50 protein-coding genes (1 of these 50 running past the window's edge) are annotated in these 57,671 nt (G+C 73.0%); 11 read left to right on the top strand and 39 right to left on the bottom strand.

Features of this window, described 5'->3' with window-relative positions; genetic code table 11:
- The 7 genes from ABZ858_RS35940 to ABZ858_RS35910 all read right to left on the bottom strand — a co-directional run.
- Positions 1-570, bottom strand: the 5' portion of a protein-coding gene (locus ABZ858_RS35940; RefSeq protein ID WP_361388804.1) for a hypothetical protein. 492 nt of this gene lie to the left of the window's left edge; 570 of the gene's 1,062 nt are visible here — the first part of the coding sequence; its start codon is at positions 568-570; its stop codon lies off the left edge, out of view.
- 179 nt (positions 571-749) lie between these two features.
- Positions 750-1,325 (bottom strand): SigE family RNA polymerase sigma factor, encoded by a 576-nt coding sequence (locus ABZ858_RS35935; protein ID WP_361388802.1) that lies wholly within the window; start codon positions 1,323-1,325, stop codon positions 750-752.
- Between the two features lie 634 nt (positions 1,326-1,959).
- Positions 1,960-3,012 (bottom strand): aspartate-semialdehyde dehydrogenase, encoded by a 1,053-nt coding sequence (locus ABZ858_RS35930; protein ID WP_361388799.1) that lies wholly within the window; start codon positions 3,010-3,012, stop codon positions 1,960-1,962.
- A gap of 40 nt (positions 3,013-3,052) precedes the next feature.
- Positions 3,053-4,330, bottom strand: a complete 1,278-nt coding sequence (locus ABZ858_RS35925) for an aspartate kinase (protein WP_361388796.1) — start codon at positions 4,328-4,330, stop codon at positions 3,053-3,055.
- Positions 4,331-4,597: 267 nt separating this feature from the next.
- Entirely contained in the window at positions 4,598-5,260 is a 663-nt protein-coding gene (locus tag ABZ858_RS35920) for a DUF5063 domain-containing protein (RefSeq protein ID WP_361388793.1), read from the bottom strand.
- The gene (gene recR, locus ABZ858_RS35915; RefSeq protein WP_361388790.1) at positions 5,253-5,852 is read right to left on the bottom strand and encodes a recombination mediator RecR; all 600 of its coding nucleotides are present in this window, start codon (positions 5,850-5,852) and stop codon (positions 5,253-5,255) included. Before recR ends, ABZ858_RS35920 begins: the two co-directional genes overlap by 8 nt.
- 122 nt (positions 5,853-5,974) lie before the next feature.
- A complete protein-coding gene (locus tag ABZ858_RS35910; RefSeq protein WP_361388787.1) occupies positions 5,975-6,319 on the bottom strand; it encodes a YbaB/EbfC family nucleoid-associated protein in 345 nt (114 codons plus the stop codon).
- A gap of 325 nt (positions 6,320-6,644) precedes the next feature.
- Between ABZ858_RS35910 and ABZ858_RS35905 the strand changes: the two genes are divergently transcribed.
- Positions 6,645-7,394 carry an SLATT domain-containing protein gene (locus ABZ858_RS35905; protein ID WP_361388784.1) on the top strand — a complete coding sequence of 250 codons (750 nt, stop codon included), beginning with the start codon at positions 6,645-6,647 and terminating at the stop codon, positions 7,392-7,394.
- Between the two features lie 20 nt (positions 7,395-7,414).
- Here the strand turns inward: ABZ858_RS35905 and ABZ858_RS35900 are convergent, their stop codons facing one another.
- Complete coding sequence (locus tag ABZ858_RS35900; RefSeq protein WP_361388781.1) at positions 7,415-9,580, bottom strand: serine/threonine-protein kinase; 2,166 nt, start codon at positions 9,578-9,580, stop codon at positions 7,415-7,417.
- A 227-nt stretch (positions 9,581-9,807) separates the two neighbouring features.
- On the opposite strand from ABZ858_RS35900, the gene ABZ858_RS35895 reads away from it, so the two are divergent.
- The 3 genes from ABZ858_RS35895 (at position 9,808) to ABZ858_RS35885 (ending at position 12,797) form a co-directional block, all read left to right on the top strand.
- Positions 9,808-11,190 (top strand): aspartate aminotransferase family protein, encoded by a 1,383-nt coding sequence (locus ABZ858_RS35895; RefSeq protein ID WP_361388778.1) that lies wholly within the window; start codon positions 9,808-9,810, stop codon positions 11,188-11,190.
- A gap of 90 nt (positions 11,191-11,280) precedes the next feature.
- Positions 11,281-12,054, top strand: a complete 774-nt coding sequence (locus ABZ858_RS35890) for a GntR family transcriptional regulator (protein WP_361388775.1) — start codon at positions 11,281-11,283, stop codon at positions 12,052-12,054.
- A 92-nt stretch (positions 12,055-12,146) separates the two neighbouring features.
- Positions 12,147-12,797, top strand: coding sequence for a hypothetical protein (locus tag ABZ858_RS35885; protein ID WP_361388772.1), 651 nt, complete (start codon positions 12,147-12,149; stop codon positions 12,795-12,797).
- Between the two features lie 186 nt (positions 12,798-12,983).
- Here the strand turns inward: ABZ858_RS35885 and ABZ858_RS35880 are convergent, their stop codons facing one another.
- Positions 12,984-14,267, bottom strand: coding sequence for an adenylosuccinate synthase (locus ABZ858_RS35880; protein WP_361388769.1), 1,284 nt, complete (start codon positions 14,265-14,267; stop codon positions 12,984-12,986).
- A gap of 195 nt (positions 14,268-14,462) precedes the next feature.
- On the opposite strand from ABZ858_RS35880, the gene ABZ858_RS35875 reads away from it, so the two are divergent.
- Positions 14,463-15,353 carry a diacylglycerol kinase family protein gene (locus ABZ858_RS35875; protein ID WP_361388766.1) on the top strand — a complete coding sequence of 297 codons (891 nt, stop codon included), beginning with the start codon at positions 14,463-14,465 and terminating at the stop codon, positions 15,351-15,353.
- A 175-nt stretch (positions 15,354-15,528) separates the two neighbouring features.
- On the opposite strand, the gene ABZ858_RS35870 is transcribed toward ABZ858_RS35875, so the two are convergent.
- The 10 genes from ABZ858_RS35870 to ABZ858_RS35825 form a co-directional block, all read right to left on the bottom strand.
- Positions 15,529-16,746: a cytochrome P450 gene (locus ABZ858_RS35870; protein WP_361388763.1), complete on the bottom strand. Its 1,218-nt coding sequence runs from the start codon at positions 16,744-16,746 to the stop codon at positions 15,529-15,531.
- 76 nt (positions 16,747-16,822) lie between these two features.
- The gene (locus ABZ858_RS35865) at positions 16,823-17,506 is read right to left on the bottom strand and encodes a response regulator transcription factor (RefSeq protein WP_361388760.1); all 684 of its coding nucleotides are present in this window, start codon (positions 17,504-17,506) and stop codon (positions 16,823-16,825) included.
- A complete protein-coding gene (locus ABZ858_RS35860; protein ID WP_361388757.1) occupies positions 17,503-18,867 on the bottom strand; it encodes a histidine kinase in 1,365 nt (454 codons plus the stop codon). The genes ABZ858_RS35865 and ABZ858_RS35860 overlap by 4 nt, the downstream gene beginning before the upstream one ends.
- 103 nt (positions 18,868-18,970) lie before the next feature.
- Positions 18,971-19,645 (bottom strand): response regulator transcription factor, encoded by a 675-nt coding sequence (locus ABZ858_RS35855; protein ID WP_361388754.1) that lies wholly within the window; start codon positions 19,643-19,645, stop codon positions 18,971-18,973.
- A complete protein-coding gene (locus ABZ858_RS35850) occupies positions 19,642-21,135 on the bottom strand; it encodes a sensor histidine kinase (protein ID WP_361388815.1) in 1,494 nt (497 codons plus the stop codon). The genes ABZ858_RS35855 and ABZ858_RS35850 overlap by 4 nt, the downstream gene beginning before the upstream one ends.
- Positions 21,136-21,194: 59 nt before the next feature.
- Positions 21,195-22,505: an acyltransferase gene (locus ABZ858_RS35845; RefSeq protein WP_361388751.1), complete on the bottom strand. Its 1,311-nt coding sequence runs from the start codon at positions 22,503-22,505 to the stop codon at positions 21,195-21,197.
- The gene (locus ABZ858_RS35840; RefSeq protein ID WP_361388748.1) at positions 22,502-23,647 is read right to left on the bottom strand and encodes an alpha/beta hydrolase; all 1,146 of its coding nucleotides are present in this window, start codon (positions 23,645-23,647) and stop codon (positions 22,502-22,504) included. The genes ABZ858_RS35845 and ABZ858_RS35840 overlap by 4 nt, the downstream gene beginning before the upstream one ends.
- Before the next feature lie 255 nt (positions 23,648-23,902).
- Complete coding sequence (locus ABZ858_RS35835) at positions 23,903-24,829, bottom strand: alpha/beta hydrolase (protein ID WP_361388745.1); 927 nt, start codon at positions 24,827-24,829, stop codon at positions 23,903-23,905.
- A 214-nt stretch (positions 24,830-25,043) separates the two neighbouring features.
- A complete protein-coding gene (gene kynU, locus ABZ858_RS35830) occupies positions 25,044-26,276 on the bottom strand; it encodes a kynureninase (protein WP_361388742.1) in 1,233 nt (410 codons plus the stop codon).
- Between the two features lie 115 nt (positions 26,277-26,391).
- Positions 26,392-27,252 carry a tryptophan 2,3-dioxygenase family protein gene (locus ABZ858_RS35825; protein WP_361388739.1) on the bottom strand — a complete coding sequence of 287 codons (861 nt, stop codon included), beginning with the start codon at positions 27,250-27,252 and terminating at the stop codon, positions 26,392-26,394.
- A gap of 165 nt (positions 27,253-27,417) precedes the next feature.
- Between ABZ858_RS35825 and ABZ858_RS35820 the strand changes: the two genes are divergently transcribed.
- Positions 27,418-27,837 carry a DUF3151 domain-containing protein gene (locus ABZ858_RS35820; RefSeq protein ID WP_361388736.1) on the top strand — a complete coding sequence of 140 codons (420 nt, stop codon included), beginning with the start codon at positions 27,418-27,420 and terminating at the stop codon, positions 27,835-27,837.
- 121 nt (positions 27,838-27,958) lie between these two features.
- Here the strand turns inward: ABZ858_RS35820 and ABZ858_RS35815 are convergent, their stop codons facing one another.
- From ABZ858_RS35815 to ABZ858_RS35780, 8 genes are all read right to left on the bottom strand, one after another.
- The gene (locus ABZ858_RS35815) at positions 27,959-29,566 is read right to left on the bottom strand and encodes an MFS transporter (protein ID WP_361388733.1); all 1,608 of its coding nucleotides are present in this window, start codon (positions 29,564-29,566) and stop codon (positions 27,959-27,961) included.
- A 180-nt stretch (positions 29,567-29,746) separates the two neighbouring features.
- The gene (gene fbaA, locus ABZ858_RS35810; protein WP_361388730.1) at positions 29,747-30,769 is read right to left on the bottom strand and encodes a class II fructose-bisphosphate aldolase; all 1,023 of its coding nucleotides are present in this window, start codon (positions 30,767-30,769) and stop codon (positions 29,747-29,749) included.
- A 143-nt stretch (positions 30,770-30,912) separates the two neighbouring features.
- Positions 30,913-31,461, bottom strand: a complete 549-nt coding sequence (pyrE, locus tag ABZ858_RS35805; protein ID WP_361388727.1) for an orotate phosphoribosyltransferase — start codon at positions 31,459-31,461, stop codon at positions 30,913-30,915.
- Positions 31,462-31,471: 10 nt separating this feature from the next.
- Positions 31,472-32,260 (bottom strand): aldose 1-epimerase, encoded by a 789-nt coding sequence (locus ABZ858_RS35800; protein ID WP_361388724.1) that lies wholly within the window; start codon positions 32,258-32,260, stop codon positions 31,472-31,474.
- A gap of 62 nt (positions 32,261-32,322) precedes the next feature.
- The gene (locus ABZ858_RS35795; protein ID WP_361388721.1) at positions 32,323-33,210 is read right to left on the bottom strand and encodes an SRPBCC family protein; all 888 of its coding nucleotides are present in this window, start codon (positions 33,208-33,210) and stop codon (positions 32,323-32,325) included.
- A gap of 122 nt (positions 33,211-33,332) precedes the next feature.
- Entirely contained in the window at positions 33,333-35,003 is a 1,671-nt protein-coding gene (locus tag ABZ858_RS35790) for a polyamine aminopropyltransferase (RefSeq protein WP_361388718.1), read from the bottom strand.
- A 108-nt stretch (positions 35,004-35,111) separates the two neighbouring features.
- Positions 35,112-35,639 (bottom strand): DUF2617 family protein, encoded by a 528-nt coding sequence (locus ABZ858_RS35785; protein WP_361388715.1) that lies wholly within the window; start codon positions 35,637-35,639, stop codon positions 35,112-35,114.
- A gap of 405 nt (positions 35,640-36,044) precedes the next feature.
- On the bottom strand, positions 36,045-36,386 hold the full coding sequence (locus ABZ858_RS35780; protein ID WP_361388712.1) for a hypothetical protein: 342 nt from the start codon (positions 36,384-36,386) through the stop codon (positions 36,045-36,047).
- A 129-nt stretch (positions 36,387-36,515) separates the two neighbouring features.
- Between ABZ858_RS35780 and ABZ858_RS35775 the strand changes: the two genes are divergently transcribed.
- Complete coding sequence (locus tag ABZ858_RS35775; protein WP_361388709.1) at positions 36,516-37,706, top strand: pyridoxal phosphate-dependent aminotransferase; 1,191 nt, start codon at positions 36,516-36,518, stop codon at positions 37,704-37,706.
- Between the two features lie 79 nt (positions 37,707-37,785).
- On the opposite strand, the gene ABZ858_RS35770 is transcribed toward ABZ858_RS35775, so the two are convergent.
- Positions 37,786-38,112, bottom strand: coding sequence for a hypothetical protein (locus tag ABZ858_RS35770; RefSeq protein ID WP_361388707.1), 327 nt, complete (start codon positions 38,110-38,112; stop codon positions 37,786-37,788).
- Between the two features lie 20 nt (positions 38,113-38,132).
- A complete protein-coding gene (locus ABZ858_RS35765; RefSeq protein WP_361388704.1) occupies positions 38,133-38,618 on the bottom strand; it encodes a prevent-host-death family protein in 486 nt (161 codons plus the stop codon).
- 405 nt (positions 38,619-39,023) lie between these two features.
- Here ABZ858_RS35765 and ABZ858_RS35760 point away from each other — a divergent pair, with 405 nt between their 5' ends.
- Positions 39,024-40,082: a hypothetical protein gene (locus ABZ858_RS35760; RefSeq protein ID WP_361388812.1), complete on the top strand. Its 1,059-nt coding sequence runs from the start codon at positions 39,024-39,026 to the stop codon at positions 40,080-40,082.
- 29 nt (positions 40,083-40,111) lie between these two features.
- Here ABZ858_RS35760 and ABZ858_RS35755 read toward each other — a convergent pair whose 3' ends face one another.
- The 3 genes from ABZ858_RS35755 to ABZ858_RS35745 all read right to left on the bottom strand — a co-directional run bounded on the left by ABZ858_RS35755 (position 40,112) and on the right by ABZ858_RS35745 (position 44,305).
- A complete protein-coding gene (locus ABZ858_RS35755) occupies positions 40,112-40,642 on the bottom strand; it encodes a YbjN domain-containing protein (protein ID WP_361388701.1) in 531 nt (176 codons plus the stop codon).
- A gap of 297 nt (positions 40,643-40,939) precedes the next feature.
- The gene (gene clpB / locus ABZ858_RS35750; RefSeq protein ID WP_361388698.1) at positions 40,940-43,537 is read right to left on the bottom strand and encodes an ATP-dependent chaperone ClpB; all 2,598 of its coding nucleotides are present in this window, start codon (positions 43,535-43,537) and stop codon (positions 40,940-40,942) included.
- Positions 43,538-43,969: 432 nt separating this feature from the next.
- Positions 43,970-44,305, bottom strand: coding sequence for a hypothetical protein (locus ABZ858_RS35745; protein ID WP_361388695.1), 336 nt, complete (start codon positions 44,303-44,305; stop codon positions 43,970-43,972).
- 357 nt (positions 44,306-44,662) lie between these two features.
- Between ABZ858_RS35745 and ABZ858_RS35740 the strand changes: the two genes are divergently transcribed.
- Positions 44,663-45,613 (top strand): helix-turn-helix transcriptional regulator, encoded by a 951-nt coding sequence (locus ABZ858_RS35740; RefSeq protein WP_361388692.1) that lies wholly within the window; start codon positions 44,663-44,665, stop codon positions 45,611-45,613.
- 99 nt (positions 45,614-45,712) lie between these two features.
- On the top strand, positions 45,713-46,705 hold the full coding sequence (locus ABZ858_RS35735; protein ID WP_361388689.1) for a helix-turn-helix transcriptional regulator: 993 nt from the start codon (positions 45,713-45,715) through the stop codon (positions 46,703-46,705).
- Here ABZ858_RS35735 and ABZ858_RS35730 read toward each other — a convergent pair.
- From ABZ858_RS35730 to ABZ858_RS35700, 7 genes are all read right to left on the bottom strand, one after another.
- On the bottom strand, positions 46,668-47,711 hold the full coding sequence (locus ABZ858_RS35730) for a helix-turn-helix transcriptional regulator (RefSeq protein ID WP_361388686.1): 1,044 nt from the start codon (positions 47,709-47,711) through the stop codon (positions 46,668-46,670). The genes ABZ858_RS35735 and ABZ858_RS35730 overlap by 38 nt on opposite strands.
- Before the next feature lie 219 nt (positions 47,712-47,930).
- On the bottom strand, positions 47,931-49,037 hold the full coding sequence (locus tag ABZ858_RS35725) for a substrate-binding domain-containing protein (protein ID WP_361388809.1): 1,107 nt from the start codon (positions 49,035-49,037) through the stop codon (positions 47,931-47,933).
- Between the two features lie 296 nt (positions 49,038-49,333).
- Positions 49,334-49,780: a helix-turn-helix domain-containing protein gene (locus tag ABZ858_RS35720; RefSeq protein WP_361388806.1), complete on the bottom strand. Its 447-nt coding sequence runs from the start codon at positions 49,778-49,780 to the stop codon at positions 49,334-49,336.
- Positions 49,781-49,785: 5 nt separating this feature from the next.
- Positions 49,786-50,967: a molecular chaperone DnaJ gene (dnaJ, locus tag ABZ858_RS35715; RefSeq protein ID WP_361388683.1), complete on the bottom strand. Its 1,182-nt coding sequence runs from the start codon at positions 50,965-50,967 to the stop codon at positions 49,786-49,788.
- Between the two features lie 39 nt (positions 50,968-51,006).
- A complete protein-coding gene (grpE, locus tag ABZ858_RS35710) occupies positions 51,007-51,681 on the bottom strand; it encodes a nucleotide exchange factor GrpE (protein WP_361388680.1) in 675 nt (224 codons plus the stop codon).
- A complete protein-coding gene (gene dnaK / locus ABZ858_RS35705; protein ID WP_361388677.1) occupies positions 51,678-53,525 on the bottom strand; it encodes a molecular chaperone DnaK in 1,848 nt (615 codons plus the stop codon). The genes grpE and dnaK overlap by 4 nt, the downstream gene beginning before the upstream one ends.
- A 94-nt stretch (positions 53,526-53,619) precedes the next feature.
- Positions 53,620-54,957 carry an MraY family glycosyltransferase gene (locus tag ABZ858_RS35700; RefSeq protein ID WP_361388674.1) on the bottom strand — a complete coding sequence of 446 codons (1,338 nt, stop codon included), beginning with the start codon at positions 54,955-54,957 and terminating at the stop codon, positions 53,620-53,622.
- A gap of 298 nt (positions 54,958-55,255) precedes the next feature.
- Here ABZ858_RS35700 and ABZ858_RS35695 point away from each other — a divergent pair, with 298 nt between their 5' ends.
- The gene (locus ABZ858_RS35695) at positions 55,256-57,538 is read left to right on the top strand and encodes a (Fe-S)-binding protein (RefSeq protein ID WP_361388671.1); all 2,283 of its coding nucleotides are present in this window, start codon (positions 55,256-55,258) and stop codon (positions 57,536-57,538) included.
- Positions 57,539-57,671: the final 133 nt, after the last annotated feature.

Below are 57,671 nucleotides of genomic sequence, written 5' to 3'. Positions count from 1 at the left end.
GACGTTGGTGATGTGGAACGCCCCGTAGACGGCGCCCGAGGCGTCGGGGGCGCCGACGGTCGCCGTGGCGGCGCCGAGCTGGGCCGCCGTGCACATGGGGGCGCCGGTGCGGGCGGAGGCCGAGGGATCGCCCGTGACGTCGCCCGGGACGCCGCCGGACGCGGTGCTCCCGCCGCCCCCGGGACCGCCCGTGCGGCCGCCCGCGTCCCGGCCGCCGTCCGTGCCCGTGGCGCCGCCGGACGGGCCCCGTCCGCCGTCCGGGTCCTTGCCGTGGCCGGTACCGCCCCGGGCCCGGGTGGCCTGGCCCGCCATGGCCGTACCGGTGTCGGAGGCGGTGTCGGAGACATGCACCAGCGCCGGGACGGCGGTGCCGAGGAAGAGGGCCGCGGCGGCCATGCCGACGGCCGCGTGCCGCTTGCGGGCCCGCCGGGCGGGGACCGCGCGCCGCAGGTGGTCCAGCGTGCCGTCGCGCGGCTCGACCTCCTCGACCGCCCGGTGCAGCATCCCGCGCAGGGCCAGCTCGTCCGGGTCGAGCCCTTCGGGGCCCTGTGCGTCGGGGCTGTCGTTCACTGTTGCGTTCCCAGCGTGCGTCGGCGTGTTCTGGCGCCCCCGCGGCGGCCGCGTCGGCTCCGACCGTTCCGGCTCCGACCGTTCCGGGTCCAACCGTTCCGGCTCCGGCCGTTCCGTGGGTCCGTGGCGCCCCGGCGTGTCCCGCCGCTCGTGCCCGTCGTGCCCCTCGGCGTGCTCCGTCATGCCCGGGCCTCCATGGCGATCCGGAGCGCGGCGATACCGCGCGAGCCGTACGCCTTGACCGAGCCGATGGATATCCCGAGGGTCTCGGCGACCTGCGCCTCGGTCATGTCGGCGAAGTAGCGCAGCACCAGCACCTCGCGCTGGCGGCGTTGCAGGCCCTTCATGGCCTGGATCAGCGAGTCACGCTCCAGCTGGTCGTAGGCGCCCTCCTCGGCGCTGGCCATGTCCGGCATCGGCTTGGACAGCAGCTTGAGGCCGAGGATGCGGCGGCGCAGCGCGGAGCGCGAAAGGTTGACGACCGTCTGCCGCAGATAGGCGAGGGTCTTCTCCGGCTCGCGGACGCGCTTGCGGGCCGAGTGGACGCGGATGAACGCCTCCTGGACGACGTCCTCGCACGAGGCGGTGTCGTCGAGGAGGAGGGCGGCCAGGCCCAGCAGGGAGCGGTAGTGGGCGCGGTAGGTCTCGGTGAGGTGGTCGACGGTGGTACCGGCCGCCGCGGTCTCCGCGGCGCCCTCGCGCTGGTTCGGGATGCGGGCGGGCCGCGCGGCGGGCATGGGGGCGATCACCGGCATGCCGCCGGACGGACCGGACGGACGAGCCGGCCCGGACGGACCGGCTGGACCGGCTGGACGAGACGGCCCGGACGGACCCGGCTGGTCGAACGTCCCGGGTACGGGCATACGCGGTCGCAGCCCCGGACGGGGCGGCCGGAGAGCGGTGCCGCGGGGGGCCGCGCCGAAGTCGAGTACCTCTGCCACGCCAGTTGGACACGCCGCCCCCCTCGGGGGTTGTACGCGCCGGGCGTCACGTTCGCCCCGGGCGAGCCGGGTGCCGCGGCCGACGCCGGTCGCGCGTCGGGCGGCGCCACGGCCTGCGCCCCACTTGCCCTCATCCGTTCCGCTCTTCCCCTAGGTCACGGCCTGCCGGGACAGGCCGCGAGACGTCCCGGGGGCGCCCCCACGCCCCGCGGCGGCCCCGCGCCCCCGAAGGGCGTCCGCAAAGACGCTCCCCGCCCTCCGCGTGGTTGCGGAAGGCGGGGAGAGGACTCGTCGGGCGCCGGGGCGGCACGGTTCCGGTGGGGACCGGCCGGCAGCCGGGCCCCGTTCTCCTACCGAATTCTCATAATCCTACAAAGGAACCCGGTCATGGCCATGACTTTCTTGCGGCGGGCCCCTCGGCGGCCCTTCCGGCGATCCGGCCCACGGCTCACTCCGGCCCGGCCGCCACCAGCTCCGCGATCTGCGCCATGTTGAGCGCGGCGCCCTTGCGCAGGTTGTCCCCGCAGACGAAGAGTTCGAGCGCGGTGGGGTCGTCGAGCGCGCGCCGCACCCGCCCCACCCACGTCGGATCGGTGCCCACCACGTCGGCGGGGGTGGGGAACTCGCCCGCGGCCGGATCGTCGTAGAGCACCACCCCGGGGGCGGTGGCGATGATCTCGCGGGCCTTGTCGACGGTGACCTCGCCCTCGAAGCGGGCGTGCACGGTGAGCGAGTGCGTGGTGATCACCGGGACGCGTACGCAGGTCACGGCGACCGGGAGCTGCGGCAGGCCGAGGATCTTGCGGGTCTCCGCGCGCACCGCCATCTCCTGCGAGGACCAGCCCTCGTCGCACAGCGTCCCGGCCCACGGCACGACGTTCAGCGCGACCGGCTCCGGGAACGGCCCGGTGTCGTCCCCGACCGCCCGCCGTACGTCACCGGGGCCCGTGCCCAGGTCGGTGCCGGCGACCAGCGAGAGCTGGCCGCGCAGCGTCCGCACGCCCGCGTGCCCGGCCTGGCTCGCCGCCTGGTACGAGGAGACCACCAGCTCGCGCAGCCCGAACTCGGCGTGCAGCGCGCCCAGCGCCACGATCATGGTGAGCGTGGCGCAGTCCGGGCTGGAGACGATCCCGCGCGGCCGGCGGCGCACCGCGTGCGCGTTGATCTCGGGGACGACCAGCGGGACGTCGGGGTCGGTGCGGAAGACCCCGGAGTGGTCGACGACGACCGCGCCCGCGGCCGCCGCGACGGGCGCCCACCGGGCGGCGATCTCGTCGGGGACGCCGAACAGGGCGATGTCCACCCCGGTGAAGGCGTCCTCGTCCAGCGCGACGACCTCGACCTGCTCACCGCGCACGGTCAGCTTGCGGCCGGCCGAGCGCGGGGAGGCGATCAGGCGGATCTCGCCCCAGATGTCCGCGCGCTGGGACAGGATCTGGAGCAGGACCGTGCCGACGGCCCCGGTCGCTCCCACGACCGCGAGCGCCGGTCGGGCGGTCATCGTCGTACGCCTCCGTGCCCGGCGTCCCGGCGGGGGACGGTCATCGCCCGGTGCCGCCGTAGACGACGGCCTCGTCGCTCTCGGTGTCGAGCCCGAAGGCGCTGTGCACGGCGCGGACGGCCTCCGCCACGTCGTCCTTGCGGGTGACCACCGAGATGCGGATCTCGGAGGTCGAGATCAGCTCGATGTTCACGCCCGCGTCGGACAGCGCGGTGAAGAAGTCGGCCGTGACGCCCGGGTTGGTCTTCATGCCCGCGCCGACCAGGGAGATCTTGCCGATCTGGTCGTCGTAGCGCAGCGAGTCGAAGCCGATGCCCGGGCGGTTCTTCTCCAGCGCGTCGATGGCCTTGCGGCCCTCGGCCTTGGGCAGCGTGAAGGAGATGTCCGTCAGGCCGGTGGAGGCGGCGGACACGTTCTGCACGACCATGTCGATGTTGATCTCGGCATCGGCGATCGTACGGAAGATGGAGGCGGCCTCGCCGGGCTTGTCCGGCACGCCGACGACCGTGATCTTGGCCTCGGAGGTGTCGTGCGCGACACCGGAGATGATGGCCTGCTCCACCTGCTTGTCCCCTTGCTCGATCGGCTCGCTGCTGACCCACGTGCCCTGCAGCCCGCTGAAGGAGGAGCGGACGTGGATCGGGATGTTGTACCGGCGGGCGTACTCCACACACCGGTGGAGCAGCACCTTGGACCCGGAGGCGGCCAGTTCGAGCATGTCCTCGAACGAGATCCACTCGATCTTCCGGGCCTTCTTCACCACGCGCGGGTCGGCGGTGAACACACCGTCGACGTCGGTGTAGATCTCGCAGACCTCGGCGTCGAGGGCGGCGGCGAGGGCCACGGCGGTCGTGTCGGAGCCGCCCCGCCCTAGCGTGGTGATGTCCTTCTTGTCCTGGCTGACACCCTGGAAACCGGCGACGATGGCGATGTTGCCCTCGTCCAGCGCGGTCCGGATGCGGCCCGGCGTGACGTCGATGATCCGGGCCTTGTTGTGGACCGAGTCGGTGATCACACCTGCCTGGCTGCCGGTGAAGGACTGGGCCTCGTGGCCCAGGTTCTTGATCGCCATGGCCAGCAGCGCCATGGAGATGCGCTCCCCGGCGGTCAGCAGCATGTCGAACTCACGCCCGGCAGGCATCGGGGATACCTGTTCGGCGAGATCGATCAGCTCGTCCGTCGTGTCGCCCATCGCGGAGACCACGACAACCACCTGGTTGCCGTTCTTCTTGGCTTCCACGATCCGCTTGGCGACGCGCTTGATGCCCTCGGCATCGGCTACGGAGGAGCCTCCGTACTTCTGCACGACAAGGCCCACGTGCGCTCCTCGCTCAGTCCGTGTGCTCCCGCACATACGCAGGTGCGGTGCGGTCGGCTCAGTCTATCGAGCGTCCGAATCTCCCTTCTGCGATATCGCATCGTGAGATGTCCGGCGCCCGCCGGTCAGGACAGCTCATGCCCAGGAGGCGGACCGGCACTCGGAACGTGGGCGGCGTCACACGGCGTCACGCGCGCCGTCCCGGCGGCGCCGGGTACCCGGCCCCGCCGGCCCGCGCATCGGTACTACCGGCTCGCGCCCGCGGTGCTACTGGCCCGCGCCGCGCAGGCCCAGCGGGCCGCCGATCTCCTCCGCCATGACCTGCCCGGCCTCGAACTCCAGGGTCTCGTCACCGATGCCCTGGTCGGTGTCGAGGCCGTCCAGCTCCGCCAGGGGCTGGTTGAGGCGGACGTGCGCGACCAGCGACTGGAGGGCGCGCAGGGTGGCGGAGGCGGTGCCGCCCCAGTTGGAGAAGTAGGAGAACTGCCACCACCACAGGGCCTCGGTGGTGCGGCCCGCGCGGTAGTGGGCCATGCCGTGGCGCAGGTCGGCCATGACGTCCGCGAGGTCGTCCGAGATACGGGCGGGCACCGGGGCGCGGCGCGGCTCGTAGGGGTCGAAGACCTCGGAGTAGACGTCGATCGGCTCCAGCAGGCGGGCCAGGTTCTCGCGCAGGACGTCCACGTCCTGCTCGGGTCCGGGATCGGGCTCGTAGCGCTCGTCGGGGACGATGTCCTCGTGCGCGCCGAGCCGGCCGCCGGCCAGCAGCAGCTGGGAGACTTCGAGGAGGAGGAAGGGCACCGCGGAGTCGGGCTCGTCGCCCTTGGCGACCTCGGAGACGGCGACCAGGAAGCTCTCGATCTGGTCGGCGATCTGGACCGCGAAGTCGTCGGGATTCTGGCTGGTCGCGTGCAGCGTGGCGTCAGACATCTAGGAGTCGTCTCCCCTCGAAGGCGCGGCCGAGGGTCACCTCGTCCGCGTATTCCAGGTCACCACCCACCGGGAGGCCGCTGGCCAGGCGGGTGACCTTCAGGCCCATGGGCTTGATCATGCGGGCGAGGTACGTCGCCGTCGCCTCGCCTTCGAGATTGGGGTCGGTGGCCAGGATGAGTTCCGTGACCGTGCCGTCGGCGAGGCGGGCCAGCAGTTCGCGGATGCGCAGGTCGTCCGGGCCGACGCCCTCGATCGGGCTGATCGCCCCGCCGAGGACGTGGTAACGGCCGCGGAACTCGCGGGTGCGCTCGATCGCGACGACGTCCTTGGGCTCCTCGACGACGCAGATCACGGCGGGGTCGCGGCGGCTGTCGCGGCAGATGCCGCACAGCTCCTCCTGCGCCACGTTGCCGCAGGCCGCGCAGAAGCGGACCTTCGCCTTGACCTCCAGCAGGGCCTGGGCGAGCCGCCGTACGTCCGTCGGCTCCGCCTGCAGGATGTGGAAGGCGATCCGCTGCGCGCTCTTGGGACCGACGCCGGGCAGCCGCCCCAGCTCGTCGATGAGGTCCTGGACCACGCCTTCGTACAACGGACTGCCGTCCTTCCTGCGGGGCCCGGGTGCTGCGGTGCGCCCGGGTGCTTCGGTGCTGCTGGAGTGCTTCGGTGTCTGCTGGAGTGCTTCGGTTCGTACGGTAGTTGCCCGCGGGCGGCCTAGAAAGGCAGCCCGGGGATACCGCTGCCGCCGCCGAGGCCCTGGGCCAGCGGGCCGAGCTTCTGCTGCTGGAGGGCCTGGGCGTTCTCGTTGGCCGCCTGGACGGCCGCGACGATCAGGTCGGCGAGGGTCTCGGTGTCCTCCGGATCCACCGCCTTGGGGTCGATCGTGAGGCCGCGCAGCTCGCCCGCGCCGGTGACGGTGGCCTTCACCAGGCCGCCGCCCGCCTGCCCTTCGACCTCGGTCCGCCCCAGTTCCTCCTGGGCCCGCGCCAGGTCCTGCTGCATCTTCTGGGCCTGCTGGAGCAGCTGCTGCATGTTGGGCTGGCCACCACCGGGAATCACGATCAGCTCCTGCGTTCGTACGGCTCGCCCGGACGGCTCGCCCGGGGCGGGGAGCGGCCGCCGGTCACCCGGCGAATCCCCGCTGGCACGAGCCTACGTGGTCCGGGCGGGCAGCGCTCCGCCACTCTTTCGAGTGAGTTCCGGTGCGTTCCGGGGGAGTCCTATACCTGATCAAGGCCCTCTTCCGGACGGAAAAGCGGTGCTTCCTTCCTCTTCGCCACCCATTGGGCGGTAGGAAGGGGTCCGGCGGGTCCGCCGGGGTCACCGACCGCGATCGCACGTGCCCGGCAGGGCCTCACAGACCGTGACCAGTAGGGAGTGCCGGGTGGGTCAGCCGGAGATGCAGCCCGAGCGTCCGCCTCGGGACGGGCGGGGCGACGGGGCGGCCGGACCGCGGCCGGGCGACCTGACCGGGCGGCCGTTCCCGCTCGGCGACTGGGGCGAGCCGGCCCAGCGGCTGGACGAGCTGTACCGGTGGGTGGAGCGGGGCGCCCTGCAGACCGCGGCCTGGTACCTCGCGGAGCGGGTGGGCAAGCGGCGCGGGGCGCGGGTGCTGCGGTGCGGGGCCGCGGTGGGCGCGGTCGCCGGGGCGGGGCTGCCGTTGCTGGACCTGACCGGGGTGCTCGGCGGGATCGCGCCCTGGGGGTACCTGGCGCTGCTGCTGTCGGGGGCGTGCGTCGGCATCGACCGGTACTTCGGGGTGACCTCGGGGTGGATGCGGGACGTGGCGACCGCGCAGGCCGTCCAGCGGCGGTTGCAACTGCTCCAGTTCGACTGGGCGTCGGAGAGCGTCCGGGAGGTGCTGGGCCCGACCGAGGGGACGGCCGGCGAGGCCGCCGAGCGGTGCCTGGGGGTGCTGCGGCGCTTCTCGGAGGACGTGACCGAGCTGGTGCGCACCGAGACGGCGGACTGGATGGTCGAGTTCCGTATCGGCGCGGCCCCCATGGGGCTCCAGTCGGCGGTGGCGGGCGGCGGGCGGCCGGAGGTGGGCGCCGCCGGGCAGGGCCGCTTCCCGCTGCCGCCCGGCGGCGCGCGCCCGAACATGCCGCGCCAGCGGCCGCCGGAGCCGCGGTGACCGCGCGGCGGCCGGCCCGCTCAGCCGTGCCGGGTGTACGTCAGCTCCTCGCCGGTGTCCGGGTTGACGCGCTGGAGGCCGCCGTCCGGCAGGAGGGTGATCTCGGTGGCCGTGCCGGGGCTGCAGCCGGAGGACTCCTTGCCGGTCGTCACGGTGGACGGGCCGATCTCCAGTGAGCCGCCGCCGGCCGGCCTACTGCTGAGCGGGGCCCGGAAGTCGCAGTGGTAGGTGCCGCCGGACGCGGTGGGGCCGTCGGCGACCAGGGTGAGGACCGGATCGCCGACCCGCCCCTGAGTGAGGGTGAGGCGGCGGGGGTTGGCGCCGAAGGCGTTGGTGACGGTCGCCGTCCAGGTGCCGAGGTAGCCGGAGGGGATCACTCCGCTCGCTGGGGACGGTGTACCGGGCGAGGCGGTGGGGGCCGTGGGAGACGGGTCGGGGCCGGTCGGGTCGGTCGCGGTGGGGGCGGGGTTCGGGCCGGGCCCGTTCGGGTCGTCCTGGCCGCCGCCCCGCATCAGGGCGTACACCGAGCCGCCCGCGCCCAGCGCCACGACCAGCGCCACCACGAGCAGCGCGGCGGTGTAGCGGCCGTTGCGGCGGGGCTCCTGCGGGGGCGGGAAGGGGAGGGGGCGGTAGGGGGCGGACGGCGGTTCGGGGAGGGGGCCGCCGGGCGGCGGGGAGTGGTGGAGGGAAGGCCACGGGTGCTGTCGGAGGTGGGGGTAGGGGTGGGGGTGAGGCTGGGGGGTGCCGGGGCCGCCGTCGTGGTCGTACGTCGGGTGGGCGGGCGGTGGGGGCGGCGGGACTAAGGGGATCGGCGGGACCGGTTGGGCCAGTGGGGCCGATGGGGTCGGTCGGGCCGGTGGGGTCGCCCGGTCGGTGGCCGGGGTGGGCGGGTGGCCCAGCGGGGCACGGCCGTCGCCGCCGGGGTCGCCGGGCGGCGGGGTGGGGGCTCCCGCGTGTTCGGGGTCGGGGGCGGGTGTGGGTGTGGGTGTGGCCGTAGGCGTATGCGTGGAGTCGGCAGCGCCTGATGCCGCAGCACCGGCGTACGGCACCCCGGGAGCGGAGTCCGCCGCCGGATCGGCCGGAGCCGCCGCCGGGTCCGCGGGAGCCATCGCCGGATCGGCCGGAGCCGCCGCCGGGTCCGCGGGAGCCATCGCCGGATCGGCCGGAGCCGCCGCCGGGTCCGCGGGAGCCGCCGCCCGCCCGGCGGAGGCCGCCGCCGACTCGGCCGGAACCGGAGGCGACGGTTCCCCCCGGCTCTCCGCGCCCCCCGGGTCCTCCCTCTCCAGCAACCCGACCGCGTGGCGTCCGAGCTGGGCGACCAGCGCGCTCGGCAGCCAGGGATCGGGGGTGCGGCCGTCGCGCACCGCGTCCTCGGCGCCGGTGTCCCGCAGGATCCGGTCCACGGTGGGCCGCGCCGCCGGGTCCTTCGCCAGGCAGGCGCGGACCAGGCCGGCGAGGCCCTCGGGGAGCGCCGTCAGGTCGGGTTCCTCCTCGGCGATGCGGTACATCAGCGCGTGCACGCCGCTGTCGGCGGTGCCGAAGGGCAGGGCGCCGGTCGCCGCGTACACGAGCACCGAACCGAGGCAGAAGACGTCGCAGGCGGGCGTGACCCGGCCGCCGCGCACCTGCTCGGGGGCCATGAAGCCGGGCGAGCCGACCAGCACGCCGGTGCGGGTGAGCCCGTCCTCGGTGACGGTGTCCAGCGCCCGCGCGATGCCGAAGTCGATGACCCGGGGGCCGTCGAGGGTGACCAGCACGTTGGACGGCTTGAGGTCGCGGTGGACCAGCCCGGCCGAGTGGATGTCCCGCAGCGCGCACGCCAGCCCGGCCGCCAGGACGCGCACCGACCGCTCGGGCAGCGCGCCGTGGTCGTGGCCGACGACCCGCTGGAGGCTGGGCCCGGCGACGTACCCGGTGGCGACCCACGGCACGGCGGCCTCGGTGTCCGCGTCCAGCACCGGCGCCGTCCAGGAGCCGCCGACCCGGCGCGCGGCCCGCACCTCCCGGCGGAACCGCGCCCGGAACTCCTCGCGCCGCGCCAGTTCCCCCCGCACCAGCTTCACGGCGACCGTGCGGCCCCGGTCCGAGCGGGCCAGGTAGACCTGGCCCATGCCGCCGGCCCCGAGGCGGGCCAGCAGCCGGTAGGCGCCGATCCGCTGCGGATCGCCGGGCGCCAGCTTCTCCATGGCCGCTCCGCCTCCCCCGATATCCCCCGATACGCCCCTGTGCGTCAGCCCTGCGTCAGCCCGAGGATAGTGCGGGGGCCCGGGGCGGTCAGCGGGCCGCCGTCCACGATTGCGTCACAGCGCGCGGGGCCGCTCCCGGTACGCCCCGACAACCTGTCGCGGAAAGCCCGTGACCGCAGACAGGCCGCCGATACCGTCTCCCCCGCGCGGACATCTACGCTCGCCGCATGACCCCTCAGCCCTCCCCGTTCGCCCCGGCCGGCCGGCCGGACCCCGCCGCCGGTGCCGCCGTCAAGGCCGCCGACCGCGCGCACGTGTTCCACTCCTGGTCCGCGCAGGACCTCATCGACCCGCCGGCCGTGGCCGGTGCCGAAGGGTCGTACTTCTGGGACTACGACGGCCGGCGCTACCTCGACTTCACCAGCGGACTCGTCTTCACCAACATCGGCTACCAGCACCCCAAGGTCGTCGCCGCGATCCAGGAGCAGGCCGCGACGATGACGACGTTCGCGCCGGCGTTCGCCGTCGAGGCGCGCTCGGAGGCGGCCCGGCTGATCGCCGAGCGGACGCCCGGCGACCTGGACAAGATCTTCTTCACCAACGGCGGCGCCGACGCGGTCGAGCACGCGATCCGCATGGCCCGGCTGCACACCGGGCGCCCCAAGGTGCTGTCGGCGTACCGCTCGTACCACGGCGGCACCGAGCAGGCCGTGAACCTCACCGGCGACCCGCGCCGCTGGGCCTCCGACAACGGCTCGGCGGGCGTCGTCCGCTTCTGGGCGCCCTTCCTCTACCGCTCCCGCTTCCACGCCGAGACCGAGGAGCAGGAGTGCGCGCGGGCGCTTGAGCACCTGGAGACCACGATCGTCTTCGAGGGTCCCTCGACGGTCGCCGCGATCATCCTGGAGACGGTCCCGGGCACGGCGGGGATCATGGTGCCGCCGCCCGGCTACCTCGCCGGGGTGCGCGAGCTGTGCGACAAGTACGGGATCGTGTTCGTGCTGGACGAGGTGATGGCCGGGTTCGGGCGGACCGGTGAGTGGTTCGCGGCGGACCTGAGCGGTGTCGTGCCGGACCTGATGACCTTCGCCAAGGGCGTGAACTCGGGCTATGTGCCGCTGGGCGGGGTGGCGATCTCCGGGGAGATTGCCGGGACCTTCGGCAAGCGGCCCTACCCGGGCGGCCTGACGTACTCCGGGCACCCGCTGGCCTGTGCGGCGGCCGTCGCGACGATCGGCGTGATGGCCGAGGAGGGCGTGGTCGAGAACGCCAGGCGGCTCGGCGCCGAGGTCGTGGGGCCGGGGCTGCGCGACCTGGCCGAGCGGCACCCGAGCGTCGGCGAGGTGCGCGGCACCGGCATGTTCTGGGCGCTGGAGCTGGTGAGGAACCGCGAGACCCGCGAGCCGCTGGTGCCGTACAACGCGGCCGGCGAGGCGAACGCGCCGATGGCGGCCTTCGGCGCCGCCGCGAAGGCGCACGGCCTGTGGCCCTTCGTCAACATGAACCGCACCCACGTCGTGCCGCCGTGCACCGTGACCGAGGCCGAGCTGAAGGAGGGCCTGGCGGCCCTGGACGCGGCGCTGTCCGTGGCCGACGAGCACACGGAGTAGCCCATTGCCCGACCGCGTAAGGTGGCGTGCTCGTACACATACAGATGTACGAGTACGCCACTCGTACGCGTGAGGGAGACGCCCCCGACCATGCCCGGCATCAGCGGCACCGGCGCCGTGACGCGCAGCACCCTGCGCCAGCAGATCGCGGACGCCCTGCGGGACGAGGTGCTGGCCGGACGGCTGCAGACCGGGCAGGAGTTCACGGTCAAGGAGATAGCCGAGCAGTACGGCGTCTCCGCGACTCCGGTGCGCGAGGCGCTGGTGGACCTGTCCGCGCAGGGCCTGCTGGAGGCGGACCAGCACCGCGGCTTCCGGGTGCGCGAGTACTCGGCGGCCGACTTCCGCGAGATGATCGAGGCCCGCGGCCTGGTCACCGACGGCATGTTCCGGGTCCTGGCCGACGAGAGCGGCCCGGGGGGCGCGTGGGGCGCGGGCACGGGGAGCGCGGGGCACGTGGGCGCCCGCGTGAAGGCGGTGCCGCGGGAGTCGCGGGAGCCTGCGGGGGCGCGTACGGCGGTGGTGCTCGCGGGCGTACGCCGGCGCGGCGAGGAGGCCCAGCGCGCGGCCGCCGCCGGCGACCTGACCGTGCTGATCGGCTACGACCTGCGCTTCTGGCGCGAACTGAGCGCCCTGTACGGCAACGCCCATCTCGCCGACTTCCTGCACCGGCTGCGGCTGCAGTGCTGGGTGTGCGCGGTGCAGCAGCTGCGCCGGCTCGGGGATCTGCGCGGCGTGCTGTGGTGCGGCCACACCGAACTCGTCGACGCCCTGGCGGAACCCAATATCCCCGCCGCCCGCGCGATCGTCACCGCGTACCACGCGCACTCCCTCGCCCTGGCCGATCGCCTGCCCGCCGGGTGAGCGGGTAGGGAAGTGCACGGGGGGAGCCGGTCCGCGCCGCACGGACTACCCTTCCTTGACCGCTGTGCTTCGCGCTGAGTGAGGAGCCCTCATTGGCCTGTGACCTGTGGTTGGTGCCGCTCGTCGACGTGTTGTGCCACACCCCCGACAACCCGTTCGCGGAGGAACTCGCGCAGTACGACAAGGCGCTCGCGGAGAACGGACTCCCGCCGGTGCCGGTGTACCCGTATATGCCGGGCCTGTCCGGGGAGGTCGCGCCGGTGGCCGGCTTCGACTACGACGCGCTGCACTTCCTGCGCCGCGCCCATCTCCTCCAGCTCTGCGGCCTGCCGCTGACCCCGGTGGACGAACTGGGCGGCGACTACGAGCAGTTGCTGGAGATGTTCGAGTCGACGGCCCAGCAGTCCCATCTGGTCTGGCACTACGACCACGCGGGCGCCTACGTCCCGCTGGACTTCCCGCACCCCCTGTCCAACGACGAACTCCTGGCCGGCGGCGGCCCGCTGGGCTCCTCCCACGCCCTGCTGCGCGAACTGGAGCAGGTCGCCCCGGGCCTGGGCATCGACCCGGCCAACCCCCCGGCCCCGCCGGCGCCGCCCCCCGGTCCCACCGAGCTGGAGCAGCCGGCCGCGCCCGCCCCCTACGACCCCAGCCCCTTCGCCCGCGAACGCCATGTCTGGCTGGGCCTGCACGCGGCGGCCACGCGGAGCCTGGCGCAGGGCTCGATGATCGTCTTCAGCTGACACCGACCGGCCCACCGGCACGGCGGCCGGACCACGCCCGCAGCCGGTACGGCGGCCGGACCACGCCCGCACACGCCACGGCGGCCGGCGCGCGAGGGCGTCGGCCGCCGTGGGAGCGGGGCTGCTTTCCGCAGGCAGCCTCCGTGGGCCGCTTGCCGCGGGAAGCGGGCAGCGGACCGCGGGGGATCAGATGAACGAGTTGATCTCGATCGTCTCGTCGCGGCCCGGGCCGACGCCGATCGCGGAGATCGGGGCGCCGGACATCTCCTCCAGGGCCTTGACGTAGGCCTGGGCGTTCTTCGGCAGGTCGGCGAAGGTCTTGGCCTTCGTGATGTCCTCCTGCCAGCCGGGGAGGTACTCGTAGACCGGCTTGGCGTGGTGGAAGTCGGTCTGCGAGTACGGCAGCTCCTCGACCCGGCGGCCGTCGATCTCGTAGGCCACGCAGACCGGGATCTGCTCCCAGCCGGTGAGTACGTCGAGCTTGGTGAGGAAGAAGTCGGTGAGGCCGTTGACGCGGGTGGCGTAGCGGGCGATCACCGCGTCGAACCAGCCGCAGCGGCGGTCGCGGCCGGTGGTCACGCCCCGCTCGCCGCCGATCCGGCGCAGCGCCTCGCCGTCCTCGTCGAACAGCTCGGTCGGGAACGGGCCGGAGCCCACCCGGGTGGTGTACGCCTTGAGGATGCCGATGACCCGGCTGATCTTCGTCGGACCGACGCCGGCCCCGGTGCAGGCGCCGCCCGCGGTCGGGTTCGACGAGGTCACGAAGGGGTACGTGCCGTGGTCGATGTCGAGCAGGGTGCCCTGGCCGCCCTCGAACAGGACGACCTTGTCGTCCTCCAGGGCCTGGTTGAGGATCAGGACCGTGTCGGCGACGTACGGCTCGATCTGCTCGGCGTAGCCCAGCAGCTCCTCGACCACCTGGTCCACGGCGATCGCGCGCCGGTTGAACAGCTTGGTCAGGATCTGGTTCTTGATGTCGAGGGCCGCCTCCACCTTCTGGGTGAGGATCGACTCGTCGTACAGGTCCTGGACCCGGATGCCCACGCGGTTGATCTTGTCCGCGTAGGTCGGGCCGATGCCGCGCCCGGTGGTGCCGATCTTCCGCTTTCCGAGGAAGCGTTCCGTCACCTTGTCCACGGTCACGTTGTACGGCGTGATGATGTGGGCGTTTCCGCTGATCATGAGCTTCGACGTGTCGACGCCGCGCTCGTTCAGACCGCTCAGCTCGGAGAGCAGGACCGACGGGTCGACGACGACGCCGTTCCCGATGACGGGCGTACAGCCGGGCGACAGGATGCCGGAGGGCAGGAGGTGCAGTGCGTACTTCTGGTCGCCTACGACGACCGTGTGGCCGGCGTTGTTGCCGCCCTGGTAACGCACCACATAGTCCACGGAGCCACCGAGCAGGTCGGTGGCCTTTCCCTTGCCCTCGTCACCCCACTGAGCACCGAGCAGCACAAGTGCGGGCACGCGCGTACACCCCTTCCGGGCGGGGCATGTCCAGGGTCAGGGGCGTACGCGGGTTCACCGCCGCGTGCACCGCGCGACCGTCGTTGGCCGCACAACCGTCGGACCGGATGCCCCGGAATAGACGAAGCCCCTGGCGCAATAGCGCAAGGGGCTCTTGCACAAAGATGCTACCCGAGGAAGCGAGGCAGGACCGAGGTGGCGACCTATCCGACGTCCGAACAGCTGCTGGTGGTCATCGACCCGGTCGCCCGGCGGACGGACGGGGAGTCCGTACGGATCGCGAAAGACGTGCTCAGCGCGGGTGCCGCCGCCAAGGTGTGCCTGCCGGACGGACCGGAGGAATTCGCCCGCGCGCTGGCGCGGCGCGGCTCGCGGCGGCCGGTGGTGGTCGGTGACGACCGGGCGCTGCTGCGGGCGGTGACCCTGCTGCACCGGCAGCGGGAGCTGGCCGAATGCGCGCTGTCGGTCGTGCCGGTCGGCGGCGCGCTGTCGCTGGCCCGCTCGCTGGGCGTGCCGGCCGGCCCGGTGGCGGCGGCCCGCGCGGTCCTGGAGGGCGTCGAACGGCGCCTGGACCTGCTCGTCGACGACAGCGACGGGGTGGTGCTGGGCGCGCTGCGCATCCCGCCGCTCGCCGCGCGGGAGGCTCCGGCGGACGCGCCGGCGCTCCCGGTCGGGGCGGCCCGGCCCTGGCTGCGGACCTGCCAGTCCCTGGTACGCACCCTGGTGCCGCGCCCGCCCCGGCCGGCCGCCGAACCCGGCCCGGAGCCGTCCCGGCTGCGGGTGGAGGTGGACGGGGTGACCGTGGTGGACCTGGACCGGCCGGTGGAGGCGGTCTCGGTGGTCCCGGGGGACCTCGGGTTCGCCGAGGTGGAGGTGCGCCCGCTGTCGGTGGGCGCGGACGCCGCGCCGCTGCGCGCCGTGGGGCGCACGGTGACCGTGTCGGGCGCCCACTTCCGCTACCGCGCGGACACGGTGGTCTCCGGTCCCGTACGCACCCGGACGTGGACGGTGCGGGAGGGGGCCTGGGGGCTGGTGGTGCCGGGGGTGCCCGGGGTGCCGGGTGTGCGGGGGGCCCGGGGGCGGTGAGGGGGGCGGGCCGGGTCCGGCCCGCCGGTCACTCGGGGTGGCGCGGTGGGCCGGCCGAGGAACGGCAGCCGCCGCCCAGGACGTGTGCGACCTGCTGCTCGGCGCGGTCGTCCTGTGCGTGTGAGGGACGGGTGGAGGCGGGTGGAACCGGTCGGAATCGGGTGGAACGGAGTGTTCAGAGGGTGACCTTCAGGTCGCTGAGTCCCCTGATCACGAAGTTCGGCTTGCGTTCCGGCTCCGCCGCCAGGGTGAGGGACGGGGCCTGTTCCAGCAGGGCCGCCATGGAGGCGGCCAGCTCGATCCGGGCCAGTGGGGCGCCGATGCAGTAGTGGATGCCCGCGCTGAAGGAGATGTGCGGGTTGTCGCGGCGGGCGAGGTCGAGCCGTCCGGGGGCGGCGAAGACCTCGGGGTCGTGGTTGGCCGAGCCGAAGAGCAGGGCGACCTCCGCGCCCCGGGGCAGCACCGTGCCGTCGATCTCGATCTCGTCGAGCACCCACCGCTCGAAGAGCTGCAACGGCGTGTCGTAGCGCATCAGCTCCTCGACGGCGGACGGGATCAGCGCGGGGTCCGCGCGCAGGGCCGCCAGCTGGTCCGGGTGGCGGAACAGCGCCCACCAGCCGTTGACCGTCGCGTTCACCGTCGCCTCGTGGCCGGCGTTGAGCAGGAGCACGGCCGTGGAGATCAGCTCCTGCTCCGTCAGCCGGTCGCCCTCGTCGTGCGCGGCGATCAGCCCGGAGATCAGGTCCTCGCCCGGTTCCTTGCGGCGGGCCGCGATCAGCTCCCGCAGATACTCCGAGAACTCCACCGACGCCCGCACCGCCCGCGCCGCCGTCTCCTCGGACGGGTTCAGCTCGTACATCCCGCAGATGTCCGCCGACCAGGGCCGCAGCCGCGCCCGGTCCGGTCCCGGGATGCCCAGCATCTCCGCGATGACGGCCACCGGCAGCGGCTCGGCGACGTCCGCCAGCAGGTCCCCGCCGCCCGCCTCGACGAGCCCGGCCACCAGATCGCCCGCCAGCTTGTGCACATACGGCTTCAGCCGCTCCACCGTCCGCGGGGTGAACGCCTTCGACACCAGGCGCCTGATCCGGGTGTGGTCCGGCGGCTCCAGGTCGAGCATCCCGTGGTCGTTGAGGACGTGGAACGGCTCGTGCTCCGGCGCGGGCGGCGTACGGCCGAACTCCTCGTGCGTGTACCGGTGCTGGTAGGTCCGGCCCAGCCGCCGGTCCCGCAGCAGCGCCGACACGTCCGCGTGGTGCGGGACCAGCCACTGGTCGCTGGGCGCGTAGTGGAGCACCCGGCCCCGGGCACGCAGTTCGGCATAGGCGGGGCAGGGGTCGGCGACGAACGCCGGGTCCCAGGGGTCGAACGCGAGGTCCGGAGCAACGGCCATGCACGGACGCTAACCCCCTCTCCCCCGACCTGCCCAGAGATCCGCCCCACCGACCTGCCCAGGGACGCGTTCCCGCTCAGGCCGGTGTGACCAGCCGGGCCTCGTACGCGAACACCGCCGCCTGCGTCCGGTCCCGCAGCCCCAGCTTCACCAGGATCCGGCTCACATGGGTCTTCACCGTCGACTCGGCCACCACCAGCCGCTGCGCCATCTCCGCGTTGGACAGGCCCCGCGCGATCAGGACCAGCACCTCCGTCTCCCGTTCCGTCAGATCCCCCTGGACCGCCTGCCCGGTGGCCGCCAGCCGGGGCGGTTCGGTCAGCCGGGAGAACTCCGTGATCAGCCGTCTGGTGACCGAGGGCGCGAGCAGCGCCTCCCCCGCCGCCACCACCCGCACCCCGTCGGCGAGCTGCCGCGCCGAGGCGTCCTTCAGCAGGAACCCGGAGGCCCCCGCCCGCAGCGCCTGGTACACGTACTCGTCGAGGTCGAACGTGGTCAGCACCAGCACCTTGGCCGCGCCGTCCGCGGCGACGATCTCCCGGGTCGCCTCGATCCCGTTCAGCTCGGGCATCCGGATGTCCATCAGCACCACGTCCGGGGCCAGTTCGCGCACCTGCCGCACCGCCTCCCGCCCGTTGACGGCCTCCCCGACGACCTCGATGTCCGGCATCGCGTTGAGCAGGACCGAGAAGCCCTCGCGCACCATCATCTGGTCGTCCGCGATCAGTACGCGGATCGCGCCCTTCCCGTCCGTCGTCACGCGGCGGCCCCGTCGCCGTCCGCCCGGCCGGCCCGCCGCACCACCGGCAGGAACACCGCCACCTCGTAGCCTCCGTCCTCGGTCGGGCCCGCGGTCATCTCGCCGTCCAGCATGGTGACCCGCTCCCGCATCCCGGTGATGCCGTGCCCGGCGCCGGGCGAGGGCTTGATCAGGGACGGCTCGGACGCCGGGCCGTTGACCACGCGCAGTCCCAGCCCGCCCAGTACGTACCCGATCTCGACCCGGGCGCTCGCCCCGGGCGCGTGCCGCAGGGTGTTGCTCAGGGCCTCCTGGACGATCCGGTACGCCGACAGCTCCACGCCCTGCGGGAGTTCCCGCACCGCGCCGGTCACCGCCTTCTCCACGCTCAGGCCGGCCTCGCGCACGTTCGCCAGCAGGGTGGCGAGGTCGGCCAGGGTGGGCTGGGGGGCTTCCGGGGCGTCCTGGTTCTCGGCGCGGACGACGCCGAGGACGCGGCGCAGCTCGGTGAGGGCCGCCACCGCGTTCTCCCGGATGGTGGCGAACGCCTTCTCCAGCTCCGGCGGCGGGTTCTCCACCCGGTAGGGGGCGGCCTCGGCCTGGATGGCGACCACCGACATGTGGTGGGCCACGACGTCGTGCAGCTCCCGGGCGATCGTGGTGCGCTCCTCCAGGAGAGTGCGGCGGGAACGCTCGTGCGCGGTCACCGTCCGCTGCGCGGTCACCGTCTGCTCGGCGTCCTTGCGTATGTGCCGGACGGCGACGGCCAGCAGCGCCAGGGCGGACAGGAGCAGCATGGGCGCCGTGTTGTTCTCCAGGCGGTAGCCGACGAGGGCGTCGGCGGTGACCGAGTAGAACGCGGTGAGCGCCCACATCCAGGCCGCCGTGCGCGGCCGGGTGCGTATCGCCACCACCACGAGGACCGTCAGGTGCGCCACGAAGCTGCCGGCCGGCCAGGGCCGGTCCTCGAACGGCCCGAGGACCACCACCGAGGCCGCGGCGGCCGGCAGCGACACCCAGAAGGCGCCCACGGGCCGGGTCAGGGTGAGCAGCACCGGCGCCAGGGCCAGCAGACCGGCCAGCCCCGCCGTCCAGGTCCGGTCGCCGAGCGCCCCGGCGACGAGCATCGCGACCACGCCGGCCCCGGCGACCAGGGCGTGCGGGGTGTGGGCCGCGCGCTCGCGGAGGCGGGCGGGGAGCCGGCCGGTCAGCGGGCCGTCGACGCGCATGAGGCGCAGCGGGCGGTAGGCGAAGGCGTCGTGGAACAGGTCCTGCCGGAGTCCGCTCAGCGCGTCCGCGGCCAGGCGGTACTCCGGGCTGCGCGGCTTGAACGGGCTGAACGGGCCGTCCGGCGGCGGCTGCGTCTGGGTCGTCTCGGTCACGGTGAAAACGGTAGGCGCAGCCGGGGTGGGCGGTCGTCCCCAGTGAGAGGGGTTCCGCGGCGTCCCTCTCAGGTACTACGGGTACGCCCGCGGGGGTCCGTGCTCAGTAGCCGGTGGGCCGCACCAGCCCCGACTCGTACGCGAACACCGCCGCCTGGGTGCGGTCCCTGAGCCCCAGCTTGACCAGAATGCGTCCGACATGGGTCTTCACCGTCTGCTCGGCCACGACGAGGCGTTCGGCGATCTCCGCGTTGGACAGGCCCTGGGCGATCAGCGCGAGCACCTCCGTCTCCCGTTCGGTCAGCCCGCCGACGCGCGCCTTCAGCGGGCCGCGCGGTCTGCCGTTCATCCGGGAGAACTCGGCGATCAGCCTGCGGGTGATGCCCGGCGCCAGCAGCGCGTCACCGGCCGCGACCACCCGCACCGCCTCGGCCAGCTGGTCGGCGGAGGCGTCCTTCAGCAGGAAGCCGGACGCGCCGGCGCACAGCGCCTCGTACACGTACTCGTCGAGGTCGAAGGTGGTGAGCACCAGCACCCGCGTGCCCGGTGCGTGGGCCGTGACCTGGCGGGTGGCCTCGATCCCGTTCAGCTCGGGCATGCGGATGTCCATCAGGACGACGTCCGGGGCGAGTTCCCCGACCCGGGCGACGGCCTCCCGGCCGTCCACCGCGTGGCCGATCACCTCGATGTCCGGCTGGGTGTTGAGCAGGACGGTGAAGCCCTGGCGGACCATCTGCTGGTCGTCGGCGATGAGGACGCGGATGCTGCCGCTGCTCATGGTCTGTCTTCTCCTGTCGGGGGCGGCGGGCCCGGAGCGGTCGTGTCCTGCGGGGTGCCGGCCGTGTCGTGCGGGGTGCGGGGCGTGTCGTGCGGGGTGCGGGGCGTGTCGTGCGGGGTGCGGGGCGTGTCCGGTGGGGTGCGGGGCGTGTCCGGTGGGGTGCGGGGCGTGTGCGGTGGTTCGAGGACGAAGACGGGAGAGCCGGCCGGGTCGGTGTGCACGACGGGCAGGACGCAGGGGCCGGGGTCGGTGAGGGGGGCGGTGCCGTCGCGGGGCAGGAAGGCCGTGACGTTGAAGCCGCCGTGCAGGGTCCGGGCCGCGCTCACGTGGCCGCCCAGCATCGCCGCCCGTTCACGCATCCCCAGCAGGCCGTGACCGGCGCCCGGCGAGGGCGGGACGGGCTGCTGCGGACGGGAGTTGATCACACTCAGGCACAGGCCGTCGGGTATGTGGGTGATCTCCACGCGGACCGTCGAGCCGGGGGCGTGCCGCAGGGCGTTGCTGAGGGCCTCCTGGACGATCCGGTACGCCGACAGCTCCACGCCGGGCGGATAGGCCTGCGCGCGGCCACGGGAGTCCTCGATCTCCAGGGCGACCGTCAGTCCGGCGGCCCGGGTGTTCTCCACCAGGGCGCCGAGCCGGTCGAGGGTGGGCTGCGGGCCCCGCGGCGCCGCACCGGGGCCCGGTTCGCCGAGGCCGTAGGGGTCCTCGGGGTGGGGCGAGCGCAGCACGCCGAGCACGCGGCGCAGCTCGGCGAGCGCCTCCAGCGCGTTCTGCCGGATCCCGGCGAGGTTCTCCTTCAGCTCGTCCGAGGGGTTCTCGGTCAGGTGCGGGGCCACCTGCGCCTGGATGGAGATGACCGACATGTGGTGGGCGACCACGTCGTGGAGTTCGCGGGCGATGCGGCTGCGCTCCTCCAGGAGAGTGCGGCGGGCCCGCTCCTCGGCGGTGAGCGTGGTCTGCCGTCCCAGTGCCGCACGGGCCTCGCGGCGGCCGCGCAGGGCCGCGCCGAGCACCACCACGACCGTGGACATGAGCACCGCGGGGATCCCGGTGGGCTGGTAGTTCACCGCGCCCCACAGGCCCTCCAGGACATAGGTGACCAGCGCGGACACGGCGAGCGCCTCGACGGCGACGCGGGCGCGCACCCGCAGGGCGAGCAGCAGCAGCACGAGGAGGTGGCCGATGAGCCCGGCCGACGTCCAGGGCCAGGGCCGCAGGTAGCCGGCCGTCAGCCGGTCGTGCAGCGCGACCGCCGTCACCACCATGACCGCCGTCGACCCCCACCAGGCCGCGACGGGCCGCCACAGCGCCAGCGCCACCGCGCCGCTCTGGCCGAACGAGATGAGGAGCACGTACGGGAGGGCCAGTCCGCCGCCCTCGCGGAGCTGGGCCGGGCCGCCGACCAGGACCCCGGCCGCGGCCAGCCACACCAGGCCGTGCGGCAGCCGGCGCAGCCAGGTGGAGGGAGGCAGCGGGTCCGCCCCCATGGCCCACAGATCCTCGCGCAGCGTCCGCAGCACCCGCCGGACGCGGTTCTCCCCTCGGCTCACGCGTCCACCCTAGGTCCTGGCGCGTGCCCTGCCTTCGGCCGGTGGCGGCGGGCCAGGAAGGAGCGGCGGCGGACGGCGGCGTGTTCGCAGCCGTGGAACGCCGTCCAGCAGACGGCCAGGACCAGCGCGAAGACCGGCAGCCAGGCCAGGCGGTACGCCACCCAGTCCAGGCCGTCGGGGAGGGTGTGCAGACCGGGCAGCCGGCCCGCGAGGAGGCCCAGGGCCGTGGTCGCCATCATGGCGGTCTGGTGCCAGAGGAAGATCGTCATCGCGGAGAGGTTGACCAGGGCCACCGCCGCCCAGGCAAGCGGGCGGCGCATCGCGCGCCGCAGCCGTTCGCGCAGCAGCAGCGCCAGGCCGCACTGGGCCAGGCCGAAGGTGACGGCGGCCAGCGTCGGCGGGTCCAGATTGGAGACCGCGGCACCCGGGACGCCGACCATCGACGCCGGGTAGCCCGCCCAGGCGACGAGTGCGGCGGTCGCCGCCGCGCCGCCGCCCAGCAGCAGCGCGCCCGCGCGGCGGCTCTCCAGTTCGCCGCGGGTCCAGGCCGCGCCCAGGGTGTACGGCACGAGCCAGCCGGCGGGCAGGTTCAGCCAGCCGAGCCAGCCGGGGGCGCCGAGGGCGAACCGCAGCAGGTCCACGTGCAGGACGATGGCCAGCGGCCACAGCGGACTGAGCCGGGTCAGCAGCGGGGTCGCGGCGGTCAGCGCGGCGAAGACCAGCAGGAACCACATCGGGGAGAGCGCCAGTTTGACCAGGGCGCGGACGGTGTCCGGGTCCGCCCCGGACAGCAGGAGCGCGGCGGCGGCCGTCGCCCACACGGCCAGCACGGCGGCGGCCGGCTTGCCCAGGCGGGACAGGCGGGCGTACAGCCACTGCGGGTAGCCGACACCGCGGGCGCGGGCCGACAGCTGGCTGCGGGTGGCCACGTGCCCGCCGACCAGGAAGAACACGGCGAGGGTCTGGAAGGCCCAGGAGACGGGTGTGAGCCAGGGCATGAAGTGCAGGGGACTCGCGGTGTGCAGCGTCGGGCGGGGGTGCGAGCGGGCGTCCCCGACCAGCGCGGTGACCAGCCAGTGCCCCAGGACCACGCCGAGGATCGCGCACGCGCGCAGGGCGTCCACCGCCCGGTCCCGGTGCGGCGGGGTGAGGGCGTCGAGGCGGCGGGCGGCGGCACGGACCCGGGCGGGACGCGGAAGCGTGCGGGGGCGGCCGGATCGGGGGAACGCGTGGGGGCGGCTTGATCGGGGGAGCGTGCGGGGGCGGCGGTCGGTCACCTCGTACCTCTTCACCGCGGACCTCTTCACCGCGGACCTCCTTCACCGCGTACCGCCTGCGTGGTGCCCAGGGCGATCCGGGCCAGGTTGGCCAGGGACGGGGAACCGGCGGTGAAGTAGGCGCTGTGGCCGCCGTCGCCGGCCGGGAAGATCCGGGCGCCGAAGGCCGGGTCGACGGGGTCGGTGCCGAAGCCGAGGGTCGTGCCGAACAGGTCGGCGCGGACATGCGGCACGTGCGCCACCCAGTCGTCGGCGCCGCGGGCCGCCCAGACGCGGGCCCGGGTGTGCAGCGCCGCCACCGAGCCGGCGCCGGTGCCGGGGCTGCCGAGCAGGACGATGTCGGACACGTCCAGTCCGGCGGCGGCGCGGCCGCACACCACCGAACCGTAGGAATGGCACACCGCGGTGACCGACGCCCCGGGGCCGGTCACGCCCCGCAGTTCACCGATCAGCCGCCGCAGGCCCGGGGCCGCCTGTTCGGCGCGGCCCGTGGTGAGGACCGTGGTGCTGACCGTCTCCGGCGTGGTGTAGCCGAGCCAGGCGACGACCGCCGGGTGCGTTCCGGCGGGGGCCCGGCGGGTCAGCTCACGGAAGAGGCCGAGCGCGTCCGCGCGGAAGCGGCCGTAGGTGTCGAGCGAGGTGTCCGAGCCGGGGACGAGGACGGCGACGCGGTCCGCGTGCGCCAGGTCGCCGAACACCTCCGTGGCACGGCCCGGGCCCCGGCCGTCGAAGGAGAGCAGCCGGCGGGCGGGGGAGGCCAGGCCCCGGTCCGTGGCCGCGCGGTCCGCGTCGCCGTGCGCGGCGGCCATGCGGGAGGCCTGTGCGGCGTTGGCGCGGTTGGCCGCGTAGGCCGAGGCCAGGGTGGCGGATGTCGGGGCGGCGAGCACCGCCGGTGCCGGGGCGGGGATGCGGGGGCGGGCCGCCGCCGACAGCGGCACCACCACGGCCGCGATGACGAGGGCGGCGAGCAGCGCGCGGAGCCGGCGGCGCGAGCGCCGGGCGGGGCCTCCGGTCCATCGCGCCACCGCCCCGGGCGCCCGCCCCTGGCCTGCCTCGCCCGGTATGCGCTCCCCGGGAGTGTCCTGTACGCGCTCCCCGGGTGCGGCCCGTACGCGCTCCCCGGCCGCGCCCCGCGCCCGCTCCCCGGCGATGACCGCCGTATCCGCCCCCATGATCCGCCTCCCCCTCCGCTGCACCCGCTCAACGGGCTCGACTGGAAGGGAAATTACGGATCGGCCGGTGTCGTTCGCGTCCCGCCCGGGGACTGTCCTCGGATGTAGCTCTCAGGTACTACGGGTATGACGGGGCGCCGTGCGCCACCGGTGAACCGGGGTTCGACGAGACCCCGTTCACCACGGGCCCGCCGAGACCCCGTTCACCACGGGCCCGCCGAGACCCCGTTCACCACGGGCCCAGCGCGACCCCGTTCACCACGCCAGCTGCGCGATCTCCTCCGCCACCACCGCGCACGCGTCCGCCGCCGGGTCGATCAGGGGGAAGTGGCCGACGTCCTCCAGGAGGGTGAGGCCCACGGCCTCACCGGCCTTCGCCGCCGCGTCCGCGTACGCCTCCGCCACCGCCTGCGGCACCACCACGTCCGTACGCCCCTGGACCACGGTCGTGGCGATCCCGGAGGGCAGCAGCAGGGCGGGATCGGCGTACGGCCGGCGCTCGGCGAACCGGTCCGGGCCGCCGAGGAGTTGCGTGGCCGCGCCCCCGCACACGCCCAGTTCCCCGGCGGTCTCGAAGTCCGCGATCGGCGCGAGGGCGACCACACCGCGCAGCGCGGCGGGCCTGGCGGTGCGCCAGGGCGCGTCGGCGGGCAGGACGTGCCGGGCCGCCGCCCACAGGACGAGCTGGCCGCCCGCCGAGTGGCCGGTGAGCACCGTGCGCCGCGCGTCGGCCTGCGGGAGCGCCTCCCGTACGAGCGCGGGCAGCGCGTCGAGCGCGGCCGCCACGTCGTCGAACGTCTCCGGCCAGCGGCCCGCGACCGGACGGCCGTCCGCCGCCTCCCGCGCCGGGCCGGCGGCGCCGCGCCGGTACTCGACGTTGGCCACCGCGAAGCCCCGGCGCGCGAGGAAGTCCGCGAAGGGGGTGATGTGCCGGCGGTCGTACGGTGCCCGCCAGGCACCGCCGTGCAGCACCACGACGAGCGGCGCGGACCCGGACGGCACCGGCGAACCGGTGCCGCGCGGGGCGTAGAAGTCGATGACCTGATCGGGGTGGTCGCCGTAGGCGGCGGTGGTGTCCGGGTCGACGGGCGGCTGCGAGAAGGCCGACTCCTCCTCCGCCGCGGCACGCGCGGCCGCGTCACGGCCGGCGGGGTACTCCGGTTCTGCGGCGGCGTCCGGCATGGTCAACCTCTCAGCGGCGAAACGTACTTGACGGACGAGGCGGGGTTCGGCCGTTGGCGGGGACGGTACCAGGCCGATGACGTGCGCCGACACGCGGATGTCACGCTGGGTGAGGCCAAGGCGGGTGGTGCGGCGAAGGGACCGCCGCCCCTCCGCCTACACCTACCCCTCTCTCCGTCTCTTCGCTTACGCCTGTCCTCTTACGCCTGTCCGCTTACGCCTCTCCCCGCACCTCCCCCGTCACTTCCGCCAGTACCTCCGCCAGCACCCGCGCCGCCCGTTCCACGTCCGCGAAGCCGACGTAGAGCGGCGTGAAACCGAAGCGCAGCACGTCGGGGTGGCGGAAGTCGCCGACCACCCCGCGCTCGATCAGCCGTTCCATCACGGCCCCGGCGTCCGGGCAGCGCAGGGCCACCTGGCTGCCCCGCTGCTCGTGCGGCACCGGCGTCACGTTCTGCACGCGCCCGGCGGGCACGTACGCGTCGACGCACTCCAGGAAGAAGTCCGTCAGCGCCAGGGACTTGGCCCGCACCGCCTCGATCGGCACGCCGTCCCAGACGTCGAGCGCCGCCTCCAGGGCGAGCAGGGAGAGGATGTCCGGTGTGCCGACCCGGCCGCGCGGGGCGCCCTTCGCCGGTTCGTACTCCTCCCGCATGCCGAAGGGGTCGGCGTGCGAGTTCCAGCCGGGCAGCGGCGAGTCGAACCGTTCCTGCAGCTCCCGGCGGACGTACAGGTACGCCGGTGCGCCCGGGCCGCCGTTGAGGTACTTGTACGTGCAGCCGACCGCCAGGTCCACGCCGTGCTCGTCCAGCCCGACCGGCAGGGCGCCCGCGCTGTGGCACAGGTCCCAGACGGCGTACGCACCCACCGCGTGCACGGCGGCCGTCAGGGACGGCAGGTCGTGCAGGCGGCCGGTGCGGTAGTCGACGTGGTTCAGCAGGACCGCGGCGGTACGGCCGGTCAGCGCGCCGGGCACCTCGTCGGGCGTCACCGGCCGCAGGACGCAGTCCGTCATCCGGGCGGCCGAGCGGGCGATGTACCCGTCCGTGGGGAAGGTCGTGACGTCGACCAGGATCTCGTCCCTGCCGCCGTCACCGTGCTCGGTCTCGCGGGCCATCCGTACCGCCGCCACCAGCGCCTTGAAGACGTTGACGCTCGTCGAGTCGCCCACCACGACCTGCCCCGGCGCCGCGCCGACCAGCGGGGCGATCCGGTCGCCGGTCCGCTCGGGCGCGCTCCACCAGCCGCTCTCCTCCCAGGACCGGATACGCAGCTCGCCCCACTGGCGGCGCACCACGTCCGCGACGCGGTCCGGTACGTTCGCCGGGAGCGCGCCCAGCGAGTTCCCGTCCAGGTAGACGGCCTCGTCGAGGACGAACCGCTCCCGCACTCCGGCGAGGCCGTCGGCGGCGTCCAGCCGCTCCGCCCGCGCCGCGAGGTCGGACACACGCCCGTTCACAGGCCCGGACGACCGCTCGGGCGACTGCTCGGACGGTCGGTCGGACGACTGCTCGGACGGCCGGTCGGCCAAGCTCTCAGGCAGGCGCTCAGGCAGGCGGCGCTCAGACATGGGACCTCGCCGTCCACAGCTCGGGGAAGACGTTCTTCTGGGCCCGCTTCTCCAGCCAGGCCACGCCGGCCGAGCCGCCCGTCCCGGCCTTGGCGCCCATCGCGCGCCGGGTGGCGACCAGATGGTCGTTGCGCCAGCGCCACACCAGCTCGGCCACGTCCGTCAGCGCCTCGCCGAGCCGGGCCGCCTCGGCGTCCGCGTCGCCGCGGTAGAGCGCCGTCCAGACGGCCTCCACCTCCTCGCGGGGCTCGTAGCGCAGCGACACGTCGCGGTGCAGTACGGCGTCCGGGATCGCGTGCCCGCGCCGGGCGAGCAGCCGCAGCACCTCGTCGTACAGGCTGGGCTCGTGCAGCGCCTTCTCCAGCTCGGCGTGGGCGCGGGGCGCGCCGCGGTGCGGGACGAGCATCGACGCGGACTTCTCGCCGAGCAGGAACTCCAGCCGGCGGTACATCGCGGACTGGAAGCCGGAGCCCTCGCCGAGGGCACCGCGGTAGCTGTTGAACTGGGCCGGAGTGAGCTGTCCGAGCGGCTTCCAGGAGGCGTTCAGCGCTTCCAGCTCCCGTACGGACCGCTTGAGCGCGGCCGTCGCCACCGGCACGTCGTCCGCGCGCAGGGCGCGGGCCGCGGTCTCCCACTCGTGCACGATGACGGTGAACCACAACTCCATGACCTGGGTGGTGACCAGGAAGACCATCTCTCCGGGGTCGTCGGAGAGGGTGTGCTGGAGGTGGGTGAGCACGTCCGCCCTGACGTAGTCCTCGTACGGCGTGGTGCCCTCGAAGTCGAGATGCGGGGTCTCGGGCTCAGCGGCGGCCGCGGCGGGCCTGGGGGTCGGTTGAGCCTGTTGGGACATCGCTGTCTCCTGCATGTACTCCGGGTAGCGGTCCGCCCCTGCCGATGCCGGCACGGGGGCCCCGGTCCCCACCGGCATCCTGCGCACCCCCGGCGCGGACCGCAAGGCCGGACGACGCCCCGCACAGCCGCCCGACCGCTCGTCGCCGAGTGGCAGACTGCTTCCATGACCACGCACAAGAACCTGCTCGGCGGCCCGGACCCGACCTACCTCCCGGAGAACGAGGAGGCGTACCGCCTGCTGGCCGAAGAGGCACTGGCACCGGCCGAGGTCGCGGCGAAGCACCCGACGTATTCGCCGGCCTGGGCGCAGCTCGCCGACGACGCCTTCGAGGCGGGGCGGGTGGTCGAGTCGTACGCCTACGCGCGCACCGGCTACCACCGGGGCCTCGACCAGCTCCGCCGGGCCGGCTGGAAGGGGCACGGTCCGATCCCCTGGGACCACCGGGCCAACCGCGGCTTCCTGCGCTGCCTGGCCGCCCTGGCCCGCGCCGCCGGACAGATCGGCGAGACGGACGAGGCGGCGCGGTGCTGGGAGTTCCTTCAGGACAGCAGCGCGGAGGCGTACGCCGAACTCAAGCGCTGAGCGCGGCGGCCGCGCCGCGAACCCGTATGCGTTCCGCGGCCTCCCGGACCGCGGAACTCAGGGACCGCGGAACTCAGGGACCGCGGAACTCAGGGACCGCGGAACTCAGGGACCGCGGAACTCAGGACGGCCCACCAGCACCGCCCGCGCCCCCGCCCCGATCCACACCGCCCGCGCCCCCGCCCCCGCCCGCGCCCCGATCCACACCACCACCGCCCGCGCCACCGCCCTCACCAGGGCCCGTGTCCCCACCCCCGCCCCGCCCCGGCTCCAGCGGCGGATGCGTCACCGAGCCGTGGGCGTGGCACTCGGGGCGGCGGCAGTCCGTGACCGGGCGGCGGACCGTCGCGCAGGCGAGCGCCGCCCCCGCCACCAGCACCCCCGCGCAGATCGGCATCGCCCGCCGGAACGCGGCGTCGAAGGCGTCCGCCGAGCGGTACGCCTCCGGTCCCATCCCGGCCAGCAGCGGCAGCGCGGCCACCGCGACGAGGCCGGCGGCGCGGGCCGATGCGTTGTTGATGCCGCTGGCCAGCCCGGCCCGGGAGGCGTCGACCGAGGCGAGGACGGTGGCGGTCAGCGGCGCCACCAGCGTCACCATGCCCGCGCCCATGACCAGCAGCGCGGGCAGCACGTCGGTGAGATAGCCGGCGTCCTTGCCGACCCGCAGCATCAGCAGCATCGCGGCCGCGCACAGCAGCGGTCCCACGGTGAGCGGGACGCGCGGGCCGATGCGGTCGGCCAGGGCGCCCGAGCGGGCCGAGAACAGCAGCATCAGCACGGTCGTCGGCAGCAGGGCGGTGCCCGCGCCGAGCGGCGAGTAGCCCGCCACCACCTGGAGCTGGAGCGCGGTGAGGAAGAAGAAGCCGCCGAACGCCGCGTACACGCACAGCGTGACCAGATTGACCGCGGTGAACTGGCGGGAGGCGAAGATGTCCGGCGGCAGCATCGGGTCGGGGCGGTGTCTCTCGACGTGGAGGAAGGCGACCGCCGCGGCCAGCCCCGCCGCCGCGCTCAGCGCCACCGCCAGGGTGCCGCCCCGGGCCTCGATGAGGGCGTACGTCAGCAGGGCGAGGGCCAGGGCGCCGAGGGCCGCGCCGGTCACGTCGAAGCGGCCCCGCCCGCGCGCGCCGGCCGACTCCGGGACATGGCGCAGGGCGACCGGGACGCACAGCAGGGCGAGCGGCACGTTCAGCAGGAACACCCAGCGCCAGCCGGGCCCGGACACCAGCCAGCCGCCCAGGAACGGGCCGACCGCCGCGCCGATGCCGCCGAACCCGGACCACAGGCCGACCGCCCGGCTGCGGTCCTCGGGGTGGAAGGACGCCTGGATCAGGGCGAGCGAGCCGGGGGTGAGCAGCGCGCCGCCGATGCCCTGGAGGGCGCGGAAGGCGATCAGCAGCCCGGCGGTCGGGGCCAGCCCGCACAGCAGGGACGCGGCGGCGAACCACACCACCCCGAGCACGAAGACCCGCCGCCGTCCGTAGCGGTCACCGAGCGAGCCGCCGAGCAGGATCAGACCGGCCAGCGTGACCATGTACGCGTTGACCGTCCACTGGAGGGCCGCCAGGCTCGCGTCGAGATCGCGGCCGATGCGCGGCAGCGCCACGTTGACGACGGTCGAGTCCAGCATGGCCATGCTGGAGCCGAGGACGGTGCTCAGCAGGACGCGTCTGCCCTGCGCGGAGGCGAGCCGGACGCCGGGCGTGCTCCCGGACATGACGTCGGGCATGCCCCCAGGTATACAGCGGGCCCGGCGGCTCGGACAGCCACCGGGCCCACTCGGGCTACCGTTTGCCCGATCCCGCCGCTTGCTCGGTCTCGGTACTTACCGACCCCGATACTTACTTGGCCCCGGTACTTGCTTGGCCCCGGTACTTGCTTGACCCCGGCGCCTACTTGCCCCCGGCGCTTACTTGATCTTGGTGCCCGCCGAGCGCAGGTTCTGCGTGGCCTCGACGACACGCTGGGCCATGGACGCCTCGGCCAGCTTGCCCCAGGTGCGCGGGTCGTAGGCCTTCTTGTCGCCGACCTCGCCGTCGATCTTCAGCACGCCGTCGTAGTTGGCGAACATGTGACCGGCGACCGGGCGGGTGAAGGCGTACTGGGTGTCGGTGTCGAGGTTCATCTTCACCACGCCGTTCTCCAGCGCGGTGCGGATCTCCTCCTCCGTGGAGCCGGAGCCGCCGTGGAAGACGAAGTCGAACGGGGACTCCTTGCCGAACCGGGCGGCCACGCCCTGGTTCAGCTCCTTCAGCAGGTCGGGGCGGAGCACGACGTTGCCCGGCTTGTACACGCCGTGCACGTTGCCGAAGGAGGCGGCCAGCAGGTAGCGGCCCTTCTCGCCCAGGCCCAGGGCCTCGGCGGTGCGGACCGCGTCCTCGACCGTGGTGTAGAGGGAGTCGTTGATCTCGTGGGAGACGCCGTCCTCCTCGCCGCCGGTCGGGGTGATCTCGACCTCAAGGATGATCTTGGCGGCGCGGGCCTGCTCCAGCAGCTCCTGCGCGATCTGAAGGTTGTCGGCGAGGGTCTCCGCGGAGCCGTCCCACATGTGGGACTGGAACAGCGGGTCCAGACCGGCCTCGACGCGCTTCCTGGACAGCGCGAGCAGCGGGCGCACGTACCCGTCGAGCTTGTCCTTGGGGCAGTGGTCGGTGTGCAGCGCGATGTTGACCGGGTACTTCTCGGCGATGATGTGCGCGTACTCGGCCAGCGCCACGGCACCGGTGACCATGTCCTTGCTGTACTGGCCGCCCAGGAACTCGGCACCGCCCGTGGAGATCTGGACGATGCCGTCGCTCTCCGCCTCCGCGAAACCGCGCAGGGCCGCGTTCAGGGTCTGCGACGACGTCACGTTGATGGCCGGGTAGGCGAACTTGCCTGCCTTCGCCCGGTCGAGCATCTCGTTGTAGACCTCGGGAGTTGCGATGGGCATCTGTCCGCTCCTTGTATGTGCGGGGTGCGTGGTGCGTGCTTACGGCCCTGACCTAGGGAGTGACGTCATCGTCGGCCCCATCTTCGCAGACGGAGCCGGCTGCTCCGGCCATCCCTGTCCAGCCTGTGGATAACCGTCCCGCCTCAGTCCAGGCCCAGGTCGTCCTTGGAGTACGCGAAGACGTAGGGCACCCCGGCCTGTTCGGCGACCGCCTCGGCCGCGCCCGTCGCCCGGTCCACGATCGTGGCGACCGCGACGACCTCGGCGCCGGCCTCGCGCAGCGCCTCCACGGCGGTCAGCACCGAGCCGCCGGTGGTCGAGGTGTCCTCCACGGCGAGCACCCGGCGGCCCGCGACCTCGGCGCCCTCGATCCGGCGCTGCAGCCCGTGCGCCTTGCCCGCCTTGCGCACCACGAACGCGTCGAGCGTCCGGCCGCGCGCGGCGGAGGCGTGCAGCATCGCGGTGGCCACCGGGTCGGCGCCCAGGGTCAGCCCGCCCACCGCCTCGAAGTCCAGGCCGGCGGTGAGGTCGAGCATGACCTGGCCGACCAGCGGGGCGGCCGCACCGTCGAGGGTGATGCGGCGCAGGTCGATGTAGTAGTCGGCTTCCTTGCCCGACGACAGGGTCACCTTGCCGTGCACCACGGCCTTGTCCTTGATCTGCTGCAGCAGCTCGCCGCGAACGTCGCTCATGGCAGTCAGCTTAAAGGCGGCGCCAGGCCCAGGTCGTCGTGGCCTCCAGCGGTTCCAGGGGCGTGACCAGGCGCGGCTGGGTGTTGAGGCCGTTGGGCGGGCCGGTCTGCGGCTCCACGCACACGGCGGCGTCCTGCTCGTCGTAGACGACGACCCACTCCTCGGGGCTGGTCACCTTCAGCTCCAGCAGTCCCGGCCAGGTCAGCGTGACGTCGACGCCGCCGGGCATGCCGAAGCAGTCGTCCCACGGGCCGGGCTTCGGGTCGGTGCGCAGCCCGGTGGGCAGGTGGTCCGCGCCGCGCTCCTCCTGCCAGGCGGGCGCGAAGTCCAGCTCCGCGTCCCGGCCGTCGAGGTTCCGCCGGAACCACGGGTGCCAGCCGATCTGCGCCGGGAAGGAGGAATCGTACGTCTCCACGGACATGGTCAGCGTCAGGGCGTCCTCGGTCAGGGTGACCGCCTGGGTGACCCGGCCGGGGTAGGGCCAGGGTTCGACGAGGTCGTAGGTGATCACCGCCTCGCCGGCCGAGGCGCGGGCGGTGCGCCAGACGCCGTCGCGCGCGGTGCCGTGGATGGCGTGCGGCGGGGAGTTGAGCGGCATCCGGTGGACGGTGGCGCCGTCCAGGAACCGGCCGTCGCGGGTCCGGCCGCACCAGGGGACCATCGGGAAGCAGCCGAACGTGTCGCCCTGGCGCAGCAGTTCGTGCCCGGCCACCCGGAGCCCGCCGATACGGCCGCCGTTGCCCGGCCGGACGGTCGCTTCCGCGTCACCCGCGGTCAGCGTGATGTCTTCGTTACTCACGGGACGAGGCTACTGGCCCGGTCGAGGACGTGTTCCGCCCGCGGGGCCGCCGGCGGCATGTCTCACCGGCGGCGCCGGAGCGCCCGGCCCACCACGATCGCCGACGCCACGACCAGCGCGGCGGCGGGGGCCGCCCAGCGCAGGGTGGGGCCGGCGGAGACGGTGAGCGGGGCGGGAACGGGGGCGTAGCGGCCGCGCGGCGGGGCGTGGTCGACCTCCTCGGCGCTGCGCCCGATCATCGTCCGCCGCGCGTGCGCGGCCTCGGCGGGCGGCTCGGCGTCGAAGTCCCCGGCCGCGAAGGGGGCGAGGCCTTCGGCGGCCGAGGATTCCGGGGGCCCGGAGGATTCCGAGGGCCCGGAGGATTCCGGGGGCCCGGAGGATTCCGAGGGCTCTGGGGACTCCGGGGACTGCGAGGACTCGGGGGACACCAGGGGCTCCGGAGACTGGGGGGCCTCCGGTGACTGGCCGGCCTCCGGTGACTCCGCGGGCTCCACGGCCTCCGGGCGCGCGCCCCCCGCTCCCAGGTTCTCCGCGAAGCGGCTCAGCAGCCGGGCCACGGCGGACCGTACGGCGTCCGGGGCCAGCTCACCGACCCGGCCACCGGCCGTACCGGTGCCCTCGAAGACGAGGGTGGCCCTACTCTCCCCGGCCCCGGCCCCGGCCTCCGCCTCGACGACCCGCACCGTGACCGCGAACGTCACCGTCCCGCTGCCGCGGACCTCGCTCGCCTCCCCCTCGGCGGTGTACGTGCCGTCGGGGCGGGCCAGCACCCGCACGGCGCCGCGATAGGTGATGGAGTGACCGCCGATGCGCACCTTCAGGCGCCCGGCGACGGGCTCGGTGCCCGCGTCCTGCTGGAGTCCGGGCAGCGCCCGGGCCACCTGTGCGGGGTCGGCGAGCGCCGCCCGCAGCCGCTGGACCGGGACCGGGACGAACACCTCGTGCTCCATGTCAGCCGAGACTACCGGTCCCGCCCCCGTCGGTCAGTGCCACCGGACGACCCGCACCGCCGGCACCGCCCGCACCCACCAGCACCACCCGCCGCCCACTCCATCCGCACCACCATGCCGCCTCACTCGCCATACCGCGGATGGACGAGCGTCGAGGCCGGCAGGCCAGGCACCCGGGTGCGGGCCGCCGCGCGGACGTCCGCGGCCAGCGACCGCGGGGTGAGGGTGGCCGGACGCGGCGCCCGCGGGTCCAGGCGCGGCACCGGGGGCGTACGGGCGGCCAGGACGAAACCCCAGTCGCCGGGCGCGTGGGAGGCGCCGGCCGCGCGGTCGGGTCCGGCGGCGAAGTCCGTGTCGCGGCCGTCCACCCGGTAGGGGGCGGTCCGCAGCCCGGCCGCGCGGACCGTCGCCTCCACCGTCCAGAACACGCGCGCGCGGGAGGCGACCGGACCGGCGTGCACGGCGAGGCGGCCGCCGGGCGCCAGGGCGCGCCGGACCAGGCTGTAGAACTCCTGTGCGTACAGCTTGCCGCTCGCCGTGATGCCCGGGTCGGGCAGGTCCTCGATCACCACGTCGTACGCCGCCGCCGGCGCCCGGCGCAGCCACGCGAAGGCGTCCTCGGTGCTGACGCGGACGCGCCGGTCGCCGTAGACGTGCCCGTTCAGCCGGGACAGCGCCGGATCGGTGCGGGCCAGGCGGACGACGGCCGGGTCGAGTTCGACGACGTCCACCCGGGCGACGCCGGAGTGGCGCAGCACCTCGCGGGCGGCGAGGCCGTCGCCGCCGCCGAGGATCAGCACGCGCGCGTGCGGGCCGGTCATCGCGGGACGCACGAGCGCCTCGTGGTAGCGGCGCTCGTCCCGGCCGTCGACGCGCAGCCGCCCGTCGAGGAACAGGTCCAGCGGGCGGCCCCGGATGCCGCCGGTGAGGACGATCTCCTGGACGCCGGTCCGCGTCGCCACCCGCACGTCACCGCCGTACACCGCGTGCCGTGCGGCCTGTTCGAAGTCGTCGACCAGGGCGGCGGCCGAGGCGAGCAGGCCGAGCACGGCGAGGTTGGCGGCGAGCAGCAGCCAGCGGGCGCGCCGGGTCAGGTCGCGCCGGAACAGGCCGAGCACGAGGAAGCCGCCGGCCACGACGTTGACCGCGCCGGTGAGCAGCGCGCCGGTCAGCTGGCCCAGCCGGGGCAGCAGCAGGAAGGGGAAGGCGAGGCCGCCGACGAGCGCGCCCACGTAGTCGGCGGCGAAGAGGTCGGCGACCGCGCCGCCCGCGTCCTGCCGCCGGATGCGCTGGATCAGCTCCATCAGCAGCGGCACCTCGGCGCCGATCAGCAGTCCCATGGCGAGCGAGAAGGCGACCAGCAGGCAGCGCGGGCCGTCCGCCCACAGGCCGCCCCAGGCGCCCGTCCAGGCGAAGACGGCGTACAGGGCCATGGCGCTGCACCCGCCGACGAGCGCGAGCGACGCCTCGATCGCGCCGAAGCCGACGGCGGCGTGCCGGCGCAGCCGCTTGGCGGCGAGCGAGCCGATGCCCATGGCGAACACCATGACGGACAGCACCACGGACGCCTGGGTGACCGAGTCGCCCATCAGGTACGAGGCCAGCGCGACCAGTTCGAGTTCGTACACCAGGCCGCAGGCCGCGCAGACGAAGACGCCCGCGAGGACGAGGAACCGACCGGTCGCCGGCCGCACGGGCAGCCTCGCGGGGCGGCTCCAGGAAGGCACCGGACGGGACGGGTCCATGTCCGGCGGGGCCGTGCCGGGCGGGGCCGGAGCGTGCTGTTCGATCACAGGAGTGACGTTACGTCACAGGTCTGGCACGCTTCGTCACCCACACGTGTGGGGACAGGTGTTCGCGGCGCGTCCGGTGTTTGGGGGCGCCCGGAGGCCCGGGACGGCTCAGTCGACGAGGAGCGGCGCGGACCGGCGCACTCCCACCCGGGTGCGGGTCGCCACCAGTTGTCCGTCCTGCGGATAGGCGTGCCAGGTCCGCCAGTGCACCTGGTCGCCGTGGCGCTGGGCCAGCAGGGCGGTGAACGCGTGCGGACTGCCCGGGAAGACGCCGGCCAGGCCGTGCGGGTGGTCGGAGACGAGGGCCAGCAGTTCCTGCGCCCGGCCGGCGAACGAGCCCGGCGAGAGTTCCTCGACGCGCGCGGCGAACTCGTACTCCCAGTCGTCGACGCGTTTGGCGACGCCGAGCGGGAGGGGGGTGCTGGAGCCGGCGATGCACGCCACCGTCTCCGAGCAGGCGCCGCTCTCCTCCTCCAGGAGGACCTGATGGGAGGCGCCCAGGAGTCTCAACTGCATTCTCGCCCCGGACAGTTCCAGGTCGAGCGTGGCCAGTGCGGGCAGCGGCTCGCGCCCCAGGGCCCAGGCGAGGTCGGCCGCGCGCGTGTCGGTGTAGGAGGTGTTCAGGGTCGTGAGCATGGATCGACTCCGCAAGCACGCAGGAGAAAAAAGGGGAGTGGAGTAAGGGCCGGCGCACCCGGTCGACACGGGGGCAGCAGCCCGGTCAGCCCAGTTCAGAAGTGGGGTGAGCAGGACATCCAGCGGGCTGCGTCGGTGAGTTAGAGAGAACCACGAACGGCGGTGTCGGCACAGCGTTTTTACCCAACTTCGGAGGGTTTCCATCCCTCCGAGGGCTCACCTGCTCAACTGTTCAACCACGGGGTGCGCCCGGGCGCGCACCCCGGCGCGCCCCGCGGCGCACGCGGCGGCGCCCCAGCGGCCACAGCAACCCCCGCCGCCCCGCTCCCCCGTCCCGTCCGGCCCCCGCCGCTCCTGCCATCCCGGCGGGCCCCCGCTCCCCCGGCCGTCCCGCTCGGCCCCCGCTCAGCTCCCGCCGCACCCGCCGCCGCACGACGAGCCGCAGGAGGACCCGCCGCACGAGGAGTGGCCGCCGCAGGAATGTCCCCCGCACGAGTGATGCCCGCCCGAGTGGCCACCCGAGTGATGCCCGCCCGACGACGAGCCCCCGTCGCTGGAGGCGCCCCCGTCGGACGCCCACCAGCCGGTGCCCGACGCGCTGCCCGCGCCCGCGCTGTACGACCGCACCCGCCGCCCGTTCTTGGACAGCCGGACCTTGCGCCCGCCACGCCGGCCACCCCGCACCGCGGAGACCAGGCCGCCGGCGAACACCACTGCGACGACCACCAGGACGATGACGAAGACCATGGCGCCCCCCTCCTTCCGATTCCCCCGAAACGGCCCCCCGTGGGCGTCTCGCTCATTGCGTGCCCCGGAGATGCCCGGCCGCCGCAGCGGCCAAAGCACACTTGAGGAACTCCAGAGCTTCGGCGCAGGATGGCCGCCATGACCTCCAGCGCACGCCCTTTCCTCAACCGCCGGCTCGCCGAGTTCGGGACGACGGTCTTCGCCGAGATGTCCGCCCTGGCCATGAGTACCGGGTCCATCAACCTGGGGCAGGGCTTCCCCGACACCGACGGCCCCGAGGAGATCCGCGAGGCGGCCGTGCGGGCGCTGCGCGACGGCCGCGGCAACCAGTACCCGCCGGGCCCGGGCGTCCCCGAACTGCGCGCCGCCGTCGCCGCGCACCAGCTCCGGCGCTACGCACTGGCGTACGACCCGGACACCGAGGTGCTGGTCACGGCGGGCGCGACCGAGGCCATCGCCGCCGCGCTGCTGGCGCTGGTGGAGCCCGGGGACGAGGTGGTCGCCCTGGAGCCGTACTACGACTCCTACGCGGCCTGCATCGCGATGGCGGGCGGGCGGCGGGTGCCCGTGACCCTGCGCCCGCACGAGGGCGCGTTCCGCCTCGACCTCGACGAGCTGCGCGCCGCGGTGACCGACCGGACCCGGCTGCTGCTGGTCAACACCCCGCACAACCCGACCGGCACGGTGCTCACCCGCGAGGAGCTGGCCGCCGTCGCCGAACTGGCCGTCGAACGCGACCTGCTGGTGGTCACCGACGAGGTCTACGAGCACCTGGTCTTCGACGACGCCGAGCACGTCCCGCTCGCCACGCTCCCCGGGATGCGCGAGCGCACGGTCACGATCGGGTCCGCCGGCAAGACGTTCTCGTTCACCGGCTGGAAGGTCGGCTGGATCACGGCCGCCCCCGGCCTGGTCGCCGCGGTGCGCTCGGCCAAGCAGTTCCTGACGTACGTGGCCTCGGGGCCCTTCCAGTACGCGGTCGCCGAGGCGCTGGCCCTGCCCGAGTCGTTCTTCGCCGCCTTCCGCGAGGACATGCGGGCCCGGCGGGAGGTGCTGGCCGCCGGGCTCGCGGAGGCGGGCTTCGCGGTGTTCCGCCCGGCCGGCACCTACTTCGTCACCACCGACATCCGCCCGCTCGGCGAGAGCGACGGCTTCGCCTTCTGCCGCGCCCTGCCGCAGCGCGCGGGCGTGGTCGCCATCCCGAACGCCGTCTTCTACGACCACCGCGAGGAGGGCGCCCCCTTCGTCCGCTTCGCCTTCTGCAAGCGGAAGGGTGTGTTGGAAGAGGCGGTTGCCCGCCTCAAGCGATTGGCGGTCTGACGGGGGGCGCGAAAAGAGCGCCGCCGGTTCGCTCCGGGTGCGGGACCTGCTCCAGCCCCGCTCCCGAAGCGACCACGGTTCACTCAGTGTCTTTGGGATGTCGCGGGGAGGCGTACACGAGGATCACGGTGGAAGTCTCCGCGCTGACCAGGTAGCGCACTCGACCACCGCTGGTGACCTCGTACTCCCACTGGTCCAGGTCGGAACCCTTCCACACTTTGGTGGCGTGCCTGCCGCGCAACTGATGCTGGCGATTCCAGTTGGACCGGGTCAGGGGGTCGCTCCGGAGAGCGTCCAGGCAGCGATGCGCGCTCGGCAGGGCCACGCGACACAGTTCCTCCCAGCCCGTCACCGCCTCTGTGGTCCCGAAGACGACGTTCCACCCGTTGAGGGGCGGAACGCTCACTCGGTCTCCTTTCTTCGGGCTCACCCACGCACCTCGACCTGACCGAGGTCATCACCATCGAGCGGACGCAGCGATTCCTTGAGCTGCTCGGGATCGGCATTGATGCGTGCCGTGGCGCGCCAGGAGACGATCGCGCGGTGCACAGCCTCCCCCGCCCCTAGTTCGGCGGCGTCCGACAGCGCTTCAAGAAGCTCGACAGTGAAAGCCCGAACCTCTTCCGCGTCCAGGTGTCGCGCCCAGGGAAACACCTCGGGCAGTGCGAGGAGGAGCGCCCTGGCACCGTCGTCCTGCTTCATCAGTGCAAGGAAGAGCCGCGAGGCGGTGGTCAGATTCTCCTCCACACCCTCCGCGCGTACAGCCGTGGTCAGCACCATGTCCGGCGCGTCCCGATGGGTGACCCGAAGCCGTCCCAGGGCAGCAGCTCTGGCGGCGACACCTTTGGGATTGCGGGAGAGATCGGTGAAGGAGACGGATTCCGTTTCTGCTTCCAGACGCACGGTAGACATAATCAGAGCTTACTCAGATCACGATCTGATTTCAAGGGAGACTGTCCGGCCTTCGATGCGCACGTCTTCACCCTCTGCAAGCGGATCCCCGTCCTGGAGGAGGCGGCCCAGCGCCTCAAGGCCCTGGCGGGCTGAGGGAGCCCCGAGGTCCTGGCAGGCCGAGGGAGCCGCAAGGCCCCGGCGGACCGAAGGAGGGCGGCGGAGCCGGGTGTCCGCCGGACGCGCGCGGGCCCGCGGACAATGACACCGTCCGCCCGCTTCGTCCCGCACCATTCCCCTGTGACCAGTGCCGACACCCTCTCACCGGCCACCCCGCCCGCCGTCGAGCCGGACGTCGCCGCAGCGGTCAGGCTGCGGCCCCTCGTCACGGCCGCCGTGCTGTTCACCGCGGTCCGGGCCGCCGGGGTGGCGGTGTTCGCGCTGGCCGCGTGGCATCACGGCGAGCACCCGCTCGCCCTGCTCGGCCGCTCCTGGGACTCCCGGTGGTACCTGCGGATCGCCGCCCACGGCTACGGCGCCGTCGAGCACCCCGGCCCCGGTGTCGTCCACGACGACCTGGCCTTCTTCCCGCTCTACCCGGCGCTGGTCCGGGCGGTGCGGCTGCTGTTCCCGCTGGGCGGCGGCGCGGCCGGGCTGGTGGTGGCCTGGTCGGCCGCGGCGGTGGCCGCCGCCGGGATCCACGCGGTCGGCGCCCGGCTGTACGGCCGGGCCGTCGGCACCGCCCTGGCCGTGCTGTGGGGGCTGCTGCCGCACTCGGTGGTGCTGTCGATGGGCTACAGCGAGTCGCTGCTCACCGCCTGCGCCGCCTGGTCGCTGTACGCGGTGCTCACCGGGCGCTGGGTGTGGGCGGGCGCCCTGGCCGCGCTGGCGGGGCTGTCCCGGCCCAACGGGTTCGCGGTGGCGGCGGCGGTGCTCGCGGCGGCGGGCGCGGCGGTGTGGCGGGGCCGCGGCCGGGTTTCCCCCAGGCTGTGGACGGGCGCCGCGCTCGCCCCGCTGGGCTGGGCCGGGTACGTGCTGTGGGTGGGCCGGCGCACCGGTGACCCGCTGCGCGGCTACCTGCGGCTGCAACGGCTGTGGGGGTCGCGCTTCGACTTCGGCGTGGGCGCCCTGCGGTTCGTCAAGCACCTGCTGCTGCAGCGCGAGGCGTTCCTGTTCTTCGGCGCGCTGGTGCTGGTGGCGGCGGGCGTACTGCTGTACGCGCTGCTCCTGCTGGACCGCGCGCCCCTGGCGCTGGCCGTCTACAGCGGCGTACTGCTCGCGGTGGCCTGCGGCGGCTCGGGCTTCTTCCAGTGCAAGCCGCGCTTCCTGCTGCCCGCCTTCCCGCTGCTGCTGCCGCTCGCGCGGGCCCTGGTGCGCACGGCGAGAGCCCGGCCCTGGCACGCGGCCGTGACGGCCTGCGCCCTGGCCGGGCTCTCGTTCGCTTACGGGGCGTACCTGCTCGCGATCACCCGTACGCCGCTGTAGACGGCCGGACAGCCCGGGGGCCGGTCCTGCTACGCCTCGCCGTCCTCCGGCGTGTCCGTCTCGTCGATCTGCTCCTCGATGCCGAGCTGCTCGACCAGCCAGCGGTCGAACTCCAGGGCGGCCCGCACCCAGCTGACCGTCGAGGACACGAAGTGCTCGATGCTCACGCCCATGCCGATCAGCATCTGCGCCTCGCCGATGAGGCGGACGGTGCCGTCGTCGTGGGTGTGCGTGTAGACCTTGGGCCACAGGGTGCGCCGGTTCCAGTCGTCGATGGCCTCCAGCAGCTGGGGCTTCTCGTCGATCTTGTGGGGGCGGTCGTAGAACGTCCGTACCGAGAAGACCTGCTGGTCGTCCTCGCCGCGGAACATGAAGTACGTACGGAACTGCTCCCACGGCGCGACGAGGTCACCCTCCTCGTCGACGAGGTGCTTGAGTTCCATCTGGTCCAGGAGCTGCTTCACGAGATCCTGGTCCGGGACGACGGGGCCCGCCGGTCCTTGGGGCTGCGGCTCGGGCTGGCCCCCGAAGTTCGGAATCGAGGACGGGTCGATGCTCACCGTGTTTTTCCCTTCGTACGGATCCCGCCATCCTCCCCCATGCGGGGAGGGGCGTGGCAAGCCCCGGCGGGCCTGTCAGCCCTGGGCTGACACGATCCGGTCACCCCGGGCGGCCGTATGCCGGGTACCCCCTGCGGCCCGGAACCGACACCGTCCCATGACACCGGCGGGACGGCTCACTGACCGCACACCTGCTGAACCGCGGCGGGCCCGCCCCTCCGGTGAACGCGACGGCCCGCCCCTCCGGCGATCCGGGCGGGCGGGCCGTCGTCCCCGGTCAGCGGGGCGCGGGTGCCGTCACAGGGTCTTGCCCGCGGCCGGGCCCACGATCAGCCCCTCACCGAAGCGGTCGACGCGGACCGTGTCGCCGTCCTTGATCTCGCCGGAGAGGATCTCCCGGGCGAGCCGGTCGCCGATCGCGGTCTGCACCAGGCGGCGCAGCGGGCGGGCGCCGTAGGCCGGGTCCATGCCCTCGTCGGCGAGCCACACCAGCGCCTCCGGCGTGACGTCCAGCGTCAGGCGCCGCTCCGCGAGCCGCTTGGCCAGCCGGTCGATGGCGAGCTTCGCGATCCGGCTCAGCTCGTCCTTGGTGAGGGCGGAGAAGACCACCAGATCGTCCAGGCGGTTGAGGAACTCCGGCTTGAAGGAGGCCCGGACCACCTCCAGGACCTGTTCCTTCTTCTCCGCCTCGCTCGTCAGGGGGTCCACCAGGAACTGGCTGCCCAGGTTGGAGGTGAGCACCAGGATGGTGTTGCGGAAGTCGACCGTGCGGCCCTGGCCGTCGGTGAGGCGGCCGTCGTCGAGCACCTGGAGCAGGATGTCGAAGACCTCCGGGTGCGCCTTCTCCACCTCGTCCAGGAGCACCACGCTGTACGGGCGCCGGCGGACCGCCTCGGTGAGCTGGCCGCCCTCCTCGTAGCCGACGTACCCGGGCGGGGCGCCGACCAGCCGGGCCACGCTGTGCTTCTCGCCGTACTCCGACATGTCGATGCGGACCATCGCCCGCTCGTCGTCGAAGAGGAAGTCGGCGAGCGCCTTGGCCAGCTCGGTCTTGCCGACACCGGTGGGGCCGAGGAAGAGGAACGAGCCGGTGGGCCGGTCCGGGTCCGCGATGCCCGCGCGGCTGCGGCGCACCGCGTCCGAGACGGCGCGCACGGCCTCGCCCTGCCCGATCAGCCGCCTGCCGATCTCGTCCTCCATGCGCAGCAGCTTCTGCGTCTCGCCCTCCAGCAGGCGGCCGGCCGGGATGCCGGTCCAGGAGGCGACCACGTCGGCGATGTCGTCGGGGCCGACCTCCTCCTTGACCATGGTGTCCTTGGCGGCCTCCTCCTCGGCGCGCGAGGCGGCCTCCAGCTCCTTCTCCAGCTCCGGGATCTCCGCGTACAGCAGCTTGGAGGCGGTGTCGAAGTCGCCGTCGCGCTGGGCCCGTTCGGCCTGGCCGCGCAGGTCGTCCAGCTTCTCCTTCAGCTCACCGACCCGGTTGAGGGACTGCTTCTCCTTCTCCCAGCGGGCGGTCAGGCCGCGCAGCTCCTCCTCCTTGTCGGCGAGGTCGCGGCGCAGCTTGTCCAGCCGCTCGCGCGAGGCGGCGTCGGTCTCCTTGTCGAGCGCCAGCTCCTCCATGCGCAGCCGGTCGACGGCGCGCTGGAGTTCGTCGATCTCGACCGGCGAGGAGTCGATCTCCATGCGCAGCCGGGAGGCGGCCTCGTCGACCAGGTCGATGGCCTTGTCGGGCAGGAAGCGGGAGGTGATGTAGCGGTCGGACAGGGTCGCGGCGGACACCAGCGCGGAGTCGTTGATCTGCACCTTGTGGTGGGCCTCGTAGCGGCCCTTGAGCCCGCGCAGGATCGCGACGGAGTCCTCCACGCTGGGCTCGGCCACCAGCACCTGCTGGAAGCGCCGCTCCAGCGCCGGGTCCTTCTCGATCCGCTCGCGGTACTCGTCGAGCGTGGTCGCGCCGACCATGCGCAGTTCGCCGCGGGCCAGCATCGGCTTGAGCATGTTGCCCGCGTCCATCGCGGAGTCGCCGCCGGCGCCCGCGCCCACGACGGTGTGCAGCTCGTCGATGAAGGTGATGATCTGGCCGTCGGAGTCCTTGATCTCGGCCAGGACGGTCTTCAGCCGCTCCTCGAACTCGCCGCGGTACTTCGCGCCCGCGACCATCGCCCCGAGGTCCAGGGAGACCAGCCGCTTGTCCTTGAGGGACTCGGGCACGTCACCCTTGACGATCCGCTGGGCGAGCCCCTCGACGACGGCGGTCTTGCCGACGCCGGGCTCACCGATGAGGACCGGGTTGTTCTTCGTACGCCGCGACAGCACCTGCACGACACGGCGGATCTCCTGGTCCCGGCCGATGACCGGGTCCAGCTTGCCCTCCCGCGCCGCCGCGGTGAAGTCGGTGCCGAACTTCTCCAGGGCCTTGTACTGGCCCTCGGGGTCGGGTGTGGTCACCCGGCGCCCTCCCCTCGCCTTCTGGAACGCCTCTTGCAGCTTCTTCGCACTCGCGCCCTGCCCGGTGAGCATCTCACCGGCCGCGCCGCCCTTCGCGGCGACGCCGATCAGCAGGTGCTCGGTGGACAGGTAGTCGTCGCCCAGGTCCCGCGCCCGGTTCTGCGCGTCCGCGATCGCGGCCAGCAGCTCGCGGTTCGGCTGCGGCGGCGCGACGGTGGACCCGGTCACACTGGGCAGTGCCGCCAGGACGCGTTCGGCGCCCGCGCGGACCGACGCCTGGTCGGCGTCGACGGCCGACAGCAGGTCGATGATGTTCTCGTTGTCCTGCCCCTCCAGCAGCGCGAGCAGCAGGTGGGCGGGGGTCAGGTCGGGGTGTCCCCCGGTCACGGCCCGGTTGCCGGCCGCCTGAATGGCGTCCCGGCTCCTGTTGGTCAGCTCGGCGTCCACGGTCGCTTCTCTCCTCCTCGGCGTGAGCGGTCTGCCACATCTCCCGGTACTGACTCAGTCAACGTGTACAAAGTTGAGTCTATTCCACTCAAGGTTGATGCGAAACCGTTTCCGGGCACGAGCCGCGCCGTTTCCGCTCGCGAGCCGGCGAGCCACCGGCGGAGCCGGCCGCCGCAAGGGCGGTACCCCGCGCACGCCGACCACCCCGCCCCCGACGGCAGTGGCAGCCGGAGGGCGGGGTGGAGAAGACGCGGAACTGGGGAAGAGGGGACGAATGAGGGGCCATTTCCAGCCACAGCTCGATTCCGCCGATACCGGGAGATCTCCGGACGGAACGACGGGAAAACTGCAGCGGCGTCACCGTGTTCAGGTCACGGTGACGCCGCTGCGGGGGGAAGCGCCTGAGCGATCTTTTACGACGGGGGAATCGCGTCAGGCACTGCGGGGGGTGGCTGAGATGGTCCTGATGTCGGCGGGCTCCGGCGCCACCTGCCGATGGTCCCGCTGGTCCAGGTTCACGAAGATCATGCCGTAGCGGATGGCACACCGTACGGGCTGCGGCGCCCCCCGAGGACGCCGCAGGCACCGGTAGGCCCGTACGTCTCCGTCCTCGTCCCGCGTGACCACGACCGGCTCGCCGAAGACGGTCACCATCAGCGAGTCACCACTGTGGGGGATGGCGGTGATCAGGTCGATGAAGTGCCAGCCGGAGCGGTAGGCGGTCGCCATTTCACGGCGGAAGGAACGGTCGTCGGGTGGCGTGGTCACATCAACTCCCGGCTCCCAGGGCCGCGTGCCCCGCACCGCCGGCCGTCTGCGCGGACACGGCCACCGCCGGCCACTGGGTGTTGGCCTGAACATCACTCTTCGCTTCGTGGAAGCCGCCCACCACGCCAAGAGCCACAACGGCGGAGAAGGCGGCGACAAGCACCGAGCGAAGCAGTCTGTTACGCATAATCGGCTTCGTCCTCACTTGAAGGTCCCCTTTTCCCCCGTCACGTACGACGATGGCTCATTCGGGCACGTCATGGCCACACAATCAGTGCATCATGTTCCTGCATGTTCAGGACCCTGGGGGGTGGAGATTTGTTGGCAAATCGGGATAAGGCGGCTCATCCCCACCCAATGGCCGAGCTGTGCGAAGAAGGAAGCCGCCTTTACGCCACAGCCCTGCGCTCGGGACGCGTCTCGCGCGCCGAGGCGGAGCTGGTGCCGTGCCTCGTGGACCTCGCCCTGCTCCACCCCGATCCGGACGATCCCGACTGCCTGCGGCCCGTGCCGCCCACGGTGGCGCTGGCCCAGCGCCTCCAGCCCATCGAACGCGAGATATCCGAACGCCGGCGGCTGTCCATCGCACTCGCCGACGCCTTCGAGCCGTTCATGGCGCTCAGCACCCAGGTGGCGGCCTCCAGCGACGCCATCATGGTGCTGGAGGGCGGCGACCGGATCAACGCGGCGCTCAACCTGGCCACGGCCCAGTGCCGGATGCAGCTGCTCACCGTCCAGCCCAGCGACCGCGTCTCCGAACGCCAGCTGCTGCAGGCGCTGGAGCGGGACCGGCCGCTGATAGACCGCGGCGTACGGGTGCGCAGCCTCTACCAGCACACCGCCCGGTACAACCCCGAGAAGCTCGCCTACGTGGCCCAGCTGTCCAACGGCAAGGTGGAGTACCGCACCATCGACGAACTCGTCGAGCGGCTGATCATCTGCGACGAGGACGTCGCCTTCATCCCCACCCGCGACGACCAGCAGGTCGCGCTGGAGCTGCGCCACCCCGGGCTCATCCGCTACCTGATCAAGGTCTTCGAGTTCATGTGGAACCGGGCGGTCCCGATGAGCGCGGGCACCCCCTACGAGACCGCCCCCGACGGCATCACCGACATCCAGCACTCCATCGCCAAACTCCTGGTGGAGGGACACGTCGACGAGGCCATCGCCCGCCGCCTCGGCATGAACGTACGCACCTGCCGCGCCCACATCGCCAAACTGGCCGGCGCGCTGGGCAGCGGCAGCCGCGCCCAGCTCGGCTACCTCATCGCCCGCTCGGGCATCCTCAAGCAGGACCCCGAATCCTAAGGCCCCCGAACCGCACGGCCCCGAACCGCACGACCCTGAACCGTACAACCCCCGACCGTACAACCCCCGACCGTAAGGACGACCGGAAGGAGGACGCGGTTGCGCCCGGCACCGCACCCGGAGCACGGACCGGAGGACCTGTGCCCGGCGGGAGCAGTCCTGTACGAACGCGCCCTGCGCCACGGGCGGATCGCGGCCGGGGAGACCGGCCCCGCCCCCTGCCTGGCCGCCCACGGCCTGCTGCGCCCGGCGGCCGGCGACGACGGCGTACTCGAACCCGTCGGCCCGGCCACCGCCCTGCACCGGCTGCTGCGCGCCTGCGAGAACCGCATCGCCGGCGAACGCCGCCGCGGCGAACGCCTCGCCGAGACCTTCGAACCACTGCTGCGCCTGGCCGTCCCGCCCGAAGCCGCGGGCGACATCGCCGTGGCCCGGCTCCTGGAGGGCACCGAGCGGATCAACCGGGCCATCACCGAGGCCATGGAGCGGGCGACCGGGGAACTGCTCACCATCCAGCCGCCCATGCGCCGCTGCGGCCGCGAACGCGCCGAACGCGGCGAGGCGATCGCCCTCGTCCGCGACCAGGGCCTGCTGGACCGCGGCGGCCGCATCCGCACCCTCTACCAGCACACCCAGCGCCATCTGCCGCTCGCCCAGTCCCGCTACGAGCAGCTGCGCGGCGACGTGCGGGTCCGCACCCTCGACGAGGTCCCCGACCGCCTCCTCGTCATCGACCGCGCGGTCGCCTTCACCCCCGCCGACGCGGACGGCGCCCGCGCCCTCGAAATCCGCCACCCGGCGCTGATCTCGTACCTCGTCACCGTCTTCGAGCGGCTGTGGCGGCTCGGCACGCCCATGCATCCGCGCGCCACCGAGCAGCCGTCCCCGGACGGCATCACCCCGCGCCAGCGGACCATCGCCGGACTCCTCGTCGAGGGCCACACCGACGCCGTCATCGCCGAACGCCTCGGCCTGAACGTCCGCACCGCCCGTGAGCACATCGCCAAGCTGGCCGCCGCCCTCGGCAGCACCAGCCGGGCCCAGCTCGGCTATCTCATCGGGCGATCCGGGATTCTCGGCCAAGGGCACTGACCGGGGCCGGACCACCCGCGCGCGGCGGCCCGTCCAGCCCCGCCTGGGCGATCCGCACACCGAGCTGCGTACGGCTGGCCGCGCCCAGCGTCTCCGACAGCCGGGCGATGTGGGCGCGGCAGGTGCGCACGCTGATGCCCAGCCGCTCGGCGATCACCGCGTCCTGGTGGCCCTCCGCGAGCAGCGCCGCGATCGACTGCTCGCGGTGGGAGATGCCCTCGATGCCGGTGTCGGGCAGCGGGACGGTGACCGGGATCGCCAGCCGCCACAGCCGCTCGAAGACGGTGACCAGATACTCGACCAGCGCCGGGTGGCGCAGCTCCAGGGCCATCGTGCGGTCGGCGTTGGCGGGCACGAAGGCGACCGTGCGGTCGAACAGGATCAGCCGGTCGATCACCTCGTCCAGGGTGCGCGCCTCCACCGCGTCGCCCATCAGCTCCAGGTAGGTGAGCAGGCCCTGCCCGTGCCGGGCCACATGCGTGTACAGGTCGCGCATGCGCACCCCGCGGCCGCGCAGCGCCAGCGCCCGCGGCAGCCCCTCCGACAGCTCGTGCTCGCGGCGGATGCCGCCGGGCTGGACGGTGAGCACCTCCGTGGTGCAGGCCTGGGTGGCCTCGTCCATCGCCGCCTGGATACGGGAGAGTCCGTCGAGGACCCGGATCGCCGTGCCCTCGACGCCCGCGGCGGGCGGCCGCACCTGGCGGCCGAGCCCCGCGTACCGCTCGAAGGCGTCCACCGCCGAGCCCACCCGCCGGTGGCTCTCGCTGACCTCGTCGTACATCTCCCGCAGCAGCCGGGTCATGACCTCCTGCGGGGCGGTGGGCACCAGGAAGTCCATGTCGTCCGGGTCAGGGTGCAGCAGGGCCAGTTCCAGCAGGCAGGGCACCGGGTCGGCGTCGCCGCGCGGCACACGGCCACGCCGTACGGCCCGGGAGTACACGCGGTCCCCCGCCTCGCACAGTCGGTCGGCGCCGTGCGGATGCTGCTGCGCCCCGTGCCCGGCCATGGCCCATCACACCCCCGGTTTCCGCGTCGTCCGCAGCGCAACTATGCGCGGCCCGGACCAGCTGTGCAACACGGCTCCCTCCGGCGCGAGCACCGGAAACTCCCTTAATCGACCGGTGTGTCCGGGCCTCCGTCCGGCGCGTTGCAGCAAGGTGAACGCGGTGGACATCGCTGTCACGCCCCCCGCCGGAAACACTGCCCGAAAGGGTCGTCCGAGGGGTCAGCCGAGCCCGGCCGCGGCACAGGCCGACCTGAACGCGGACGTGCAGATCTCCGACTTCTTGTAGATGCCGTCGGCGATGACCGTCTCCTGGATGTTCTTCTTGGTCAGGGCGACGACGGAGACCAGCTGCGCGGGAACGCCGTGCACGGTCGGGCTGTCCACCCGGTCCCGGGTCAGCGAGTCGAACTCGATGTCCTTGCCCTGCACCTTGGCGACGGCCATCTCGGCGGCGTTCTGCGCCTCCGTCGGGTAGGACTTGTACACGCTCATGTACTGCTCGCCGCTCACGATCCGCTGCACGGCGTCGAGTTCGGCGTCCTGGCCGGTGATCGGCGGCAGCTTGGTGACGCCCGCGCCCTCCAGGGCCTTGATGACGCCGCCGGCCATGCCGTCGTTGGCGGCGTACACCCCGGCGATGTTGTCCTTGCCGAGCGCGCGGATCGCCTTGTCCATGTTGGCCTCGGCGTTCTGCGCCTTCCAGTCCTTGGTGTCGTAGGACTTGGCGATCGTCACCTTGCCGTTGAACTGCGCGAGGGCGCCCGCCTTGAACTGCTTGGCGTTCGGGTCGGTGGGCGAGCCGTTGATCATGACGATCCTGGACGAGCTGGAGGCGCCGGAGCCCAGCGCCTCCAGCAGGGAGCGGCCCTGGACCTCGCCGACCAGTTCGTTGTCGAAGGAGACGTAGGCGTCGATCGGGCCCTCGGCGAGCCGGTCGTAGGCGATGACCGGGATACCGGCGTCCTTGGCCTTGCTCACCTCGCCCGCGATGGAGTGCGAGTCGACGGCGTCGAGCAGGATGACGTCGACCTTGTCGTCGATCATCTTCTGCATCTGGGTCGCCTGCCTGCTCCCGTCCGCCCCGGCGTTGGCGTACTCGACCTGGCCCTTGCCGTGGGTCAGTTCGGCGACCTCGTTCTTGATGATGGGGTGGTCGAACTTCTCGTAGCGCGTGTTCGCCGTCTCCGGCAGCAGCAGCCCCACGGTCATGTCGTCGCCCTTGGCCGGGCTCGCCTTGCTGCTCGACCCCGAGCCGCCGAGCACCCCGCAGGCCGCCAGCGACAAGGACAGCGTGGACCCGGCCACTGCTAGGGCGATACGACGCATCGAGGTGCTCACTTCTGGTGTCTTCCGGACGCGGGCGCAGCTTTACGCCCCAGGTGGCTCAAAAGCCAACGCGGCCCCGCCGTCCGACGTCAAGCGGAACCACTTAACGAGATGGCAACACCACACGCGAATGGTTTTTCCGAACCCCCTGCAATCCCCTTCAACCACCGCACATCAGACCGAACGATCTCGGCCGGACGCCGACCCGGCGGCCCCCGGGCCCGGCGGGCGCACGCGCGCGGAAGGGCCCGGAGGCAGGTGGCCTCCGGGCCCTTCGCGTGCGTGCGGGGTGCCGGTCAGTCCGGCAGGCGCTTGGGGCGCCAGACGACCAGGGCGCTGGTCTGCTGGACCTCCTGGTACGGGACGAGGTCCCGGCGGTAGGAGGCGTGCACGGCGGCCTCGCGCTGGCGCATGGTGGCCGCGGCGCCCTCCAGCGCCGACTGGAGTTCGGCGACCCGGGACTGCAGCGCGGCGACCTGATTCTCCAGTTCGATGATCCGCTTGATGCCGGCCAGGTTGATGCCCTCGTCCTGCGACAACTGCTGCACCTGGCGGAGCAGTTCGATGTCGCGGGCCGAGTAGCGGCGGCCCCGCCCGGCGGTGCGGTCCGGGGAGACCAGGCCCAGCCGGTCGTACTGGCGCAGGGTCTGCGGGTGCAGCCCGGACAGCTGCGCCGCCACGGAGATGACGTACACCGGTGTGTCTTCCGTCAGTTCGTACGGATTGCGGCGGCGCCCGTCCATCTGAGTCATGCTCCCTTCGCGGCCTCGAACAGCTCGGCCCGCGGGTCCTCGCCCGCGGTCGCCTCGCGATACGCCTCCAGCGCGTCACGAGCCTTCCCCGACACGTCCTTCGGGACACTCACCTCGACGGTGACCAGCAGGTCCCCGCGGGAGCCGTCCTTGCGGACCGCGCCCTTGCCGCGGGCCCGCATCGTCCGGCCGTTCGGCGTGCCCGGCGGCAGCTTGAGCGTCACCGGCGGCCCGCCCAGCGTCGGCACCCGGACCTCGCCGCCGAGCGCGGCCTCCGGGTACGTGACCGGCACGGTGACGGTGAGGTTGTCGCCCTTGCGCCCGAAGACCGGGTGCTCGCCGACGTGCACCACCACGTACAGATCGCCCGCCGGGCCGCCGCGCTCGCCCGGTGTGCCCTTGCCGCGCAGCCGGATGCGCTGCCCGTCCGACACCCCGGCCGGGATGCGGACCTGCATCGTCCGGGACGACTTGGCCCGCCCGGAGCCCTTGCAGACCTCGCACGGGTTCTCCGCGATCAGCCCGCGGCCCTTGCAGTCCGGGCACGGATCGGTCAGCGAGAAACCGCCGCCCGAGCCGCGCGCCACCTGGCCGGTGCCGACACAGGTCGGGCACACCCGCGGCGTGCCGTTCTTGTCGCCGGTGCCCGAACACGCCTTGCACGGCTGCTGCGAGGACATCCGCAGCGGCACCGTGGCGCCCTCGATGGCCTCGGTGAAGCTCAGCGTGACCTCGGACTCGATGTCCTGGCCGCGCCGCGGCTGGGTCCGGGTGCCCGCACCCGCGCCGCCCCGGTTGAACAGGCCCCCGAAGACGTCACCGATACCGCCGCCGAAGCCGCCGGAGGCCCCGCCCTGACCGCCGCCGCCCCCGAAGAGGTCACCGAGGTCGAAGTTGAAGGAGCCGCCGCCCGCCCCGGGACCGGGACGGAAGCCGCCGTTGCCGAACAGGGCGCGGGCCTCGTCGTACTCCTTGCGCTTCTTGGGGTCACCGAGGACGTCGTTCGCCTCGGAGATCTCCTTGAAGCGCTCCTCCGCCCTGGTGTTGCCCTTGTTGGCGTCCGGGTGGTACTCGCGGGCGAGCTTGCGGTACGCCTTCTTGATCTCGGCCTCGGTGGCGTCCTTGGGGACGCCGAGAACCTTGTAGAAGTCCTTCTCGATGAAGTCCTTGGTACTCATCCCCGACGTCCCTCCTCCCGTGCGCCGTCACCTGTCGCGTCAGCCCTCCTCCGGGCCACCGCTGTCCTTGTCCTCGGCCTTCTCGGCGGCCTTGTCCGAGCCGGACTCGTCCGCCTTGGCCGGCTGCGCGCCCGGCTGCGGCTCGGCCACCGCCACCCGCGCGGGGCGGATGGTGCGCTCGCCGATCCGGTACCCGGGCTGCAGGATCGCCACGCAGGTCGTCTCGGTGACGTCCGGCGCGTAGCTGTGCATCAGGGCTTCGTGGATCGTCGGGTCGAAGGGCTCGCCCTCCTTGCCGAACTGCTGCAGTCCCAGCTTGGCCGCCACGGACTCCAGCGACTCGCCGACGGACTTGAAACCGCCCACCAGTTCGCCGTGTTCGCGCGCCCGCCCGATGTCGTCGAGCACGGGCAGGAGCTCGGTCAGGAGGTTCGCGATGGCGATCTCCTTGACCGCGATCCGGTCGCGCTCCACCCGGCGGCGGTAGTTCTGGTACTCGGCCTGGAGCCGCTGGAGGTCCGCGGTGCGCTCGCCGAGCGCGGTACGGGCCTGGTCCAGCTGGGCCGTCAGGCCGGCCGACTGAGCGGCGTCCCCGGCCGGGGCCGCCCCCTCCTCCTTGGCGGAGGGGGCGGTCTTCGGCTCGGCGTCGTCGGAGGTGGCGCCGGAGGGGACGTCGGGCTGCTGCTCGTCGAAGCCCGGGGTCTCCTCCGTCACGCGGCACCGTCCTTGCGCTCGTCGTCGACGATCTCGGCGTCCACCACGTCGTCGTCGGCCTTGGCCTCACCGGCGCCGGCGGCGGACTCGCCGCCCGCGGCCTGCGCGCCCTGGGCGTCGGCGTACATCGCCTGGCCGAGCTTCTGGGAGACGGCGGCGACCTTCTCCGTGGCGGTGCGGATCTCGGCGGTGTCCTCGCCCTTGAGCTTCTCCTTCAGCTCGGCGACGGACGCCTCGACCTCGGTCTTGATCTCGCCGGGGACCTTGTCCTCGTTGTCCTTGAGGAACTTCTCGGTCTGGTAGACGAGCTGCTCGCCCTGGTTGCGGGTCTCGGCGGCCTCGCGGCGGGCGTGGTCCTCCTCCGCGTACTTCTCGGCCTCCTGGCGCATGCGGTCGACCTCGTCCTTCGGCAGCGAGGAGCCGCCGGTGACGGTCATCTTCTGCTCCTTGCCCGTGCCCAGGTCCTTCGCGGTCACGTGCATGATGCCGTTGGCGTCGATGTCGAAGGCGACCTCGATCTGCGGGACGCCGCGCGGCGCCGGCGGCAGGCCGGTCAGCTCGAACATGCCGAGCTTCTTGTTGTAGGCCGCGATCTCGCGCTCGCCCTGGTAGACCTGGATCTGCACCGACGGCTGGTTGTCCTCGGCCGTGGTGAAGATCTCCGAGCGCTTGGTCGGGATCGTCGTGTTGCGCTCGATCAGCTTGGTCATGATGCCGCCCTTGGTCTCGATGCCGAGGGACAGCGGGGTGACGTCGAGCAGCAGGACGTCCTTGACCTCGCCCTTGAGGACACCGGCCTGCAGGGCGGCGCCGATGGCGACGACCTCGTCCGGGTTCACGCCCTTGTTGGCCTCGTTGCCGCCGGTCAGCTCCTTGACCAGCTCGGCGACGGCGGGCATACGGGTGGAGCCGCCGACCAGGACGACGTGGTCGATCTCGTTGATCGAGATGCCGGCGTCCTTGATGACGTTGTGGAACGGCGTCTTGCAGCGCTCCAGCAGGTCGGCCGTCAGCTGCTGGAACTGGGCCCGGGTGAGCTTCTCGTCCAGGTGCAGCGGACCCTCGGCGGAGGCCGTGATGTAGGGCAGGTTGATCGAGGTCTCGGTGGACGAGGACAGCTCGATCTTGGCCTTCTCCGCCGCCTCGCGCAGGCGCTGGAGGGCCATCTTGTCCTTGGACAGGTCCACGCCGTGGCCGGACTGGAACTGCTTGACCAGGTAGTCGACGACGCGCTGGTCCCAGTCGTCACCACCGAGGTGGTTGTCGCCGTTGGTGGCCTTCACCTCGACGACGCCGTCGCCGATCTCCAGGAGGGACACGTCGAAGGTGCCGCCACCGAGGTCGAAGACCAGGATCGTCTGGTCGTCCTTGTCGAGGCCGTACGCCAGGGCGGCCGCCGTCGGCTCGTTGACGATGCGCAGCACGTTGAGGCCCGCGATCTCACCGGCCTCCTTGGTGGCCTGGCGCTCGGCGTCGTTGAAGTACGCCGGGACGGTGATGACCGCGTCGGTCACCTTCTCGCCCAGGTACGACTCGGCGTCCCGCTTCAGCTTCTGCAGCACGAAGGCACTGATCTGCTGCGGGTTGAAGTCCTTGCCGTCCAGGTTGATCTTCCAGTCGGTGCCCATGTGGCGCTTGACCGACCGGATGGTCCTGTCGACGTTGGTGACGGCCTGGCGCTTGGCCACCTCGCCGACCAGCACCTCGCCGTTCTTGGCGAAGGCGACGACGGACGGCGTGGTCCTGGCGCCCTCGGCGTTGGTGATGACGGTGGGCTCGCCGCCTTCGAGAACGCTGACGACGGAGTTAGTCGTGCCCAGGTCGATGCCGACCGCACGTGCCATGGTGAATTCCTCCAGCTGACTTGAGTGCAACAGGCTCAAGTGTGCACGACGGCGGCGCCGGGGTCAACAGACCTGAGTCCACCAGACTCAAGTCTTATCCATCCCTTACACGCAAGGACTCCCTGACCTGCGACGATGCCGTCTGCTGGGGTGGCGGTACGGGGTATCCGGAGGAGCGTCCGGCGTCCGCCGGGTCCTGGAGGTCGTACGGCCGCCGGGTCCGGGAGGCCCGCGGGGAGGGCGGAGTGCGCGGGTCGCGCCCGGGCGCGCGCGCCTCCCGTACGGACGACGCCCGCGCGTCCCGTACGCCTCCGGGGGACCGGGGAGTGCCCAGGACCCCCGCCGCCCCTCTCCCGCCTGCCCGCGTCCGGGTGCCGTAGGCATCGGCGGCCGAGGCCCTGGTCCCGATGGCGGCCGAGGTCCTGGTCCCGGTGGCGGTGGTGGCGTGCGTCCCGGTGGGCCGGCGCGGCCCGTACACCCGTACGCACAGCAGCCCGAGGACGGCCGCCGACACCGCGCCGGCCGTCCACAGGCCGCTCACCGGGGCGAGGCAGTCCAGGTGCACCAGGACGCCGACCAGCACCGTCGCGAAGGCGCAGACCCCGATCAGGACGGTCGCCCCGGGCGGGGTGAGGCCGAGCCGGCGCAGCCGGTGCGCGAGGTGGTCGGGGCCGCGGCGCAGCACCGGCCGCCCGGCCAGCCGCCGGGAGAGGACGACCAGCACCGCGTCGGCGACAGCCGTGGCGGTGAGCGGGAACAGCACGGCCGCGGTGGGGCCGGCGTCGTACTCCGTGCGGACGAGCACCGCCGACGAGGCGAGCACGAACCCGGTGAACAGGGAGCCGCAGGCACCGAAGGCGATCCGCGCGGGATGCCAGTTGTGCATCAGGAAGCCGGTGAGGGCGGCGGCGAGCACGCTCAGCAGCACCGCCAGGTCGTCCATCAGCTCGGCCGCCGCGCACACGCCCGCGCCGAACGCGGTGATCACCCCCACCGTGCCGGCCAGCCCGTCGGCGTGGTCGAGCCCCCGGAAGGCGGCGGCCACACAGGCGATCCAGAGCACGGCGGCGATGCCCGCGGGCACCCCGGTCTCGTCGTACGGCACCACCCAGGCCGCCGCGACGGCCGTGCCGACGAGCAGCAGCGGTGTCTTGAGCCGCCACACGTCCGCGACCAGCCCGAGGACGGCGACCCCGGCGCCCACGGCCAGCAGCCTGCCCACCGGGTGGCTGAGCGGGGCGGCCCCGGTCCAGCCGCCGGCCGCCGCGATCAGGCAGGTGCTGCCCACCACGGCCACCCCGCCGAGCAGCGGCACCGGCCGCATGCGCCGCCGGTCGACCAGCCCCAGGCGCAGCGCGGGCACCCGGAGCAGGGCCGAGAGCACGGCGGCGAGGAAGAGGGCGGCGGTGGCGGTGGCGATCCCGTAGAGCACGGTTCTTAAATTAGGTGAATATCGGGCGATGGGGTGTGAATAACACGATCAGAACAGGATCGGAACAAGATCGGGCCAGGGTCGGACCAGGATCCGGCACCGGAAAGGGCTCCGTACGGGCGTCACCGCACCCGGACGGACCCTCCTCACCAGGCGGCCCTCGGCGATTTGTCAGGCGACCCTCAGCGATTCAGATCACCCCGTGCCCGGCTACATTGCTACGGAGGATGGGGGTAGTCTCAAACGGACTGCATAAGTTACCGCTTAGTAATTTCGAGGCCGCCTCACAGGAGCCCCAATGCAACTCGCCGCGATCATCGTGTCGCTGGTCCTGATCGTGGTCGGCGTGGCACTGTTCGGCCGCGCCGTACTGCAGATCTACACCTATCTGCGGCTCGGCCAGTCCGTACCCGCCGGGACCCGGACCGACGAACCCGCACAGCGCACCGTCACCGTGGCCAAGGAGTTCCTCGGCCACACCCGGATGAACCGCTGGGGCATCGTGGGCGTGGCGCACTGGTTCGTGGCGGTGGGCTTCTTCTCGCTGCTGCTGACGATCGTCAACGCGATCGGCCAGCTCTTCAAGGCCGACTGGATCCTGCCGGTCATCGGCGACTGGGCCCCGTACAACATGTTCGTCGAGTTCCTCGGCACCATGACGACACTCGGCATCCTGGTCCTGATCGCGATCCGCCAGCTGAGCCGGCCCGACAAGCCGGGCCGCAAGTCCCGCTTCGCCGGCTCCAACTTCGGCCAGGCGTACTTCGTCGAGGCGGTCATCCTGATCGTCGGCGTCTGCATCTTCACGCTGCACGCCCTGGAGGGCGCCCAGCACCACGTCGACGGCTACGAGGCGTCCTTCTTCATCTCGTACCCGGTCGTCGCCTGGTTCCGGGACATGGACGTCTCCACCCTCCAGAACCTCACGTACTTCTTCGCCGGCCTGAAGATCGCCACCTCGTTCATCTGGATGATCACGGTGGCGCTCAAGACCGACATGGGTGTGGCCTGGCACCGCTTCCTCGCCTTCCCGAACATCTGGTTCAAGCGTGAGGCCGACGGCGGTACGGCCCTGGGCGCGCTGCAGCCGATGACCTCGGGCGGCAAGGCGATCGACTTCACCGACCCCGGTGAGGACGACGTGTTCGGCGTCTCGCAGGTCGAGCACTTCTCCTGGAAGGGCCTGCTGGACTTCTCCACCTGCACCGAGTGCGGCCGCTGCCAGTCCCAGTGCCCGGCCTGGAACACGGGCAAGCCGCTCTCCCCGAAGCTGCTGATCATGTCGCTGCGCGACCACGCGCACGCCAAGGCGCCCTACCTGCTCGCCGGCGGCGGCAAGTCCATGGAGGGCGAGGAGAAGGCGTCCGAGGAGGCCCTCAAGGACGTGCCGGCCGCGGCGCTGGCCGAGGCCGAGCGGCCGCTGATCGGCACCGCCGAGGAGAACGGCGTCATCGACCCGGACGTCCTGTGGTCCTGCACCACCTGCGGCGCCTGCGTCGAGCAGTGCCCGGTGGACATCGAGCACGTCGACCACATCGTCGACATGCGCCGCTACCAGGTGATGATCGAGAGCGCCTTCCCCTCCGAGGCGGGCACGATGCTCAAGAACCTGGAGAAGAAGGGCAACCCCTGGGGCCTGGCCAAGAAGCAGCGCCTGGAGTGGACCAAGGAGGTCGACTTCGAGGTCCCGGTCGTGGGCAAGGACATCGAGGACCTCTCCGAGGTCGAGTACCTGTACTGGGTCGGCTGCGCCGGCGCGCTGGAAGACCGCGCCAAGAAAACGACGAAGGCGTTCGCCGAACTCCTGCACATCGCGGGCGTCAGGTTCGCGATCATGGGCGGCGACGAGAAGTGCACCGGCGACTCCGCCCGCCGCCTGGGCAACGAGCCCCTGTTCCAGGAACTCGGCATGGAGAACGTCATGTCCCTCAACGCCGCCTTCGGCGAGGAGGTGGACGACGACGGCAAGGTGACCGAGGAGTCGCGCAAGCCGAAGTCCGCGAAGAAGATCGTCGCCACCTGCCCGCACTGCCTCAACACCCTCGGCAACGAGTACCCGCAGCTCGGCGGCGACTACGAGGTCATCCACCACACCCAGCTGCTCCAGCACCTGGTCGACGAGGGCAAGCTGGTCCCGGTCACCCCGGTCGAGGGCATCATCACCTACCACGACCCCTGCTACCTGGGCCGCCACAACAAGATCTACACGCCGCCGCGCGAGATCATCGCCGGCGTCCCCGGCCTGCGCAACGAGGAGATGCACCGCCACAAGGAACGCGGCTTCTGCTGCGGCGCCGGCGGTGCCCGGATGTGGATGGAGGAGCGGATCGGCAAGCGCATCAACAACGAGCGCGTCGACGAGGCCCTCTCCCTCAACCCGGACATCGTCTCCACCGCCTGCCCGTTCTGCCTGGTCATGCTGACCGACTCGGTCAACGGCAAGAAGAACGACGGCAAGGCCAAGGAGTCCATCCAGGTCGTCGACGTCGCCCAGCTCCTGCTCGACTCCGTCAGGACCCCGGTCGACCCGGCCGGCGAGGCGGAGAGCGAGAACGCACCGGAGCCCGAGCCGGTGAAGTGACGGCTCACTGAAAGCCCGACGGCGCCCCCTGACCCGCACGGCGGATTCTTGGGGTCCTCGCAACACCTGATGGCTTATGTGGCCGTCAGTAGATCACGCAGGCGCTCGGCTGGTGTTTTCCAGCCGAGCGTTT

Origin of the sequence: Streptomyces sp. NPDC047017, from assembly GCF_040644175.1 — a bacterium.
In the GTDB taxonomy this organism is placed as follows: domain Bacteria; phylum Actinomycetota; class Actinomycetes; order Streptomycetales; family Streptomycetaceae; genus Streptomyces.
This window is presented reverse-complemented; position numbering and strand designations above follow the sequence as displayed.

Coding starts and splice junctions, on each gene's coding strand:
- ABZ858_RS35935 (WP_361388802.1), bottom strand. CDS start 1,325: ATGCCGGTGATCGCCCCCATGCCCGCCGCGCGGCCCGCCCGCATCCCG.
- ABZ858_RS35930 (WP_361388799.1), bottom strand. CDS start 3,012: ATGACCGCCCGACCGGCGCTCGCGGTCGTGGGAGCGACCGGGGCCGTC.
- ABZ858_RS35920 (WP_361388793.1), bottom strand. CDS start 5,260: ATGTCTGACGCCACGCTGCACGCGACCAGCCAGAATCCCGACGACTTC.
- ABZ858_RS35900 (WP_361388781.1), bottom strand. CDS start 9,580: ATGGAGAAGCTGGCGCCCGGCGATCCGCAGCGGATCGGCGCCTACCGG.
- ABZ858_RS35895 (WP_361388778.1), top strand. CDS start 9,808: ATGACCCCTCAGCCCTCCCCGTTCGCCCCGGCCGGCCGGCCGGACCCC.
- ABZ858_RS35890 (WP_361388775.1), top strand. CDS start 11,281: ATGCCCGGCATCAGCGGCACCGGCGCCGTGACGCGCAGCACCCTGCGC.
- ABZ858_RS35870 (WP_361388763.1), bottom strand. CDS start 16,746: ATGGCCGTTGCTCCGGACCTCGCGTTCGACCCCTGGGACCCGGCGTTC.
- ABZ858_RS35855 (WP_361388754.1), bottom strand. CDS start 19,645: ATGAGCAGCGGCAGCATCCGCGTCCTCATCGCCGACGACCAGCAGATG.
- ABZ858_RS35850 (WP_361388815.1), bottom strand. CDS start 21,135: ATGGGGGCGGACCCGCTGCCTCCCTCCACCTGGCTGCGCCGGCTGCCG.
- ABZ858_RS35840 (WP_361388748.1), bottom strand. CDS start 23,647: ATGGGGGCGGATACGGCGGTCATCGCCGGGGAGCGGGCGCGGGGCGCG.
- ABZ858_RS35835 (WP_361388745.1), bottom strand. CDS start 24,829: ATGCCGGACGCCGCCGCAGAACCGGAGTACCCCGCCGGCCGTGACGCG.
- ABZ858_RS35825 (WP_361388739.1), bottom strand. CDS start 27,252: ATGTCCCAACAGGCTCAACCGACCCCCAGGCCCGCCGCGGCCGCCGCT.
- ABZ858_RS35820 (WP_361388736.1), top strand. CDS start 27,418: ATGACCACGCACAAGAACCTGCTCGGCGGCCCGGACCCGACCTACCTC.
- ABZ858_RS35815 (WP_361388733.1), bottom strand. CDS start 29,566: ATGCCCGACGTCATGTCCGGGAGCACGCCCGGCGTCCGGCTCGCCTCC.
- fbaA (WP_361388730.1), bottom strand. CDS start 30,769: ATGCCCATCGCAACTCCCGAGGTCTACAACGAGATGCTCGACCGGGCG.
- pyrE (WP_361388727.1), bottom strand. CDS start 31,461: ATGAGCGACGTTCGCGGCGAGCTGCTGCAGCAGATCAAGGACAAGGCC.
- ABZ858_RS35795 (WP_361388721.1), bottom strand. CDS start 33,210: ATGGAGCACGAGGTGTTCGTCCCGGTCCCGGTCCAGCGGCTGCGGGCG.
- ABZ858_RS35785 (WP_361388715.1), bottom strand. CDS start 35,639: ATGCTCACGACCCTGAACACCTCCTACACCGACACGCGCGCGGCCGAC.
- ABZ858_RS35780 (WP_361388712.1), bottom strand. CDS start 36,386: ATGGTCTTCGTCATCGTCCTGGTGGTCGTCGCAGTGGTGTTCGCCGGC.
- ABZ858_RS35775 (WP_361388709.1), top strand. CDS start 36,516: ATGGCCGCCATGACCTCCAGCGCACGCCCTTTCCTCAACCGCCGGCTC.
- ABZ858_RS35765 (WP_361388704.1), bottom strand. CDS start 38,618: ATGTCTACCGTGCGTCTGGAAGCAGAAACGGAATCCGTCTCCTTCACC.
- ABZ858_RS35740 (WP_361388692.1), top strand. CDS start 44,663: ATGGCCGAGCTGTGCGAAGAAGGAAGCCGCCTTTACGCCACAGCCCTG.
- ABZ858_RS35730 (WP_361388686.1), bottom strand. CDS start 47,711: ATGGCCGGGCACGGGGCGCAGCAGCATCCGCACGGCGCCGACCGACTG.
- ABZ858_RS35725 (WP_361388809.1), bottom strand. CDS start 49,037: ATGCGTCGTATCGCCCTAGCAGTGGCCGGGTCCACGCTGTCCTTGTCG.
- ABZ858_RS35720 (WP_361388806.1), bottom strand. CDS start 49,780: ATGGACGGGCGCCGCCGCAATCCGTACGAACTGACGGAAGACACACCG.
- dnaJ (WP_361388683.1), bottom strand. CDS start 50,967: ATGAGTACCAAGGACTTCATCGAGAAGGACTTCTACAAGGTTCTCGGC.
- dnaK (WP_361388677.1), bottom strand. CDS start 53,525: ATGGCACGTGCGGTCGGCATCGACCTGGGCACGACTAACTCCGTCGTC.
- ABZ858_RS35695 (WP_361388671.1), top strand. CDS start 55,256: ATGCAACTCGCCGCGATCATCGTGTCGCTGGTCCTGATCGTGGTCGGC.